The following is a 57671-nucleotide window of genomic DNA, read 5'->3' on the forward strand; positions in this document are numbered from 1 at the left end:
TACGTCTTGATGAACAAAACTGGATCAAGACGGGAATCGAGTGTGTTGACGAACGGCAAAATGTCAGCGCCGTCGTGACGCGGGAATTTTCGGATTGGTCAGTTTGCCCGCAGGATCATAATCCGCCGTCCATTTACCTTCGCTTAACGCGCCAAAACGATTCGGTACGTATTGATTATTCGTTTGATGATTTTACGTATCAGATGCTAAGACTGGCCTATTTTCCCCCCGACGTATCGGTGCAAATCGGTATGATGGCAGCCGCTCCCGACGGGCGAGGTTTCGATGTAGTATTTGAGCAATTTGCCGTACTGGATATTTCATAAACACTACGTCTAGGGAGCTAGCCAGACCATTCGGGATTCGGGTTCATACTGAAAGTGAGCCCTTGCCTGTCCGCTGGGGCTCAGCCGTAAATACTCCATCGCCAATACCCGACACTCGATCACGGCGAAATTTTTGCGTCCGGCTTCACTCTCCTCATTTGTTGGCAACGTATCGCCCATCTGCTCGGGAAAGCCAGGGTAAGGGCCGGGTTGCTCGCTGCCGGGTATCTGTTCGGAAAGATAGGCTTTACGAGCGCCAACCCACAACGCCTGCCAGTGCTCATCGGCAATATAATCGTCAGTATGAAGGCGGGTTTCGACCGTTAGTCGAAATTGAATCTGCTGCTTATCGTCCCAAAACAAAAGCGTAGCAGCGGGAAATGCTTCCATCTGTATCACCTTCTCGGCCCGCGCATCGGTGTAAAACCAAACGTATTTTCGAGCGGCATCAACCCGACGTAGCACCACTATACGCGCGTCGGCTCCTCTGGACGTAGACGTAGCAAGCGTCATCGTTTTAAACCCCTTACTGTCAGACTGGGACTCACTACGTTCAGTGGCCTGAATAAGCTGTTGCCAACTGGTTCCTTCGAGTTCAGCCAATGTAGGAGTCGCCTGAGTGCGTTCCTGTGTATCGGACGGTAACGTATTAGCTTCTTTTGGAATGGACATAAAAAACGACTGGTCAAGGCTTCTTAACGGGCGGTAGACTTTATTTGTTTGTAAGTGTAAGTTTTTGGCCAACTCTGCGACTAACCGGTTAAATACAAGCAACGATGGAGACTGATTTCTTACAGACGGTCAATGCGCATGCCGGAATTACTTATAAAGTGTGCCGACTCTATGGGAAGGATGACGAAGAGCGAAAAGACCTGTATCAGGAAATTGTGCTCCAGCTTTGGCGTGCTTTTCCGTCATACCGGCAGGAGGCTCGTGCATCGACCTGGATGTATCGTATAGCATTCAACATGGCTATTTCACATACGATTAAAAACTTGATTTGACCCAGCGGCTTGGGCGTCAATTGCTGAACGAGATTCAACGCGATCGTTCCAGAAGTACGATTGATAAAATGATGCGGGAAGCCCGATTCGCAACCGTAATCATGATGACTATTATGCTACTTTTTAGCGCCATTATTTTGGGGAACTCCTTTGATTACGCACAGTCGGTTCACTACGTACCCGCGGTTTGTTACTGCCTCATTGCCGGAATTGGGCTGTTCTTTTTGTCACGCCATACTTGGGAACTAAGCCGAATAACACTCCATTCGGGCAATCTTTATCAGACTTTAACGGACCTGATTCGGCTGCGTAGTCAGCACACGAAATTGATGGTTGGTGTCTGGCTAGGCGGGATGCTAGCTGGCTCGCTGATTATGTTCCCGACCGTTGCCCGCAAATTTGAAGATCAGGGGTTGGCGGGTATCCTCCTGAGTGTTGGGTTGCCACTTTGCCTGGTTCTGATCGCACTTGGCTTGGCAAAAATTACCGGTTTTTTTACCGATCGGTATCTTAATGAGTTGCGTGAGCAGGTCAATGAACTGGAGGAATTAAGATGAAAAAATTAACTGATTTAAAGGCAGAATTCGATAACCCCAAGGCCATCTTATTCGTTATAGTACAGTAGCCATTACAAGTTAAATCGTCTGTTAATCAGCATTATGTGTTATCATAAGTCACTCAACGTCAAGGCGTCTGAACTGGAAGAACGTTACGAGGCAAAACTGCCCGATTCCGCCGATTTTCAACCTGTTTACCACGCCAACGCCTATCAATTTCCGACCTGGCCGATTCTCACCCTACAGGACCCGAACCGTTTTCAGATGATGCGCTGGGGGCTGGTTCCCCACTGGGCCCGAAGCCGGGATAACGCCGATGAGATTCGGTCGAAAACCCTGAATGCCCGTTCAGAAACGATCTACGAAAAACCGTCTTTTCGGTCGTCGGCGCAGGAGGGAAAGCGATGCCTGATTCCGGTTACGGGTTTCTTTGAATGGTTCACGAAGGGGAGCAAAAAGTTTCCATTTTACATCAATACGAGCGACCAGAAAATTGCGTCAATTGCCGGGCTATGGGACGAATGGCCCGATCCGGAAACCGGCGAACTAATCACTACGTATACGCTGCTGACTACGGATGCTAATCCGCTACTTGCAGCCATTCACAATACGAAAAAACGAATGCCCTGCGTTTTGACGCCCGACGCGGAACACGCCTGGTTACACGACGATTTGAGCGAATCCGATGCGCTGAAATTGCTGGACAAACAGTATCCGGCCAATCACATGCATAGCTATAGCATCAGTAAACGTATCACGTCGAGAAGCGAACCAAGTGACGTTCCCGACGTTTTAAAACCTGCCGACTACCCCGAACTAAGCAAAAACACTCAATTGTTCGCTTAGGTAATGCGGCCCGCTCGTCCCCGTTGCGGGCCGTTTGTGTATATTCCAGGTTTGTGGCTAGTTTTGTCGCGAAATTTGGTCAACTAAGTTGTCTTTTTTCAAAACTATTCGCTTAACAATTGATTGCTATCAATAACGCTTGTTGTTGAATCACCTGACTATGAAAAAAACAGTACTCTCACTTATTACTGGCATTGCTTTATTAACCGCACCATATATAGCCAGGGCTCAGTTCCCGGCTATGCCGGGCGGGGGAGGGCAGAAGCCCGTAGCCATTCCCGGTACGGCCAGCGACGACTCGCCACGGGGGAATGCCAAACTAACAGGCGTCGTTGTCGACTCGACGAACGGCAAACCAGTTGAATTTGCCAGTATCGCGCTGATCGATTCCAAAACCAAGAAGCCCATTGACGGAACCGTTGCGGACGACAAAGGAAAATTTACGCTTAACAAACTACCCCAGGGCGACTTTCAGGTAATGATCTCGTTTGTTGGGTATCGCAACAAAACGATTTCCAGTGTCAAACTCGACCGCAAAGGCGACGTAGCGCTGGGCACCATCAAACTGGGTAACGACGTTCGGACGCTCAAGGAAGTCGAAGTGGTGGGGCAGGCGTCACTGGTTGAAGAAAAAGTAGATCGACTGGTGTACAACGCCGAAAAAGACATTACCGCAAAAGGGGGCGACGCTACCGATGTAATGCGTAAAGTGCCGCTTTTGTCAGTCGATTTAGATGGCAACGTCAGCCTGCGGGGAAGCAGCAATGTTCGTGTATTGATTAATAACAAACCCTCAACGATTGTCGCCAGCAGTGTTGCCGATGCCCTGAAGCAGATTCCGGCCGACATGATCAAAACGGTGGAGGTTATCACGTCGCCGTCAGCCAAATACGACGCAGAAGGATCGGCGGGAATTATCAATATCGTCACCAAGAAGACAACCTTGCAGGGCTTTACGCTGAATATTGACTCGGGCGTAGGAAACCGGGGAACCAATCTTGGCCTGAACGGTAACCTCCGAACGGGTAAAATGGGTTTTAGCCTGAGCGGTTTTGGCCGGGCCAACTACAACGTAATTGGTCGCTTTGCCAATACCCAGCAGACATTTGGCAGCCGAGGTACAACCACCACCGACCAGACCGCCGATACACGAAACCACGGAATTTTTGGTCAATACACCCTCGGCTGGGATTACGATATCAGTAAAACCAGTTCCATTACGGCCAGTCTGCGTTACGGTGCCCGGAACAACTACCAGAATCAGGATAATTTCCTGACGAGGACCATTTCGCCAGTGGCTTATTTTCCAATCGTAACCGATCGGAACGTATTGACCAAAGACTTGTCGGGCACGGTCGATGCGAACGTTGATTATACCCGCACGTTTGCCAAGCCGCAGCAGGAACTAAGCGTGTCGGCGCAGTTTAGTCGTAACAACCGCAACAACGATTTTACGGCCGATATTTTGAGCAACACGGACTTCCAGACCATTGCGTCGCGCCAGCAGAACCTGAACAACAGCTTTAATCAGGAGTCGACGATTCAGGGCGATTATCAGACGCCAATCGGCAAAAACCAGCTGCTTGAATTTGGTGGGAAAGGGATTTTTCGTCAGGTAGAAAGTGCGTTTAGTTATAATGTAGGCGTAGGTACAGGTCCACTTGGTACCGATCCAACTCGCTCGGCGAACACCCTCAATTATGATCAGAGCATTGGTGCTGGATACGTATCCTACACGATCACAACCAAAAATAAATACACCATCAAGGCTGGTACGCGTTACGAACACACGACCATCAATGCGAACTACAGCCAGAATCAGCCGGGTGAACAGGGGGGCGCTGCCGGACAGGATTTGGGGATTCCGAGCTACAGCAATTTGGTGCCCAGCATCAACATCTCAAAGGCGCTTAAAGGAGGAAAAACGATTAAACTGGCCTATAACCGCCGGTTGCAGCGTCCGGGTATTCAATTCCTGAACCCGAACGTGAACACGTCTAACCCAACTAACATTACCAAAGGCAACCCGTTTCTATCGCCGGAGTTGACTGATAATCTTGAGTTGGCGACCAGCGCCTACATCAAAAGCGTCTACCTGAACGTATCGTTATTTGCCCGGCAAACGAATAATTCCATCACCAGCGTTCGCGATACGGTAACGACAGGTGCGGGTCAAGTGACGAATCCAACCTTAGCGCAGGCCATTCAGACAACCTATCTGAACATTGGCAAGGAGTCTGCTTATGGAACGAACGTATTCGGAAATGCCACCTTCTTTTCGAAATGGCAAGTTGGGGGCGGGTTTGATCTGTATTATTCATACCTGACAAACAACAACGCATTGGCGGCTTATAACGCTACAAATTCGGGTTGGGTTGTAACGGGGCGCTTCTTCACGAACCTAACCCTCAAAAATGGGTGGGGAGTACAGGGTTTTGGCTTTATCCGTGGCAAACAGATTCAGTTGCAGGGCTATCAGGGCGGATTTGCTTTTTATAGCCTTGGCTTGAAAAAAGAACTGAAAGACAAGCGGGGAAGCTTCGGGATTGCGGCTGAGAACTTTTTCAGTCATCCCTTCACGGTTCGTTCCGAGTCGAGTTCGCCCATCTTTAACCAGAGCAGCCTGACGAGTTTATACAATGCGGGTGTTCGGGTGAACTTCAGCTATAAAATTGGTAAGCTTAGCTTCGATCAGCCGCAACGCAAAAAAGGCCGTTCCGTCGAAAACGACGACGTGAAAGGTGGCGAAGGCGGTGGAGATCAACCACAGCAGCAAGCCGCACCAGCCGCTGGTGGTGGACGGCGGCCACGGTAATAGTCGTAAGTCGTAAGTCGTAAGTCGTAAGTCGTAAGTCGTAAGTCGTAAGTCGTAAGTCGTAAGTCGTAAGTCGTAAGTCGTAAGTCAGTAGCTACCAACGTCAGTGACTGGCAACTATTGACTTACGACTTACGACTTTTTTTACAACATCGCTGCGCCGAAAACGCCGGCGCTGTCGCCCAGTTTAGGCTTGAGGAATTTTGTACTTAGCTCACCACTATTGAAAACATACTTCTTTGCCCGCTCAACCCCTTCGGTATAAAGTAAATCGACATTACCCACGCCACCCCCCAGCACAATGACGTCGGGGTCGAGGATATTGACAATGACTGAAATGGCCCGGCCAAAATACTCCAGTAATCGATTAACGGTTTGGCTGGCAAATAGATCGTTACCTGCGTAATACCGCTCCATAATTTCTTTCATGGTACGTTCTTCACCACTGACCTGGTGGTAATAGCGTTGTAGGGCCGGTCCAGAAATGACCTGCTCATTACAGCCACGTTTCCCGCAATAGCAGGGGTGACCGTTTTCTTCCAGGATGTTATGGCCCCATTCGCCCCCGATGCCCTGCAAGCCATTCAGGACAAAAGGCTGCCCATCTTTCCCTCGGATCACAACCCCGCCACCAACACCCGTGCCCATGATGACGCCGAAAACACTCTGATAGTCAGGCGCTACGTCGGGTACGATACCTAGCGTAGCTTCGGCCAGTGCAAAACAGTTGGCATCATTGGCCAGTTCAATGGGCACACCCAGCAAGCGAACCAGATCATCTTTCATTGGTTTGCCGTTTAATGACGTCGTATTGCAGTTTTTCATGGTTTTCCGGGCCGGATCGAAGGTGCCTGGCGTACTAAAACCGATACGTTCGGGTAGTAAACCCGTTTCGGCTTTAAGCATATCGATCAACCGGACCTGCTGGCTCAGAATGTGGTCGTAGCCTTTGTGCGCTTCGGTGTCAATACGTTTGCGAATAATGACGGCGTCGGGTGAGGGAGCGGATAAGATAACGCCTTCGATTTTGGTGCCGCCCAGGTCAATGCCCCAGTAATTTTGCATGTAAGGAAATAATATATGATTCTAATAGGTATCAGACCGTATTACGATTATAGTAATCAGCTGACTATTTATACTCGTTTACCTTGCTTAATTCTTAATGAAGTTGGGCGAAAAAACATACGGCCCCGACTACCAACAAACGGCATAGTAGAGAAAAGAGCTTGTTTTCCCTTCGCTTTTTCGGAATTTCGCCATCAGAACGGATTTGACATCAAATCAACACTCATAAATTTAAATTCAAAAATCTATTATGCTCACGCCCGGTCAGAAAGCCCCCGATTTTACGCTGTTTAACACCGATAGACAAGAAGTATCGTTAACCGATTTCCAGGGTAAAAACGTAGTTATCTTGTTTTTCCCGATGGCTTTCACAAGTACCTGCACCGCCGAACTTTGCGAGATGCGCGACAACATTAGTACGTATGCGGACCTAAATGCCGACATCGTGGGTATCTCCGTTGATTCGCCCTTTACGCTGGCCAAATTCAAGGAAGAGCAGCGACTGCCATTTAATTTGCTATCCGATTTTAACAAAGAAGTGTCGCAGGCGTATGATACGTATTACGAGACGTTTGTGCTCAATCTAAAAGGTGTTAGCAAACGTTCGGCTTTTGTCATTGACCAAAATGGTCTTGTTCAATACGCCGAGGTGCTCGAAAGCGCTGGGGATGTTCCTAACTTCACCGCCGTTCAGGAAACGCTTGCTTCACTTAATTAATGGCGAAAGTGTGAAAGAGCGAATGAGTGTTTGCGTTAGCTAATCACTCATTCGCTCTTTCACACTTTCGCTCATTCAAAAATGGCCTGGTATCATAACTTTTTTCATGGGTTGCCGCAGGATGCGTGGAAAGCCGCGCAAACCGAAGAACAAACGCAACTAGACCTCGAATTGCTGGTCGAAACGCTGGATTTCGGTCCCGATGATCGCCTGCTGGATGTGTTCTGCGGCTACGGTCGGCATGCGCTACCGCTGGCCCGCATGGGTGCCCGATTGACAGGCGTCGACATTTCGGCTGAATACATTGCCGAACTTCAGTCAAGTGCCAAAGCCGCCAGGTTACCCATAACAGCCATCGCCGACGATTTCCTCACTATGCCGGAACGTGATTTGGGAGCAGGTGATACGTTCGATGCCGCCTATTGCCTGGGTAATAGTTTCAGTTTCTTCCCGCGAGTCGATATGCAGGCTTTTCTGGCACGTATCGCTACGTTGTTGAAACCAGGCGGGCGTTTTTTGGTGCATTCGGAGATGTTGGCCGAGTCAATTTTGCCCGAATATCAGGCGCGTAACTGGCAACCCGTGGGCGACGATATTCTGTTTCTGGTCGAAAATGAATATGACCCGCTCGAAAGCCGTATTGATTCTCACCTGACCTATGTGCGCAATGGCGAAACGCAGACCCGTATGGCCCAGCACTACGTATATACGCTAGCCGATCTGCGCCATTTATTTGCCGAAGCAGGTTTGCCGGTTGTCGATTGCTACGGTACCGTTGAGGGTGATTCCTATGCTCTCGGCGATGAAGCCGTATGGTTGTTAGCTGAAAAAGTAATGCGCTAACTTTCTGGTAGGTAATTGGAAGATAGGTTGCTAAACCGTTTAATAGATATTTATTTAACGGCGGGCTATATACGTTCTGCGGGAATGCAATTTATAGAGGACTAAGTTTGATTTTTTTAATAAAATCGATGGTTTTTTTTAAGAAGTCCGACTTAAATACGTAATTTTCAGATGAGTTAACACCGTTAACCACCGACTGATAACCTACTTCTATGCAAACTATCGAACGTAAAGTGCGCAGCCGTGAACAAACTCGTTCCGGCATAATAAGCACAGCGAAAGCGATCGCCAGTCAGGAAGGCTGGCAGGCCGTTTCGATCCGAAAAATTGCTGATGCGATTGACTATAGCGCCCCTGTGGTGTATGAATATTTTGACAGTAAAGACGTATTGCTGGACGAGATTCGGAACGAAGGTTTCCGTTATTTATACAAGGAGTACGACCGAATTCTGAAGTTATACCGTGATCCCGAGAAGCGACTTTATGAAATCTCGCTTATTCAGTGGGATTTTGCCCGTCAGCAGCCAGAGATTTATCAGGTAATGTATAATCTGGATGGCGCCTACTGCACGATGCCAGTTTATCAATCAGAAGCCATGCAGGCCGTTAGTCGTATTGTGGAGGAAATAATCTTCTCATTTATTCCGAAAGCGAAAGAAAGCATCAAACGGCTCTACTTTCAATGGTGGTCGGCTTCCCACGGTATGATTATGCTGTCTATGCTCCTCAAAGACGAACAACCACTCGACCAATCTGAGCAAATTTATCGGGAAACCATGCGCCGTTTCGTGCGCGATTTACGCTAGATAAGTAAAGTGAAAGAGAAATTACTTTATGCTTAAATAGCAGACGTATATCTATGCTACCTATCCTCTTTACATATGAAAATTGCAGTTATCGGCGCGACCGGCATGATCGGTCTGCCTGTTACCCAGGAGTTTATTAAGGCTGGTTTCTCCGTTCGCATCATCGCTCGTGATGTCGAGAAAGTGCGAAAACGCTTCCCCGATGCAGAAGTCATTGCTGGGGATATAACTGATGTTTCGAGTCTGATTAGTGGGTTGCGTGGTATGGACGCAGTGTATCTAAGTCTGGCTACCCGGCAAGATGAGAAAGAAACAGATTTTCATACCGAATCGCAGGGAATAACTAACGTGATCCAGGCGGCCAAGGAAACTCGTGTTCGCCGAATTGGGTATTTGTCGTCTATCGTCATGCGATACCAGGGCATGAATGGGTATAACTGGTGGACATTTGAGGTGAAGCAGGAGGGGGTTCGAATTCTTAAAGCATCGGGCATTCCATACAGCATTTTTTATCCATCCAGTTTTATGGAAGCCATGAATGACAGACAGCGTTCAGGCACGTCTATCAGGGTTGTAGGAAAGTCGAATATCAGGCAATGGTACGTTTCTGCCAGGGATTACGGAAAACAGGTGGCTCGGGCATTCGAAATCGCTAAAGACGGTCAAAATCAGGAATATGTGATTCAGGGGCCGGAAGCCGTGACTCCCTATCAGGCTGCCGAACGATTCGTGGCTGCTCATAAAAAAGAAAAGCTGAAAGTTGCTTCCATTCCGTCATACGTGATGCGATTGGGCGGTCTATTTTCACCGCCGATGAAGTATGGCTGGTATATCACGGAAGCCCTTAACAACTACCCGGAAGTTTTTGAGGCAGAAAAGACCTGGGCAGACCTCGGAAAACCTGAGATAACGCTGGAAAAGTTTGCCCAGCAATAGTGATTCTATACCCCTCTCCTGTTTTTCTGGAGAGGGGACTTCCCAACTGTTTCTCGGATCACTACGCTCCGTTAGCCCGGCGTTTTTCATCTTCTGCTCCCCCCGTCCGACGGCGCGACGGCGTTAACCCATCATTACCAAACCGATACGTGAACGAAGCCGTTGCAACTCGTGTATCCTGACGTTGGTAGAACTGCTCAACATAGTTCGCGTAGGTGGACGTAGCATGCGTAGGACTGGTATAGAAAATGTCGGTCATGTTCAGCTTCAGCGTGCCTTTTTTGCCCATCATACTTTTTTGCAAACCCAGGTTAAGCTGCCCTAATGGCTGAATGTCCAGAAAACCGTATAACTGGCGTGACTGATAATTACCCGTTAGATCGGCCGTCCAGCCCCGCCCTAACGTGAACGTACTGGTGCTGGTCAGGGTGTAGGCTGGCAAGCCTGCATTGAGCGATGTACCCGCCAGATCGCCAATGAACTGCTGGTAAAAAGCTACGAGATTATTATCCATTGTCCACCAACGGGTTAACTGCGCTGGAATTGTCATGGTTAGTCCATAATAATCGGAGCGTGTCAGATTCTGGAAGGTCGACACCGCTTGTCGGTTGCCTTCCGGAGCGGGTTGAATGACGCTGATAATGGGTTGATCGGTACGGCTGTAGCTGATCGACGTAATGAATTTCTGCTTAAAGCTGTGCGTCAGTTCGATGTTATAGCTTAACTGCGGAAACAGCGCCGGATTTCCCGAAAAATAGGTTGTGGCGTCAATATACGCCCGAAATGGATTTAGCTGATTGTAGGTCGGACGATCAATTCGGCGGCTTAGTGACAGACTTAAATCGTGCAGTTTTGATAAACTCTGCTTGAGAAATACGCTCGGGAAGAGCTGAAAATAATTACGTTCGAAACTGGCGTTACCTTTAAACTGCAAGCCTTTAACATTGGTTTGTTCGCCACGTAACCCCGCCTGGAGAGATAACTTATTAAAGGTCTTGTTGATGTTGATGTACCCCGCGTTGATGTTTTCGTCATACCGGAAATGATTGGTTTTTCCCGTATCGATCACGCTTATTCCTTCCACGAGACTCGTAAACACTACGTCGTTATCGGAATGCACCCAGCTGGTTTTGATGCCGCCTTCCAATCTGGTTTTGTTGGGAAAAGTATGCGTATAATCAGCCTTAAACGACGAAATGTTTAGCCCTCCGTTCAAATCACCCGCCAGAACCGTTGGGGCTTGAATGGGTACAATGAAAGACGTAGCTAGATTCTGACTACGGTGGGTTTCGTAATGAGCGTAATCAGCGTCGGCCGTTAATTCACGTTTGCCGGTCGAATCAAAATTGTGTTTCAGATTCAGGTTAACCGCTACGTTCGGTGTGGCCAGTGTCCGTCGGTTAGCTGATCGATAGCTGGATTGCAGTTGTCTCTGATCACTGAATGTCTGTGTGACATTCGTAATGTTTGCTTCTGCCTGGTTTGCTAAGCCGCTCACGGCCATACCAATCAGTGTTTGCTTCGACAACGTGTAGTCGAGGCCTGCCCGATACGTATTGGCGACGTAGCGGGTTTTGCCCATGTTGTCCTGATCGCTACTGCCGGTGAACAGATTGTTCTGGTAAAACTTCCGGTGCAGGGTTAACTGGGTAAAGACATTTCGGTCACTGTAGGTATAGTTGCCAAAGAGGTTAAGCTTTTTGTGTCGATAGTTCAGGGCAAAACCGGTTGTTAACTTTCCATATTTTCCATAGCCGTAACTGGCGTTTACGCTTCCGTTCGTTCCCTGTCGGCCATCTTTTTTGAGTTTGATGGCAATGATGCCCGCACCACCAGCCGCGTCATACTTGGCCGGTGGGTTAGAGATCAGCTCAATCTTCTCCACCGAATTGGCGGGCAACGCACGTAGCATATCGGCTAGTTCGGTACCCGTCATCGGTATGCGTTTGCCGTCAATCAATACCAGAACACCCTGCTTGCCCCGAAGTGCGAGGTTGTCATTCTGATCGACTGTTACACCCGGTGATCGACTGAGAACTTCCAGCGATGTGGCCCCGGCGCTAAGCGGACTGGCGTCTACATTAACGATAATACGATCGGTTTCCCGTTCAAAAAGGGGTATGCGGGCCTGTACCGTTACTTCTTTCAACTGCGTATTGCTACTGGGTTTCAGCCGAAGGGCCGGAAGCTTCTGATCGTCCGACGATAGGGCAAACGGCGCCGTTTGTACACGTTCATAACCTACCTGCGAAGCTGTAATGAAGTAGCTGCCCGTTGGCAGTCGATCAAACCGGAAGGTACCCGTTGCATCACTGAATTCAGTTTTGACAACCACTGAGTCGCTGGCGCGATGGATTGCCACCGTCGCGAACTCAACGGATGAGCCAGCCGGGTCCTGTATTACGCCCGTAACAATTGGGCCACTTTTCGTATGAGCGCTATAAGCCCTTGAAAATAAGGTAATGAGGAGAAGACAAACACGTAGAGAGAATGCCATGCCGGGATGTGTTTAGGTGCTGAAATCAAGTTCAGCAAAAAGACACAGGACGTAATACACAGCGCGGCAGTTCTCCATAAACGGCCTAAAATAAGTATCAGCGGGGAAGCCTTTTGAAGGGGTGGTCAGACGTTCTTGCTTGGCTTTGCCGAACGAGAACGTAATGATAGGAACGATTAATGCATTGGCAAACTCTTCACTTTCCCTCCTGCCACATCATCAACACTATGTTGAATAATGAATGCGTTGGGGTCGATCTCCAGAATCGCCGTTCGCAATCTGACGATTTCCAGCCGGGTAACTACCGTATAAAGAATCGTATCAATATCCTGGTGATTACCATGTTTGCCGTATCCGCCCTGCCCGTTGAGGATGGTTACACCCCAGCCTTGTTCGATGATACGTCCCCGGATCGCCTGATTATTCTTGGAAACAATGAGAACGGCGGTATACTCTTCAATACCGTGAATGATAAAGTCGACAGTTTTCGATGCGGCAAAGTAGGTGATCATCGAATACAGGGCTGGATTCAACCCCAGAAAAAACGCAGCCGCCCCAAAGATGACCAGGTTAAGAACCAGAATGACATCGCTTACTTTCAGTACGTGACTGCTGCGACTGATGAGAAGAGCCGCTATTTCTGTACCGTCCAGCACCGCACCACCCCTAATGGCCAGTCCGATGCCCGCGCCGATGAAGAAACCGCCAAACACAGCGGTCAGTAACAAATCGGGCGTTACGTCGGGGTAGGGGATAACGGCCAAACTAAGCGACAGGCCAGCGATAGCCAGCGTGCTCTTAAGCGCAAACTGTTTACCAAATTGCCGATAGCCTAACCCAATAAAAGGCAGGTTAATGACTAATAACCAGACGGGAAGTGGAATGTGGAATAGCGAGGCCAGCAGCATCGAAACGCCCGTTACGCCACCGTCGATAAAATGACTTGAGAGCAAAAAACCTTTGATACCCATCCCGGCGCTGAGTATGCCGCCGATGATAAAACTAGTGTCTTTAATGAATCGGTAAAGTGCAGATTTTGGGAGCATAGAGGAACGTTGATGGGAGTTTTAGTAAGAAGTCGCTCGTCAATAGTCGTTAGTAGTCTGATGCTTCAGCCACTAACGACTATTGACGAGCGACTATCGACTTTACTAATACAACCCTTCAATCGACAAATATCGTTCGCCCGTATCGTAGCAAAAGGTCAAAATTCGGCTGCCGGGGGTAAGGTCGACCAGCTTTTTTGCTACGGCGGCCAGCGATGCTCCCGACGAAATTCCTATAAACGTACCCTCTTCCTTCGCCGAACGGCGGGACATTTCGAAGGCTTCCTCTTTACTCACCTGAATGGTGCCGTCCAGCACGTCGGTATGTAAGTTCATCGGAATAAAACCGGCTCCAATACCCTGAATGGGGTGTGGGCCTGGTGCGCCACCGCCGATAACGGGCGATAATTCAGGCTCAACCGCGTAGACTTTCAGATTCGGGAATTTCTCTTTCAATACCTGACCCACCGCCGTGATGTGGCCACCGGTGCCAACACCCGTAATCAATACGTCGAAACCCTCAGGAAAATCGGTCAGGATTTCCTGCGCTGTTGTTCGTATGTGAACGTCGATGTTCGCCGGATTCTCGAACTGCTGAGGCATCCAGGAATCAGGCGTTTGGGCTATCAGTTCATGCGCGCGCTCAATCGCTCCTTTCATACCTTTTTCACGGGGTGTCAGGTCGAATTCGGCACCGTAAGCTGCCATGATCTTGCGCCGTTCGATGCTCATGGATTCGGGCATTACCAGAATTATTTTGTAGCCTTTCACGGCCGCAACCATCGCCAGACCAATGCCGGTATTGCCCGACGTTGGCTCAATAATCGTACTGTCCGACGTAAGTAATCCCTTCGCTTCGGCGTCTTCGATCATCGCCAGGGCAATGCGGTCTTTTATGCTGGCACCGGGATTAGCTCGTTCCAGTTTCGTCCAGACTTCGTAGCCCGGAAACAGCCGATTGATGCGCACATGGGGCGTCTGGCCAATCGTGTCAAGAATAGTGGTGGCTTTCATAAATAAAGTCGTTAGTGGTTTAGTCGTTAGTAAACTAACGCTTGAGGGAGTTTATAAAACCGTTTAGAATACGACCAATTTCATCACAAAGAGAAAGCCCATCCTTTAAATCCTGTTCATTAATGAATTTCAAACGCTGGGCTAAATATAACATTGATTTTACTTCAGCATTTGACCCTTTTGATATGAACAGAAATCGGGCAAAGTCATTGTCACTACTACGTTCAAATCCTTCTGCTATGTTGTTGGAAACGGATACAGAGGCTCTGAAAATCTGGTCTTTAAACTATACTCTCGGGATTGATGAAATTTCTCAAACATCAATACGCTAGATCCTGAACCTTTTGCCAGGCGATAATATCTTCAAAGCGAGTCACTTTCATGTCATTTTTAGTTAGTGGGTAATAATCGATAAACATACGACTATTATACTAACGACTATTGACTGGTGACTAACGACTGTCAGATGACAAAATTGATTGGTTCGATTGACTCCAGGGACTTCAGCCGGACGTCGGTTTGATGCTGGTGAAATACGAGCGAGTGCGCTTCGACACTGCTGGTTAGCCAGACGTTACCCCCAATAACCGAGTCGTGCCCAACGGTTGTATACCCCCCCAGAATCGTCGCGTTAGCGTAGATGACTACGTTGTCTTCAATGGTTGGATGCCGCTTTTTCTGCGCCATTGATTTCGCTACGTGTGTGGCACCGAGTGTTACACCCTGGTAAATTTTCACGTTGTTGCCAATGACCGTCGTTTCGCCGATAACAACGCCGGTACCGTGGTCAATGAAAAACGACGGCCCGATTTGTGCACCGGGATGAATGTCGATACCCGTCTGGCCGTGTGCATATTCGGTCAACATCCGGGGTAGGAGTGGTACGTTGTACTGAAGTAATTCGTGCGCAAAACGATACACGCATATTGCGTAAAAGCCCGGGTAAACGGCCACGACTTCCTCGATACCAACGGCGGCCGGATCATTATCGGCAATGGCGTGGGCATCGAGCAACAGACTGTCGTAAATAGAGGGTAAGCGTTCGAAAAAACGCTCGGTGATGGCCTCTGGTGTTTCTGGAAGGTTATTCTCCAGTGGGCATAACAACTTGGTAAGTTGCTCGTGCAGACTTCGATACGTCTCCTCTACGTGCTGCGATACCGATTTGCAATCCTGCGTAACGGGGAACAGCAACCGCATAAGTTGATCAATAAAACGTCCGGCATCAGGCCGCGATGGGAGTTTATATCGGTAGTGTGCCCGCTGCGTGTGCAGATGTTCGAGGAAGGTATTTGTATCGGTAATCATGATATGTTAGGTGACTAGGTAAGCAAATGTCGAGGTGATTAGCTTGCACAGAGCTAGTTATGCAAATGTACTACGTCGTCTGGACGTAGTACACTTATAAACGTATCCGTTAGCTAAATAGAGGTTGACTAATTAAGTAATTATTCATGTTTCTGGAACAAAACACGGACAGCAAAGTTCGATGGTCGTACCAGGAATCTGGTTTGTCTTGCAAATTAGTAGAAAATAGAGCGACTCGTCATGTTCAGTAAAACCATAATAACCTTTGCCGTATCCCTGATGGCAACCTCGGGTGGAACCTGGCTTCTAACGTCGGCTTGCCAGCCTGCCAAACAGCCTGATTCAATAACGCAGGACTCAACCGGATCGAGTATGGGTAATCTGGCTGCTAAAGCCGTCAATGCTTATCCAAAGTTGACGTTCTCCGATCCGATCGAATACACCCATGCCAACGATGGGACCAATCGGGTGTTTGTCGTCGAACAGGCCGGGCGCATTCGGGTATTTGAGAACGACGCCAGTGCATCATCAGCCGGTACGTATCTGGACATTCGCAGCAAAGTATCGTCTGGTGGCGAAATGGGTTTGCTTGGTTTAGCCTTTCACCCCGATTTTAAACAGAATGGCTTTTTCTACGTCAATTATACTAAAAGCAATCCCCGGGAAACCATCGTGAGTCGTTTTAAGGCGGCATCGACCAGTGCATCGGAAGTTGATCCCGGTTCGGAGGTAATCCTGTTCCGGTTTGATCAGCCTTATGCCAATCATAACGGTGGTAAAGTGCTATTCGGGCCGGATGGTTATCTCTACGTATCGACGGGAGACGGTGGGAGCGGGGGCGACCCGCAGAACAATGGGCAAAATCGCAGTAGCTGGTTAGGGAAAATTCTGCGCGTTGACGTGAACAACACCGAAAAAGGGCAGTATGGCATTCCGAAAGACAATCCATTTAAAGGAAATACCAACGGCTATCGGGAAGAAATTTTCGCTTATGGCTTGCGCAATCCCTGGCGGGTCAGCTTTGACGAAAAGGGTCAATTGTGGGCAGGTGACGTAGGGCAGAACAAAATTGAAGAAGTCGATATCATCAGGAAAGGGGGTAACTACGGCTGGCGGATCAAGGAGGCTACTGCGGACTACAATACGAGCGGTACCAGCGTGAATGCGGCTGATCTGATCTCACCCATCTGGCAATATTCGCACGACAAAGGCGACATATCCATTACCGGCGGAGTAGTTTATCGGGGCTCAGCCAATCCGGCACTACGTGGTAAGTATATCTATGCCGACTACGCCAGCGGCCGGGTGTGGGCCTTAACGCCAAACGGGACCAACGCGGCTACCAATCAGGAGATTATTTCCAGGGCTGGCTCTATCTCAGCCTTTGGCGAAGATCAGAAAAATGAACTGTATCTGTGCGATTACGCATCAGGAAAAATCCTGAAACTGATGGGAAACTGAGAAGATGATGACGCATTAAAGAAAAGCCTGACTTCCAGAAAGTCAGGCTTTTTATTTGGGTTGTATTTTGCCTGAAAAGCTAGTAAGTTACAACGGTTTCTTACCCTACCTTTTTAATGAAATGGACAATCAATCCCGTGATTTACTTAATGCCGATGAGTTACTGGCTGAGCCACTTGTTCCTGCCAGTCGAATGAAACGCTTTCTGAACTCGCTTATTGATACTGTGTTTTTTTATATTATTCTAGTGACTATCGGTGTCATTTTTACCTTATTAATTCCGGGCAGCACTGAGGCAATAAACCGATTGAATCCGCTGGTAGTCCAGGTAATGGGCATGTTATTATTTGGCGGCTATTATATCGTATTCGAGACTTGGTTAGGCAAAACACCCGGTAAAATGATTACACGTACTAAAGTGGTAGATAATGAAGGCGAGATGCCAGGTTTTAAAGTAATAATAGGACGAAGTTTTGCCCGGCTCATCCCATTTGAAGCCTTTTCTTTTCTACAAGAAAAGCCTGTCGGAATTCATGATCGAATGAGTCAAACGATGGTCGTTGATGATAAGCCGCGTTCGTCACTTGACCTATCACTCAGACAACTGACAGAATAAGCAATGAGTACCGCCGTTTTTGAATCTCCTCTTGGTTTAGTACGTATTACCGGTGATGATGCTGGGATTAGCCTCATTTCCTGCACCGATAGTTCTGTGAACAACGTAGTAGAAACGCAGTTCGAAGATCAACTTTCGGAGCCAGTATCATTAGCCTTGCAACAGCTACAGGAGTATTTTACCGGGACGCGTCAAACCTTTGATTTTCCAATCAATCCATCGGGAACAACGTTTCAGCAAACTGTTTGGAAGGCCCTGCTCGACGTGCCGTTTGGTACTACGTTGTCCTATCTGGCGCTGACCCGACGTATCGGTGACGAAAAGGCGATTCGGGCCGTAGCAGCCGCCAATGGTCGAAATCCCCTCTGGATTGTGGTGCCATGTCACCGCATCATTGGTTCCGATGGGTCGTTGACGGGTTATGCGGGTGGATTATGGCGGAAGCAGTGGTTGCTGGAACATGAGGGTATTTTATCCGGTCGTGAAACAGGCAGGCAACTATCGTTGTTCTAACTGGCGAACGCTCCACTCGCTAATGCATTATCTTCCCCTGTTTCTGCTGCCCTGTTTGTTGTTGATGATTTCGTCCTGTGCTCCGCATTACAAAGGCCCCGTCAGTGATCATTTTAACGGGAAGAAATTCTTCAACCCCGGTATGCCCGAGCGAACGTCGGCCGGGTTGCTGAAATGGATACTTCACCGAGACAAAGGGCCCTGGCCAGAGCAACCTGACGCGTTTGTGGGCGCTCGACCTGCCACACGTATCGAAGGGGATAGTCTGGTACTGACGTTCGTGAATCACTCTACATTTCTGATCCAGACGAATGGGCTGAATATCCTGACCGATCCGGTCTGGTCGAAACGGGTCGGGCCAACATCCTTGCTGGGTATTAAGCGTAAACGTCCGCCAGGGCTCCGCTTTGAGGAGTTACCCCCGATTGACGTCGTGTTACTGAGCCATAATCACTACGATCATCTTGACCTGCCAACGATCAAAAAGTTAGTGAAAGCCCATAATCCGCTGTTTGTTACGCCCCTGGGTGTTTCCTATCTGCCCAAGTCAGTGGACGGACGAACCACCCGCGAGCTTGACTGGAACGATACGTTGCGGATAAACGATAAACTCTGGCTAACCTGTACGCAGGCACAACATTTTAGCAATCGCGGCCTGGGCGATAACGACGAAACGCTTTGGTGTGGCTATTTACTTCACACAAGCTTTGGTACTACGTATTTCTGCGGAGATAGCGGCTATGGTCCTCATTTTAAGCATATTGCCGAGCAGGCTAAGCATAATGATCCTGGGTTTCCTGGCACCGGGCCTATAAAGCTTGCGTTGTTACCTATTGGCTCGTATCGGCCAGAGTGGTTTATGGCACCTATCCATGTGTCGCCCGCTGGGGCTGTGCAGGCATTCGTTGATCTCAATCCCATACAGGCTGTAGGCATTCACTTTGGCACCTTTCAACAGGGTGACGATGGCTTGTTTGAGCCCGCCGATGATTTACGAAAAGCATTGAAAGAGAAGAATATTCCTGAAGAGAAATTTCTGGTGCCGAAGGAAGGTCACCCGATGGTGTTTAAATAAGAAAAACCTACAAGATCCTGAAGACCTTGTAGGTTTGTAATGCTACATCCAAAATAGTATTAACCGCTGGGGAGGCTTCTTCGTTAGGTCCCTATGCGTTGATTAACGATTTTCAACCAGTGCTTTAAATTCGTCTACCGTTATGTCCTGCGACACAAGGGTCATTTGCGTTTTCGCGAATTCAATCACTTTATCGTCATACACCCGGTTGAACGTACTGGTGTAATTCTGACCGTTATTCTTTTCGTCCATCAGGTAATTGCGGGCGATGCGATCGATGGTTTTTTTCATCTCTTCATCTTCGCTTCCAGCAAAACCAAACTGCTCACGCACCATTTCACGGGTTACGGCCAGCACTTCATCGAACTCAACTTTGATATCGGCTTTATCCGCGATCTTGTTTTTGATGAGTTGTAGTTTAACGGACTTGGTGAAGTCGTCATACTGTTCGTCAACCTGCTCGGGCGTAAATTTACCTTCGTTAACTTCCAGCAACCAGTTCTTCAGAAACTCGTCGGGCAGCAATATGGGCGTATTCTCAAGCAATGTTTTCTCAATGTCCAGGCGCAACAATTGCGCTGACTCACGACCGTAGTTGCCCCGGATGATTTCGGCCACTTTCGTGCGGAATTGTTCTTCGTCGCTAACGGCACCAACACCCAGCACTTTATCGAAAAACTCCTGATTCAATTCGGCAGGTTCGTTCCGGGTGATGTCATCGACCTCAAACGTAAACTCGCCTGTCAGTTCAGCCGCTTCTTCTTTCTTCACACCCGTTGCGTTGGCACGAGCTTTCTCATCGGGGAAAGCCTGCTCCAGCACAAACGTCACTACGTCTCCTTTTTTCTTACCAACAAACTGTCCTTTAGCATCTTCGGCCATCTGGTTCATTGGGAAGGCCGTTTTCGCCGTAAAGGCATCGGCTCCTTCTGGTGTGCTTGTCTGCTTTAGTTCACCATAGATGGTGTCACCATCGGCAACTTCTTCACCATGACCGTGGGCGTGAAAACGTTGTTGTAAATCAGCGATGGTCGAATCAACTTCAGCCTCACCAGCCTCAATTTCGTATTGAGTTACGCTCGGCAGATCACTGAAATCAATATCGAATTCAGACGCCAGTCCAAGGGTATAGCTGAACGCAAATTCCGATTGGTTGTCCCAGTCGATGGTATCGGCCAATTCCCGATCAGGAATAGGATCACCAACAACCTGCAATTTATTTTCGCGGATATACTGGCTAACGGTTTTGCTCAACATGGCGTTGATTTCGTCCACCAAAATACTTTTACCGTACATTTTCTGCACCAGCGAGGCAGGTACGTGACCAGGACGGAAACCCTTCAGTTGAACCTTACGCCCATAATCTTTCAGTTTCTTATCTACTTCTGGCTTATAGTCAGCCGGTGTTAGCGTAATTTTCAGCGAAGCATTCGTGTCGCTGGCTTTTTCTAAGGTAATATCCACGTTTGTATCGGTTTGAAATGAAAGAGCGAAAGAGTAAAAAAGCGAAAGAGTGAATTGTTAGACAACGCTCTTTCGCTCTTTCACTCTTTCGCTTTTAAACTTTGTACGGGCGGAGGGACTCGAACCCCCATGCCTTGCGGCACCAGATCCTAAGTCTGGCACGTCTACCAATTTCGCCACGCCCGCAGGGCCAATTTTAAACAGGATCAGTCAGCGAAAAAACGCGTTGGGATGCTGTTTACTGAACAACGTTTCGTCGTTTCAGGGTGCAAAGGTATAAAAAAAAATATACGTGTCAAGACATTTGTGTGAAGGTTTTATTTTTAGATAATCTCAAAGCAATTTTCGATTATTATTTTGTTATCTTGGTAGTACGAGTACAACCTAAAGGCAATTACCTGCAACGAAGCCCACTATGATAAATGCCATTGAACGTCCTGATAACTCTGGTGCACCAGAGGCACCGGGGCCCGGCACCGAACCAGTTATCGACTTAGAACTGGAGCGACAGGAAATCCTGAAACGATACCGGCGATTGTTAAGAGCGGCAAAGCCAATGCTGAAAGGCGATGACGCTAAGCTGATTAAAAAAGCATTCAATACGTCGGCCGAAGCCCACAAAAACATGCGTCGGCGGTCGGGAGAGCCGTATATATACCATCCGCTGGCTGTTGCCCAGATCGCCGTTGAAGAAATTGGTCTTGGCCCGACTAGCATTGTAGCCGCGCTACTTCACGACGTAGTGGAGGACACCGATACGACAATTGCTGACATTGATCGGGCATTTGGCCCGAAGGTGGCCCGAATTATCGACGGTCTGACAAAGATTTCGGGCTATTTTGAATACGGGTCATCACAGCAGGCGGAGAATTTCCGGAAGATGTTGCTGACGTTGTCGGACGACGTGCGGGTGATTCTGATTAAACTCGCCGATCGGCTTCATAACATGCGGACGCTGGAGTCTATGCCCCGCGATAAGCAGTTAAAGATCGCTTCCGAAACGATTTACATCTACGCGCCACTGGCTCACCGGCTCGGTTTGTATACGATTAAGTCAGAACTGGAAGATCTCTACCTTAAACACGTAGAGCCCGAGGCTTACAAAGATATTGCCAAAAAGTTACGCGAAACCCGGCTGGCCCGCGATCGGTTTATCGGTCGATTCATCGAACCGATTGAGAAAGATCTGGCCGAGACCGGAATAAAATACATCATTAAAGGTCGGCCTAAGTCGATCTATTCGATCTGGACTAAACTGAATAAATCGAAAAAACCCTTCGAGGAAATTTTCGATTTGTTTGCGGTCAGGATCATTCTGGACGTACTGCCGGAAGAGGAAAAAGCGGCCTGCTGGCGGGCCTATTCCATCGTAACGGATCATTACAAACCCAACCCCGACCGGCTGAAAGACTGGATCAGTACCCCACGAACCAACGGGTATGAGTCCCTTCATACGACCGTAATGAGCAAACTGGGGCAATGGGTGGAAGTGCAGATACGTACCGAACGGATGAACGAAATTGCGGAGAAGGGCTACGCTGCACACTGGAAATATAAGGGCAACGACACCAAGACCGGAGAAGGCATCGAAGCCTGGATCAGTCAGGTGCGGGATATGATTGAGTCGGCGGGGAGTGGCGACAAAAAAGCGGCTATTGAGTTTGTCGATGATTTCAGAAGCAATCTCTACAGCGAAGAAGTCTTTGTTTTTACGCCCAAAGGCGATCTCCAGGTGTTGCAACGCGGGGCCACGGCGCTCGACTTTGCTTTCGACATCCACACCCAGATTGGCGCCCGATGTATGGCGGCCAAGGTCAACAACACGCTGGTGCCGTTAAGTTACGTCCTGCAAAATGGTGATCAGGTGGAGGTCATTACGTCGAATCGGCAGAAGCCCAGCGAAGACTGGTTGCGGTTCGTGGTGACGTCGAAAGCCAAGACCAAGATCAAGGATTTAATCAAAGAAGAAAATAAGCGCTACGTAACGGATGGACGCGAACTGGTCAATAAGAAACTACGCATCCTGCGGGTGGAAATGACCAATGAAATCATTAATCAGTTGCGGGCTTATTTTGGTTCTAAAACGACCGATGATTTTTTCTATCGGGTGGGCAAGGGTCATATCGACGTTGCTGAACTCAAGAAGTTCAAGTCCGATAAAGAAGCAAAAGAGAACCGCGCTAACAAGCTTAACACCGATACCTTACCTGACGCAAAAGCGTTTGTGAAGGAACTCAAGAAAATTCATGGTGAGCGGGCCGACGCCGATATGTTACTCATTGGCGAGGATATGGACCGCATCGATTATACGCTCTCGAAATGTTGTAATCCCATCTCGGGCGACGACGTATTTGGCTTCGTAACCATCAACGATGGCATCAAAATCCACCGCGTTACGTGTCCAAATGCCGTTGAGTTGATGTCGAACCACGGTAACCGGATCATTAAAGCCAAATGGACATCCCAGAAAGAACTGGCGTTTCTTGCCGGCTTGCGTATCACTGGCACTGATCGGGTGGGCCTGATCAATGACGTAACGCGGGTCATCAGCAATGAACTGCACATCAACATGCGTTCGGTGGCGATTGACTCAAAAGACGGTATCTTTGAGGGGAACATTCGTCTTTACGTCCACGATACGGGTCATCTGGAAACACTGATGCGAAAGTTAGAACGCGTTCAGGGTGTGTTTGAAGTTGTACGATTTGATTCCTGATCACTGACTTGGTCTGTTCGATTCACGGTATCTACGAATAAACGATGCATTCGCTACCGTAAACCGAATACTGTAAACCACAAAAGTCTACCTTTGTACTTTAAACTAATCGGAACCGGAAATGCCAGCGCCGACACAAACGAATCTAGAAGCTGCCCTGATGATTTTCCGGGCTTATCTCGAACGTAAGGGCTTACGAAAGACGCCTGAACGGTTCGCCATACTTGAAGAAATTTACAACCGACAGGATCACTTCGACGTGGATGAATTATACATCTCCATGAAAAACAAGAAGTATCGCGTTAGTCGGGCAACAGTCTACAACACGCTGGACGTATTAGTGGACTGTGATTTGGTGACCAAACATCAGTTTGGCCGAAATCTGGCGCAGTACGAAAAATCGTATGGGTATCGCCAGCACGACCACCTGATCTGTACGGACTGCCACAAGGTAATGGAATTTTGTGACCCCCGCGTCCAGAACATCCAGAACCTGGTCGGCGACATGCTGAAGTTCAATGTCATGCACCACTCGCTGATTTTCTACGGTTCCTGCGCCCGCGATCTCTGCGAAAACCGGGACGAAATGGCTAAAGAACGGCAGGAAGCTCAGGTGTCGATGCAGGAATAAAAAATGGAAAATGAATAATGGATAATTATCATCTATCCATTATTCATTTTCCATTTTTTATTCTACACTTTCCTTAAAGATGCCTTTTGTCCAACTCATCAGCGTTCACATTTCGGGATATTCAACCGGAACCTGATGTTCTGGGTATAAGTAAAGAATTAGCGTAACCATAGCTGCATTAGCGGACCAATCAGAATGATCGATGTTTTATTAGGCCTCCAGTGGGGCGACGAAGGAAAAGGTAAAATTGTGGACGTACTGGCTCCGCAGTATCAGGTTGTGGCTCGCTTTCAGGGTGGCCCAAATGCGGGACACACGCTCGAATTCAACGGGTTTAAACATGTTCTACACCAAATTCCGTCCGGTATTTTCCGGAACGATATTCTTAACATCATTGGTAATGGCGTCGTACTGGACCCGATTGTGTTCAAGAAAGAAATTGACGGTCTGGCCAAATACAATCTCGCGCTAACCCAAAATCTACAGATTTCGAAGAAAGCATCCATTATTATTCCAACCCATCGACTTCTGGATGCCGCTTACGAACAGGCGAAAGGTGAGTCGAAAATTGGGTCAACTTTACGAGGAATTGGCCCTACATATCAGGATAAAGTAGCCCGGCAAGGGTTGCGTGTTGGTGATATTCTCTCGCCAAACTTTTCGGAGAAATATGGCAAGCTGGTGGCTATTCACAAAGTCATTCTGGAGCAGAATAACTACGATTACGAATCCGTACTTCCCCAGGCCGAAGCCGAATTTTTTGGTGCGGTGGAGTTCATGAAGCAGTTTCAATTAACTGACAGTGAATATACTGTCAACGAAGCGCTAAGTGACAAAAAGAAAGTATTGGCCGAGGGCGCTCAGGGTTCATTACTGGATATTGATTTCGGTTCCTATCCCTTCGTTACGTCCTCCAGCACCATGACCGCTGGCGCCTGCACAGGGTTGGGCGTAGCCCCACGTCAGATTGGCGAAGTATACGGCATTTTTAAAGCCTACTGCACCCGCGTTGGTAGCGGCCCTTTTCCTACAGAACTCTCCAATGAAACCGGAGAGTTGATTCGCAAGGAAGGCCGTGAGTTTGGCGCTACTACGGGTCGTCCACGGCGGTGTGGCTGGCTTGATCTGCCCGCCCTGAAATACGCGATTATGATCAACGGCGTAACACAGTTGGTGATGATGAAGGTCGATGTCCTGAACATCTTCGATGAGATTCAGGTGTGTACACATTATGAATTGCCCGACGGCACGACAACTGAGCAGATGCCCTATGACCTTTGTGATACGGCCGTAAAGCCCATATACAAGTCATTTAAAGGCTGGCAAACGGATCTGACCGACATTCGCTCTTTTACCGATGTACCCGCTGAATTGGCGAACTATGTTTATTTCCTGGAAGATACGCTCGGTTTACCCATCAACTTTATCTCAACCAGCCCCGACCGTGAAGCCATTATTCACCGGCAGGCTGTGATTGCTTAGTTTTCATTACGTGGTAAGCAGCCATAACGTTACATGACTTTATGTAACGTTATGGCTGCTTCGTTCACTATCGTTATCCAGCGTCCATATGTCAGCCAGGAATTTCTATCAGACCTTATACCAAAGCGATTCGATTTTTCGAATCGCCAACGAATCATGGTCAGCCAATGAAACAGGCGATCAGGCGGTTGACGAGCTGGACGCAATGGTTAATGCTGATTTGCTTTCGGCTTTAGATACGTTAGCCGCGGAGTCAACGGTGGTCAAGAATGAGCCATTGCTAGTGGATGAACCCGAAATTGCTCCTGTCGTGCTTGCTTCTACCCCCGGACCGATCGTTCTCGTTACAACGCCTGAAGCATTACCCGAACCGGCACCACGCCCAACAACCCCATCCATTTTTCCGCCTATTCAGCAACAGCCAAGACTACCGCAATTGAACCATAAAGTGCTGCTGCTGGCCGATGAAGAATTGGACCCAGGAAATTTGTTGTTCCTGGAAAAAATTCTGAAAGCCGTTAATCTTAACATCGACGGTGTAGATCTACTAAATCTGCATGGTGTTCAGGATATGAATTTCGCCGAGTTGCTACGTGGGAAATACATCAACCATTTCATTACGTTCGGCGTACCCTTCGAGCGGATTAACCTCGACATTATGATGGATCGGTACGCACCCGTTCGGTTTGAGGGCATTACGTTCCTGATGGCTGACTCGCTCCCAACTATCGAAGCCGATCAGAACTTAAAGAAACGGCTATGGGCAGCCCTTCGACGCGTTTTCCTATAAAGCTAGTTTTAATGGTTCCCATGCATCAATAAGTACTTGCATCTGTAAGGTACTTTTTACGTATTTACGGCCGTTTTCACTCTGACAGCCTGTCTAGGCTGCCTTATCCATTTGCTGGATTTCAATAATGCCGCTTATTCAACGCCTTCGTTCCTTTTTTTCTGATGGTTCTACAGTGCCTGTTTCAGCTACTACGCTTGTGCCAGTGAGAACGTATCTCTCCCCTAATTTATCCGTATTCCCCGAAAGCGTGCCGAACGCACCCATTGCCGTAACTAGTAAAGCAGACCCCTTGCCCGATTGGTTAACGGATGAAGAAAACCTGCGTGATGAAGGCGTTATGTTCGGCTTGTCTGATGCTGGACCTGACGGAAAAATCGCTGAAATCCGATCTCTGTTCAACCATCAGGCCACTCCACTTGAGGGACGAATCCAAGAGCATACCGAGAAGATCGACGAACTTAACGGGTTAATCGAGCAGCGGGAAAATCTTATTACTTCACTACGTGATCAGACCAACGCGTTGCGAGATAAAAACCCGGCGCCGAATAATCTGATGCGAACGGTGATCAGCCTGTTGCTGTCAGTATTGATATGCATTGGCAACTTTTATTTGATCGACGAAACGCTACGTCCTGCTTTCCCCAATCGCTGGATTGGGGTAGGTGTTTTTCTGGCAGGTATGTTTAATCTGTTTGGTCGTACATCCTTCTTTTATGAAACAGATACCCGCCTGTCAGGTCGGCGATTGGTTGAAGAAATTGGCCTACCATTTGCAGCATCGGTGTTTGTGTTGGTACAGGCCTGGCAAACCCAATCGGCCGGACAAGCCATTGCGCTGGGCGTTTTCGTCTTTTTCCTTTTTCTACTGGCGGGAAAATTGCTACTAAGTACCCTAACTACTTTACAGACGGATATTGACAACATTCAGACCAATAGAGAGTTAATAATAGATAAGGAAAAAAAACTACCTGTCTGGGAAGCCCAACTTTCTCAACTCGCTCGTGAAGCTGATGCGATTCGCACACAAAAGTGGTCGATCGTAACAGCTCTAACTCAGACCGAGGCTGACCTAACCCGACTGAACGCTCGGCGTGATGGGCTTGTTAACTTATTTTTGAGCGAGTTTGAACTCGCCCGCAGCGTCCGCGATCAACTCACCCAACAACAGCGGGAAGCAATTTTTAACTAGTTTCTGAGTTGATTGACCAGACGATGCGACGTAGTAGTTGGCGAATTATCGAGCCCCTACAACCTTAACATACAACAACTATACAACTTGAACTTATGGAACCAACGAATCAACCCGATTTTCAGCATGGCTATGCAAGTGGTGTTGAAGGAGTTAATCGGGAAACATACGAAGGCTATTTATCGAGTCAGGTTAACACGGACTGGATCACAGACCGGATTCAGGAAAAGCGTACTGAACTGACCAATACCGAGCGTCAACTAGCCGAAGCTACTGACGCTAACAGGACCGCTTTTGCCGATCTGCAAAATTTCACAAGCCAGGTTGATCGCCTGGATAAGCAGATCAAACAGAAAGAAGCAGACCGGCAAGCACTGGAAGCTGACCGCGACCAGCTATTGGAACGCCGAACTAAAGCGGCTCCTGATTACTCGTTGCTGGCTGGGCTCCTGTTTCTAGCCGCTGGTATTTCGTTTCTGGCGGGTGATCTGATCATCTCCCACGAAATTGTAGCTTACGCCCTCAACATACGTAACACCAACGAAGCCTGGGCCTTTGCCGTGGGTCTGGCGATGGTATCGATCCTGCTGAAACCCGCTTACGACCGACTTATCGAGCAGCCCTATCAGGAAGATCCAGTGAAAAATGGGCGTAGATATGGCCGCTTCAAGATGGGATTGGCCCTATTTTCGGTGCTTACGCTGGCCGTACTCGGCTGGTTTCGTTATGAAGCGTACCGAACGGATCAGCTCAAGGCAGCCATCAACAAATCGGTCCGGCAGCTACAACTTAATACTGATCCTACCGCAGCCACACAGGTGCTTAGTCCGTCCACGCTGAGTAAAATTGAGAAGCAGTTGAGCGAATCCAGTGAGTTGAATCTGGCACTCGTAAACAGCCCCTGGGCGTTACTGTCGTTCGTGCTGAGTGGCATTTTATTTGCTCTGGCGGGGGCAGTATGTTTAGGTATTGCGCTACCCGTTTTATCAGCTTTTTGGTTTCGATGGTTGCAGGCCGATATTAAACTGGGGAAATTACGCCGTCGCCTGAAACGTCTGGACAAGGAAATAGCTCCCCTCGAAACTCAACTGGCCGAGCAACGTACGCAGCAACAAGTGCTCCAGCACAATCTCGACTTGTTACCTAACTTAAATGACTTAAAAGAAGAGCGTCAGACCATTATGTCTGAATTGAACGAATTATTGTCTGAACTCAAGCTAGCGCAAACCGATAGCCGCATCAGTAATTTCAACGATGGCTACGGTCAGGGAGAGGCTACACGCACCGTCTTGACAGATGACGAACAACGGCAGTTGCGAAAAGAGATGCTTGCTCTCCAGAACAGTAATCGTAGTCGGTCGGGGGAAGCCCGTACCAACGGTTCTGATAAAGGAACAAATGGCAAAACGCAGGGATTACGTCCTTACCAAACCATCCGAAATTATCTCTCGGATGAGCTTTAGCAGGCCATTTCGCGAATTGATTGGTACTATTGTCTTTCAGTAAATACTGCGAATTATGAAACAGTTTTAAGGAGTTGGCTATGGATTTTTCGAAAATAGGTGCCGCTGTTATTCTCTTTCTAATCGGTTCATTCGGGCATTGGTACATCATGTACTGGCAATTCAAATCGGATAAATGGATTCGCTCACCGATGCCTTATTTACTAGCGATAGTTTGTACCTGGCTTTGGATAAAAGCATCCAAATACGGTGTTGAAGGATTTAATGGGTCCATGTGGTCGAATCGATTTCTGTTTTTCGTTACGGGCGTATTTGCCGGAGCTATCCTATATCCGCTTCATTTTGGGCAGCCGTTCACGCTTAAAGTAGCCGTTCAGCTTTTGCTGGCGCTTTCGATTATTGTCGTTTCGGTCGTATGGAAATAAATAGGGCCTATCGCTCAGATAATAATCCCCGCCAGTAAGCCCCCCAGAATCAGTATATAAGGGGGAATTTTGGTATATAAGAGTACACCGATCGTTACCAATACCACCACTACTGATGGCCAGTGGGCAGCCATAGGTTCGAATAGGGCGATAGCGGCAGCCGCCGTCAGACCCGTACTGGCCGCATTAATGCCGCCTAAAGAAGCCCGCACAACCCGGTAGCGTTTTAGTTGCTCCCAGAAGCGGTACACGAAAAAAATAAGGAACGTGCCCGGCAGAAAGATACCGACTGTCGAGACGAGTCCGCCCCACAGTTGTCCATGCATACCGGCATCACGCATGGATAGCACTCCAATGTAGGAGGCAAACGCGAAAACGGGCCCTGGTACGGCCTGCACTAAGCCCAGTCCGGACAGAAACTCCTCACGCGTCAGGTAATGTTTGAAGGCCACAAATTCGTTGTAGAGCATGGGCGTCAATACCTGGCCTCCCCCAAACACGAAGCTGCCGTTACGGTAAAAATTTTCAAACAAGCGCACCGGCAACGACTGCGTGATAGCCCCCAGGCCAGCTGCCGCAATGAATACACCCAGCCATAAAAAAAAATTAGCCCACTGCACACGCAGGGGCTTCTTTTCCATTCGTTCCTGTTTTTCGTAGGTCAGTGCCGTCGTGAGGCCACCAACAGCGATCACAATAGGGGTCATCACTGGTGACCGAAAAACGTAGCCTACCAAAACCGCCGTTAGGGCCAGCGCCAGACTGACTTGATTTTTTATGACTTTCCGACCAATTCGATACCCCGCCACAATCATAAAGCCGACGGCCATAGGTTGAATGAATCGGGTAAACTGAAGTGACAGCTGGTGTCTTTCCAGATAATAGATGCCCATCCCGGCAGCTATCATGATGCTTACAGCGGGGAGTATCCAGATGAGCAGCGTAATGTAAGCCAGATTCGGTCCACCAAATTTAAAACCAATGGCCGTAATCGTCTGGGTTGAGGTTGGTCCGGGGAGCACTTGTCCAAGCGCATTCAGTTCGAGCAACTCATCTTCCGTCAGGTATCGTCGTTTTAGAACAAGCCGCTCATGAAACATGGCCAGATGAACCTGCGGCCCACCAAACGTCGTCAGTGCAAGAACCAGCACATCTTTCAGAAAGATAATGTACCGGATTCGACGTACGGGCTTAACGGTTGGCAGGTGAGGCAGCATAGGATGCGATCGGGAGAGGCAGTCTAGTCAACTTCCAGGCTGGGTCGCCAACTTGGAAGTTGTACGCATTTACGCTTTTTTCAGACCAAGTTCCATCAGCCGCTCGTCCAGAAACTCACCTGCTGTCATGTTCACATATATTTTGGGGTGTTGCGCATCAATGCAACTTTCCAGACTGGTCAGATCCATATCGGCGCGTGGATGCATAAAGAAGGGGATCGAGTACCGCGACTGATTCATCTTCTCCCGGGGCGGGTTCACCACCTGGTGAATGGTCGATTTTAGTTTGTGGTTGGTCAGTCGGTCAAGCATATCGCCGACGTTCACCACAACCTGGTCGGGCAGGGCCGTAATGCCAATCCATTTACCATCACGACGTAGCACTTCCAGCCCATCGGCCGAAGCGCCCATCAGCAACGTGATGAGGTTAATATCACCATGAGCGGCAGCCCGCACGGCACCATCGGGGGTGGTGTCGGGATCAAGCGGGAAATAATGCAACGCCCGCAAAATACTGTCGCCGTTCTTTACTTTATCGTCAAAATAATTTTCGGGGAGCTCCAGATAGAGCGCAATGGCACGTAGTAGTTGCTTGCCAGCATTCTCCAGTGTTCTGTAAGCGGTTAATGTCGCTTCACTAAACTCAGGAAATTCCTCCGGCAGTACGTTACCGGGCATATCGCCTTCTGGTTCTGGCTGACCAATGTGGTAAAATTCTTTTAAATCCGCCACTTTAAATCCTTTGGCGGTTTCCTTTCCCTTCCCGATGTAGCCACGCTGGCCATTCAGTTCCGGGTGTTCATATTTCTGTTTCAGGGAATCAGGCGATGAGAAAAAAGCCTGTGCTGAATCGTACAGCCGCTTAGTCAAGTCCTCAGTTAAACCGTGATTGCGAATAGCAACAAAACCGATTTGATTAAACGCCCTACCCAGATCCTGCACAAAACGGGCTTTGCGTTCAGGATCGCCTGAGGTAAAATCCGCCAAGTCTAATGACGGAATTTCGTTGTATAATTCTTCTGATAACATGGACTAAACTATTTTTTGCAAAAATACAAAAGTTTACATAAACAAACGTAGAGACGCAACCCCTTGCGTCTCCTGTGCCTCAGCAATGGTAATTAATAAAACCATCCGGCAAAGGAGACGCAAAGGGTTGCGTCATATAATATATCTTCAACTATGCTCCGAAGTTCTTTCCGACTTTATTCCAGTCAACTACATTCCAGAAAGCCGTTACGTATTCTGGCCGACGGTTCTGGTATTTTAGGTAGTACGCGTGTTCCCACACATCCAGCCCCAGAACGGGTGTACCTTTTTTCTCGGCCAGCGCCATCAAGGGGTTATCCTGATTAGGCGTCGAGATAATTTCGACGTCGTTACCATTCTTGATGAGCCACACCCAGCCGGAACCAAAACGACCCGTAGCGGCTTTACCCCACTCCGTTTTGAAATTGTCGAACGACGTGTATTTCTTATTAATGGCATCGGCCAACGTACCTTTTGGCGCACCACCGGCATTAGGCCCCATGATATTCCAAAAGAACGTGTGGTTCCAATGACCACCCGCATTGTTACGTACGGCGGGGGGCGTAGTGCTGCTCACACTTTTAACTAAGGCATCAATGTCCATCTTGGCCATGTCGGTTCCGGCGACGGCTTTGTTTAGGTTGTCCACATACGCTTTATGATGCTTATCGTGGTGGATTTCCATCGTCATTTTATCAATGTGCGGTTCGAGCGCACCGGCATCAAAGGGTAGCGGAGCCAGCTTGAATGGGCCTTCTGCCTGCGTAGGCGAAAAGCCAAAAGAGCGGAAAGCAACCAGCCCGGCCGAAGCACCAAAGGCCAATTTCAAAAACTCGGAGCGATTCATGCGAATGTTGGTTTGTAAGAAAACAAAAATGCGTCTGCGACCAAAGGTCCACTAAACAAAACGCGCTAAGTGGGCGAATGTTCAATGAAATTCCAGTCACAAACGCAAAGAAACGAGTTTTTGCGGTTTATAAACGGTGTTGAGTCTTACAAAGCCAAACAACCGTTTTAGTCATAGGCAATCCGGCTCAGAATGCTACGTCCGAGCGTGACTTCATCCGCATATTCGAGGTCGCCCCCGATAGGAACGCCCCGCGCAATCGTCGAGATTTTGAGGTTGAAGGGCCTTAGCTTTTTCTGGAGATAAAAAGCAGTTGTATCGCCTTCCATTGTGGGACTAATAGCCAGAATAATTTCCCGCACCTGTTCGCTCTCTGCCCCACGCAGGCGTGTCATGAGTGAGTCAATCTGTAAGTCGCTTGGGCCGATTCCTTCGACGGGCGAGATAATGCCCCCCAGCACATGATACAAGCCTTTATATTGGGCGGTATTTTCAATGGCCAGTACGTCGCGGGTATCTTCCACCACGCAAATCAGCGACTGATCGCGCTTCATACTGGCGCAGATCGTGCAGAGATCATTATCCGACAGGTTATGGCATTTGCGACAATATTTAACCTTCGTCCGCATGGCCGTTAGACTCTGGGCCAGCGTTTCGGTTTGTTCTTCATCGCGTTTGAGGAGATGCAAAACCAGCCGGAGGGCGGTTTTCTTCCCGATTCCCGGCAGCTTCGACACCTCGTTGACTGCGTCTTCTATAAGTTTGGATGGATACTCCAAGAGAATGATGACCGGGTCGCCGGTGCGATTATGAATGATAAATGATGAATTACGAACACAAATCACCGCTTTGGTAAATCATTCATAATTCATAGTTCATCATTAGTTTAACACTTCCGCTGAGATTCCCCGACGGCAAATTTCGTTACGCATTGGGACGAGTTCTTCCCATGATCCGTTCTTTACAGAGCATTTGCCTTTATAATGAATCAGGAGCGTACATTGCTCGGCCTGTTCGGGCGTATGCGCGCAGACATCTATCAATGTTTCGATTACGTGGTCGAACGTATTGACTTCATCATTGAAGACCACGAGGTTATGAACGTCGGTTTCAACTACTTCGTCGAGTACATCTACATTGGTCGACCAATCGTTTTCTTCAAAAGGTTGCATGGGAGTTAAAAGCGTGTTTACTTAGCAAATTTACGGTAAAATGGCCATCTTTAAAACCATTGCCGTGTATTAAAAGAACCCCTTTCTGGCCTGAAAAGTTGCCTTATTTCGCATGAATACCACCCTCGCTTTAGTGATCCTGATTGCCTATTTCGGGATGCTGATTGCTGTTTCTTTCTACACCGCCCGCGGAGCTGACACCAACGCTTTTTTTACCGCTAACCGACAGTCGCCCTGGTGGTTAGTGGCTTTTGGTATGATCGGTACGTCGCTTTCCGGCGTTACGTTCATTTCCGTACCGGGTGCGGTCGGAAAGATCGGGTTTTCATACTTTCAGGTCGTGCTGGGCTACATTATCGGCTATATCGTGATCGGTACGGTGCTGATGCCGCTCTACTACCGGTTAAACCTTATTTCCATCTACGGATACCTCGAAAAACGCTTCGGATTCTGGTCCTATAAAACCGGGGCGGGGTTCTTTCTACTGGCCCGTACAGTTGGCTCGGCGGTTCGGCTCTACGTAGCGGCTGGCGTATTGCAGATTGCCCTATTCAATGCGCTGGGCATCCCGTTTGAGGTGTCGGTGCTGATTACAATTGGCCTGATTTGGGTGTATACCTTCAAAGGGGGCGTTAAAACGATTATTGTGACCGATACGCTCCAAACGGTGTTTCTGGTTACGGCGGTGGTGTTGACGATCATTCTGATTTCAAAGGAATTGGGCCTCTCGTTTGGTGAGTTGGTGCAGACCGTGAAAGCCAGTCCGATGTCGCAGGTGTTTTATTGGGATGCCAACGACCCCAAGAATTTCTTTAAACAGTTCATTTCCGGGGCTTTCATTGCCATTGTCATGACGGGTCTGGATCAAGATCTGATGCAGAAAAACCTGACGTGCAAGAACATCGGTGAGGCTCAGAAAAATATGTTCTGGTTTACGGTTACGCTGGTATTTGTCAACTTCATGTTTCTGTCACTCGGCGTGTTATTGTACGTTTATGCGCAACGCGAGGGTATTGCCATTCCAACAAAAACCGATGATTTATACCCCATGCTTGCGCTGAATCACCTCGGCTTAGTGGTTGGTATTACGTTCCTGCTTGGCATCACAGCCGCTACGTATGCCAGCGCCGATTCAGCCCTAACCGCCCTAACGACTTCGTTTTGCGTGGATTTTATGAATGTTGAAAAACGCCCCGAGGTTGAGCGATCGCGTATTAAACAAATTGTTCATATTGGGTTTTCGCTGTTGTTCTACGTTGTCATCATCGTTTTCCGGCAACTCAACAGCAAGGAAGTTATTACAGCCGTTTTCGACATTGCGGGTTATACCTACGGGCCGCTTTTGGGACTTTATGCCTTTGGTATTTTCAGCAAACGCCCGGTTATGGATCGCGTTGTACCGTTCATTTGTCTGGCCTCTCCCGTGTTCACCTACATTGTCAATGAGAATTCGGCGGCCTGGTTTGGCGGGTATCAGTTTGGCTTTGAACGGCTGCTGCTCAATGGCTTATTTACGTTTGTAGGCTTATGGGCGGTGTCGAAACCCGTGCAAAAAGAAGAACCAGTAATGGTGTAAATAGATAATTAGACAGTTATGCGATCTACCCTTAGTTTTTTCAGCCTTCTATTTATAGCGCCCCATTTTTTGGCTACTGCCCAATTCTGTTTTTCGCCGGAGAAGCCGCAGGCAGGGCAACCCGTTTCCTTTACGTATTCGCCCCAAACGACGCCGTTGGCCAAAGACAGCATGCTCGAAGGCCGCTACGTTCGGTATGGTGCTCCCAACATGATGCAACTTAGCCGACCAGCAACCGTTACGTTGGTTCGGCAGGGCAACGACTATGTAGGGCAATTGCCCGCTTCGGCCAAAGAGGTTACCGGAACTATGTTGCTGTTCCGAAACAGTAAACTGCCGAATCGCACCGATGTCAATAAAGGTCAGCTTTACGTAATCCCGATTTGTGATGCATCGGGTCGAACGGTTCCTCATGCCATTGGCGGACAGGCATCCGTTTTTACCCGCAGTCACTATCTATACGAAGCTGGTGCCCGCTCTGATCCAAACTGGGTTGCTACGTTGTATGAGCATGAAATGCGGCTAAATCCTGAGGTACGCCCGCAATATTGGGCCGATTATCTGGCCGCGCTGGTAAAACAGAAGAAACCCGGCTATGGCCCAAAAGTAAAAGCCGGCATCGAGTCGTATCTGGCTTCCCGGCCCACGCCAACCGTTGCCGAGTTGATGGATGGCGCGCAGTTGTATGAAAGCATTGGCGATTTTCCAAAGGCTAACGCCCTCCGGGAACGTCAGAAAGCGGTAGATCCGGCGGGTTCGCTTATGCAGAAAGATCGCTCGATGGCGATTCGAAACGAAACCGATTGGACCCGCAAAAAAACGGCTTACCTGGCCTTCGCCAAAGATTTTCCAACGTCCACGCTCCTGCCCGCGCTGACAGTTATGATGACGGATGGATATTTTAAAAATAACGACATCAAGGGGCTGTTGACGTTCGTCGATCAGCAATCTCCGGCGCAAATTGATGTACTGATGTTGAGCACAATGGCGAATCAACTGGCCGAAGAACGCCGGTCGCTACCCGAAGCGGAGCAGTTGGCCAAACGAGGTATAGCTGTGCTAAAAACGCAGCCAAAACCAGCCAGCGTAACGGGTAACTGGGAAGTCGAAAAACAAGTTCGGCACCGGCATCTGATGAACGCCTATGCTTTGGCGCTACTGCAACAGGAAAAATACACCGAAGCCTATACGGCCTATCAGGACGTTATCAATCCCGAGGATGTAGAGAATAGCGACCCACGTACCAATGAGCGCTATTTCCTTAGCGCGCTACGTACTAACCACGCTAATGATGCCCGCCCGTTCATTGAATCTGCCGTACAGGTTGGCAAAGCGGCACCTTCCCTTAAATCAACCCTGCGCGACTGGTATGCAAAACAACCCGGCAACACCGTTGCCAAAGCGGATGCCTATCTAGCCGATCTTGAATCCGATCTGAAAGCTGAGCAAATGGACGAACTACGGCAATTGCTCATTAATGAACCGGCGCCCGCCTTCTCGCTCACCGATCTGAAGGGTCGGACTATTTCATCGTCGGCGTTGCGGGGCAAGGTGGTGGTGCTGGATTTCTGGGCAACCTGGTGTGGGCCGTGCGTGGCTTCATTTCCGGCTATGCAGGAAGCCCAAACGCGTTTCCAGAACGACGAAAACGTTAAATTCCTGTTCGTTAACACACGCGAAGGTGGACCGCTACAGCGCGTGCATAATTTCATGAACAAGAATCCGTATCCATTTGTCGTGCCCCTCGATACGCAACAGAAAGTTGCCAAATCCTACAAAGTGCTGGGTATTCCGACTAAAGTGGTAATTGGCCCTAACGGTCGTGTGCGCTACCGACACGTCGGCTACTCCGGCGATCCTGAAACGACGGTCAACGAATTGACGCTGGTGGTTGAAATGTTGAAACAGGAGCAGAGTAAATGACTCTAACGTGTCAACAACGTTAAATCAAAAGTGAAGCCGGTCAATACGTTTTCACCCGATAATTCTTGAGTAAATGAAGACACAATTTCGACAGGTTGCTGAGGGCGATAGATAAATACCTGTTGCGATTTTCGGTCGATTAACCAGCCCAACCGGCAGCCGTTTTCACGATACTCCTCCATTTTATCCTGAAGGTATTTTAGATCGTCACTGGCGGAACGAAGTTCGATGATGGAGTCCGGGCAGATGGGCGCAAATTTTTCCTGCTGTTCTTCTGGAATTACGTCCCAGCGTTCTTTTTGAATCCAGGCAACATCGGGCGAACGCGTCGCGCCATTGGGTAATTTGAAACCCGTCGATGAGTCAAACACATAGCCTGATTCATTATATTTATTCCAGGCGTACAATTCGCCCACAAGCGTAACAGTACGCAAACCTGTTTTCGATCCAGTTGGTGACAGAATTAGTATATTTCTGTATTTATCCCGTTCTAATTCAAGAGAATCATTGGCCCGGCAGAACAGAAAGGACTCGTCATCCGTCATCATCTCCAGTTTCTTCAATACAACCGGAAATTCCAGTTCCATAGCTGTCCTGGTTTTGGTTAACTATCCGCAAAATACCTTACTTGCGGTGAATTATCAATTTACACCCAATGACCGTCCGCCAAGCGACTACTGCCGATCTTCCGGCGCTAATGACCCTTATTCAACGTATCGTTCCGCTGATGCACGAAGCCGGTAACTTTCAGTGGGATGCCCATTATCCGAACGAAACCGTTTTTGGTCAGGACATCGCCAAAGGACAGCTTTGGGTTGCCGATATAGATGGTCAAATTGCTGGTCTGGCTGCCCTAACCGAAGACCAGGAACCCGAATATGCGCAGGTTGGCTTCGATCTCAGCCAGCGGGCTATTGTAACGCATCGGCTGGCCGTAGACCCAGCATTTCGCGGGCAGGGCGTAGCGGCTGCACTCCTGGCTCAGGCCGAGCAGTTGGCAATTGATCGGAGCATCTTATTCCTGCGTATTGATACGAATTCTGAGAACCAGGCTACTCAAAAACTTTTCCCCAAATTAGGCTATCAATACGCCGGAGAAATTACCCTTGGTTTCCGACCCGGTCTGCGGTTTATGGCTTACGAGAAGAAATTAGTGTAGTCCGCTGAAGGGTGATAACGTTCGAAGATCTTTGGGCATTATGGTTCGAGATTTAGCTGAAATCTATTTCTAGTCGCTTCCAATTCATCAGCCACTAATTTATCGGCCTATAGCCTAGCTAACGGCTCTACGGTTTCAGCGCCCATAGCCCTATGTGTGAGAAAATGTTGAGGAAGAATACAACGCTGAATGCAGGCAACTTTACGCTATGCCCGAGCGGGAAAGCAACCCGATCGATGAACTTCGAAAACTTCAGCTTCTTCAGAACTAGGTAAGAAAAATAAGGCTACTCAACAGTTGAGTAGCCTTATGAAAGAGCTATATGCTCATTAGAGAAAAAGCGTACGTGTCAAAAACTTTATGCGCGAATTACTCCCTATTGGTGACGAATGATTTTAACCGTCTTGGTTTGTGTTGGGGTGCTCACTTGCAGGAAATACAAGCCCGGAGCACGGCCAAGCGACACTCTGTGGCTTTCTACGGCTTCAGCCATTTCTATCGACTGGCTGCCGGTTAATTCACCCAGGCTGTTGCTAACCTGTAGTTTAAGAGGTTGGCCTTCTACACCTCTCACCTCAATCTCTACCCGGTCGGTAGCAATTGGGTTCCCTTTTACCATCACCTGCAAATTGCTGCTCAGCTCATTGGCCGCTACACGGGCTCTGTTCTGATTTTTGCAGTACGAGTCAAAGTTGAAGTCATATACCACTTTCACACTACCCTGCATCGCCGTAATGATCAGGTTTTTCGGGTCATTACGTAATCCCGCTTCCACAATCCCGGTTGTGCTGGTAGGCGAGGTGCGGATAACGCCGGGGATGGTGAACGTGATCGGCGAACCATTACCACCACTGGTCAGGATCGTTATCTTACCCGTCTGGCAGTCGTAAAGTGGTTGAAGAATAACCAGGGGTTGACCAAAGGTGAGTGCTTTATCAGCCTGAATAAAACCAAAGCCCGTGCGGAAGTCAAAGCCGGTATCGAATCCAGGTGTCAATGGATCATCCATATCAATAGCCGTCGTTCGCAGGCGTAACAGCACCTCGTCGGGTGACAGGCTATTTTTAGTTTTTTCCTGAAGCAGTGCCGCTACTGCCGCTGCATGAGGAGCCGCTGCCGAAGTTCCGAAGAAGTTCGGGAAATTATCCCCATCGCCACCCGGAAATGCCTGGCCAAAGAACGTAGTATTGCCGCCATCAGCTGCTGAAATTTCGGGCTTCAGCCGGGTAACCGACGGGATTGGTTGCCCATAGGTTGTAAATAGAATGGGCGTACCACCAGCCGAAGAGAACGTCTCAATAACAGGAGCCTGCAAAGCAGGGTTGTATTCGGGTGTTTGAGACCAGCGAACCGCACCAACGGCAATAGCACCGGCGGCATTGGCGTGACCAACCGTTGTACTGCTGTTCGTCGCAAACTGATACGTAGCACCGGAGCCATAATCGATCCACTTAATAAGCTTTGGATCAGGACCTGCATATTTTACAAAGGCAATTTCAATTTCAATTGGAGCCCTTGAGTTGTTAACAATGTCGACGCCTTCGATTGGATCATCGTTCAGATTATTTGAAAAACTCGACAAGCCCAACTGGAGCGCACCCTGATAGTAAACATAAATGTCCATATCAGTCTGAGCACCTTTAGGGCTACCCTGTTCTATGCTAGTCGAGTAGAAAGGATCACTCCACTGGAAAATAGGGAAAAATTCACCACCCGCTGGAATCGTAATTTTTTGGGTTATCGCGCCATTACCAAAATCGTGTGCCTGGCCTTCCACTGTAAAAGTACGACTGCTTGGGCTTGGTCTGCCTGAATTCAGGAATTGGCTGGTATAGGATTTACGGGCAGAATTACCGGCCGACGAAAAGTACGTGACGTTACGAGATTTCACGTAGTCGACAGCTTGCGCAATAATACCGTCCTGAAAAAATGGCTCTGCAAAATAGAAGATATCATCTACAATAATATTGCAACCGACTTTGGCCAGGTTTATAATACCAAGTGCAAAACCGACCTGACCATTAAATGCCGAATTGAACGCGATGTCTGCACCGGGAGCCACATCATGAACGATTTCGGCCATAGCCCGACCTTCGTCTGAGCCATTAGTTAGATCATCAATCTCTTCCAGTACCTGAACATTAGGGGGTAAATCGCCGGAGGCTACGCCATCAGGTGCTCCCCCCAGCGCATTGTACGAATCAGATAAAACTCCGACTTTATTGCCAGCTCCCGTTACGTTAAATGTTTGCCGGGCAACGTCGGACCGCATGGCTTTATCACCCTGAGAGTTAACTTTTCCTGCATTCCGGAGCGGAGCATAGGAAGGCCGTGCTACGTGCAGACTAGCCACGTTTTTTAGCTGATCTAATTTGTTGATGGGGAAATAGCCGAAAACGATACGCTGAAAATACTTACCACCCGTCAGCCCCATGGCTTGCAGTTCGTTAAGAAGAGCCTGTCCATCAGCATCATTTGAGATGGCTTCAATGGCAATTTTGCCATCACGAACGATGGTACGATCCACCCTCGTCAGACCGCTGGTGTTGTCTTCCACCAGGACGCCATCCGATGGAGCCGCTTGCCGGAGGTTACTACTTTTCTGGACCGTTCCTTTGGTCTGAATGTTAAACAGCGCAGGTGTGAGTTTGGCCGTTTTGGCCGCTTCCTTGAGTGTAGTTTGCCCAAAACCAATAAACGGTTTCCAGAGCAGGAGGCTAATTACGAGTGCAATCAGACTTTTGTTTTGTAAAATGTTTGACATAAAAAAAGGGATTGATAGGTAAGATAAAAGTAATGATAAGACCGTAGGGTGAGCTACAGCCGTCAAGGTAATAAAGCAAATCACGATAATCAAATTGTAGGATCTTATCTAGAGCGATGTATAGATAAAATCATATTATTTACACTAAGGTTAGTGTATACTGATTATTCGGAAAATGGCCTTATTGATCCGAATATAGACGTTTTGACGCTGAATTCAGGTGTTTTGATCAGCTGGAATTATTTTTTGATTTAACGGTGAAAATTTTCTGCTTTTATCTTCGTTTCGCCTTACTAAATGGTCTGCTTCCTTAGTAGATTTTATAGAACACGTTATCGCAAAAAAGCCCTGACAAGGCTGCCAGGGCTTTTTTGCGATAATTTACAGGTTGATCAATAGATCAGGTTATTGGTACTGTATATACATCGGTTTTGGATCGAGCGCCAGTACTTCTTCGGGGGTCATGATGCGGGAGCCTGGTTTGCGAAAATCGTTTTCGTAGAACAGTTTGAAGCCTGTGTACTGAACAGGCTCTTTCTGAATATAATCGTGATACGAATCTTTTTTAAGTACCGGCGGTCCCCACCCATCCATGTCCATGACAATCTGGACGTTCGGGTCGAGTTTAATATTTTTATAGTTCTTGATCATACCCTGCGTAAAGCGGTGTACCACCAGTACTTTAGGGGGGAGCTTATTTTCCCGAACGATTTTGCTCAAAAACTGCACGGCCTGATTCACGTCAGCCGCATCGTAACTGCCAATTTTGGTGCCGGGCTTTGCGCCCGTTACCATGGAGAACTCCGGATCGATACCCAGATGAACGAATGGCAATTTAAGATATTTCTCCATATACGCCATCTCTGGGCCAAGCGGAGCATGACCGCGCTGAATGTCCAGGAATACAAGGGATTTATGTTCATTCCCCCATTTCAGGACTTTCTTGATGGTTTTGTCTGACATCCGCATCCGGTAGCCACCATCCTTGCCCGGCAATCCCTGCGCCGACGTAGCGACTAAGTGAAGCGCGGGTTGAATGGGCGTAGCAGGATCGGCTTTTTGCCAGTTTTTGATTTCATTGTCAAGCCGTTGCAGCATTTCCTCTTTAGGGTATTTCCCCAACGCGCCCATTTTCTTGGAGTGTGGGTTACCGTAATAAGCAAAAATGCGGTATTTGGGAAGCAGAGCGCCGGAAGGAGGTGCATAAGTCAGCGAGTCGAGCGTGGAGTCGCCCGTAGAAACGGCTCGGGTTGACGAAATGGAACCCGTTTCCGACGAATCAGCGGTTGTATCTGTGTCAGCCGATGTTTTGGTTATAGAGGTACCTGCTTTAGACGTATCGTCCTGTTTAGATTGAGTAGAGCAACTACTGAGTTGCCATAGAGCCACTAAAGAGAATGTGGCCAGTGAAAAACGCATACTAATATGATAAGTTATAGATGATTCATAAAAAAAGGGTTACATTCCTTTTTGAAGGAATATTAACCCTACGTTGCAAGTATAGAGTCTTAAAGTAACTTTTCAAAGTACTAATTCACCTAACCCCTGACGAATAACCGAAAAGTCATCATCCGTGGCATCAACTATGGTCGAGGCTACGTTCCCGCCATAGCCGCCGTCAATGACAATATCTACCTGATTCTGGAATTTCTCGAAAATCAACTCAGGATCAGTGGAATACTCAATTATTTCATCCTCATCCCGGATCGAGGTCGTTATAATTGGGTTACCAAGTTCATGCACAATCTGACGTGGAATGTCGTTATCCGGAACACGAATACCTACGGTTTTCTTATTCGTATTCAGCAGTTTTGGTACGTTGCCAGTGGCTTCAAGGATAAACGTAAAGGGGCCGGGCAACATCTTTTTCATGAGTTTAAATGCCTGATTGCTTACCCGGGCATAGTCGGCGATGTGGCTCAAATCATAACAAATGAACGAAAAATCGTTTTTAGTCGGTTTGATTCCCTTAATTCGAGCCACGCGCTCAACGGCACGCGCATTATGAATGTCGCAGCCCATACCATAAATCGTGTCGGTTGGGTAAATAATAACCGCCCCATCGCGCAGGGCTTTCACAATATGTTCAATCCGACGCGGGTCCGGGTTTTTGGGATACAGTTTAATGAATTCAGCAGCCATTTTCAGTGAGCAGTTAATCTGTGAACGGTCGGCAATGGAAACGCATAAAAAGCTTGTCCATTGATACCTGTTCACTAGGATAACGGATAACTGACTAAACCGGTTTCGATAAGTGGTCCGCTGCCTTCCACTTTATGTAGTGTCGATATAACGTGTTGACAGGTACGTGCAGGTGGCTCATACCTAAAACCAGCGAACTCATCAAATCTGGCTTTACAATTTGGTGGAGGAGCTTGCCATATTGGAGGGCCAGGTCAAACTGTTCAGCGTAGAATGCTTTTCGCATAAATTTTCTGATACGTCCCGCTAAGGCCTGGTATTCGTCGGGAGTGAGGCAGCGGTCGAAGGCTTTGTAGCACACCGCCAGCGTTGACCGTAGCAGATTATTGTCCGGCAATAATACCTGCGCCGATAGCGAGTCAGGTAGTTGCCGTTTTAGCGTTAACACTTCATCCACATAGGCGTAGCGGTAAAGTCGGGATGATCGTACCCAGAAATCAAAATCTTCGTATGTCAATGTTTCGTCATATCCGCCCAGTTCATTCAGTACGTCCCGGCGCATCATCATGGTGGGCGTACAGATGAAATAGGATTCCAGAATGTTTCGGAAGACATTGCCCGACGGGACAGGCGTACACGCGTGACCGAGGTTATCAACGGCGTAGTGAAGTCCAACTTTCTTGCCCTGTGGATCAATATAGGCTGCGTTGGAAAATACAACGGCGTAAGGACCGGCCAACTGCTCGAAAAGTTCGGTTTGTTTGGCAATGCGGCCTGGAAGTAGCACATCGTCGGCCGAAAGGTCGATTACGTATCGGCCTCCGGCCAGCGCTAACCCCTGATTAAAGGCATGGTTTAACCCTTGATTGGTCGCGTTACGGATGAAACGAATGGCAGGATGCTGCTGCGTGAACTGCTCGATACGTTCGGTTGTATGATCGGTGCTACCGTTGTCGATAACGATTAATTCAACGTTTGGATACGCTTGTTCTACAACTGACTGGAGCGCCTGCTCTACGTAGGCTTCGTGATTATAACTCGTGCAGATAACGGTCACCCAGGGTTTTATCCGATTGAGGTAAGGACTCATCGGTAGTGGATTGGATTGGCCAGTAACGGAAATCATAAAGAATAAATGGGTGGATCAGGCCGGAATTAGTTGACTGATCTAACGCTAATACGTTGTTAATGAGCCCAAAAGTAAGGGCATATCGAATGGAACGGTTCAAGTTTTGAGTAAGCGGAAAAAAGTCGGCAAGCCTGGCCGTAAAAGCAATATTGAGTAGAAAGGGTGGCTGGTGTGATCAGGCTTGCCGTCAATTAGTCGAACTGGCATCCATTGTTTTCTCGGCTACACTCGGGTCTTTATCCCCTTCGAGATTGTAAAGTGCTACGTTCATGTCAAAACCAATAATGAGCAGTAATGAAATAAGGTTTATCCAGATCATCAACGCAATAAGGGTACCAATAGACCCATAGAGTTTGTTATAAGACCCAAAGTTGGAAACGTAGTATGAAAAGCCCAGCGTGGTCAGCACAATAAGCAGGGAGGCTGTAACGGCTCCCGGCATGATAAAGGCCCATTTCATATTCACATCTGGCCCAAAACGATAGATCACTGAAACCGTGCCGACAAAGACGGCAAAGACAACCAGGTAGCGCCCAATAGCCAGCAGATTAATGAAAATAACATTGTTGAGGATGCCAAATTTAAGGAGGTAATCGCTCACGATACCCCCGATAATCAGGACAATGATGGCCAGAACGAGGGCAATGGCCAGGGTAATTGTTAGTAAAATGGCTACGCCCCGAAGTTCAAAAAAGCCTCGCCTGTCGGATGTTTCGTAGGAGGAGTTAAACGCATTCATGAGCGCCACCAGGCCGCTCGTGGCCGAATACAGCGCCAGAAAGAAGCCTAACGATAATACGCCACCCCGCGGACGACTGATAATATCGCGAATTGTCGTGTTGACCGTACTGAACGTATCGCCCGGTAGTAATTCCTTCAAAAATCCCATGACCTGGTCTTCGAGGTCATGAATGGGAATGTAGGGAATGAGCGTAAAGAAAAAGATAACCGTGGGGAAGATTGCCAGAATCAGACTATAGGATACAGAAGCCGCGCGTTCGGTGGTATCGTTTTCGGCAATTTTGGTAAACATGCTCTTTAAAAACGCATACCAGTTATTCTTTGAGTTAAAGGGATGATGGGAACGCATCCAGATGCGCGTGTTCCGCAACGCCTTAATACTCATTATTTTATCGAACATAGCGGATTGTTTAATCGTCAGTCAATAGTCGGTAGTAATTCGTAAGTTATCGTCAACACTATCGACTGATCGCAACGGCGGACCGTAACTACTGACTATTTTTAACCTATGATTCAAAAAAAGGTTTGGCCGCTTCCACTAAATCGGTTGGCGCTGCGCACGGGCGACCCGTATCGCTGCGGACAAAAACCAGCGTAGTCTGACCGGTATTGAGCAACTGGCCATCCTGATTGAAAATCTCATAATTGAACATCAACCGGGTCTTGGGTAATTGCGGAATCGTCACACGAATCGTCAGCAGGTCATCGTATTTTGCGGGTCGTATAAAACGGGAACTGAGGTCATAAACGGGCATCGAAATGCCGTCTTCTTCCATCTTTTTATACGGGAGCCCCAGGTGACGAAGAGCCTCTACCCGGCCAATTTCGTAGAATCGGGCGTAGTTGCCGTAATAGACAATACCCATCTGATCAGTATCGTAATACCGGACTCGAATATTTGTAACGTCGTGAATAATCATAGGCGAAATAGTCAAGAGTTATCAGTCGATGGGCGTCGGAATTGGTCGACTAATGACTGATAACTCTTGACTAATTTTATTTCATAATCTTCATGCGTGTTAACGCTTGCTGGTATAGCCGGGCATTGGCCAGGTGTTCCGACAGGGTTTTCGAGAAGGTGTGATATCCGGTAAAGTTGGCATTGACCACGAAATACAGATAATCGTGCTGTTCTGCATTCAATACGTTGTCGATGGTGGCCGGAGCCGGAAGGTTAATGGGTCCCGGCGGCAGTCCAGCGTAGCGATACGTATTATAAGGCGAATCGACGGTCAACTGCCGATTCAATAGTCGACGGATGCCAAAATCGCGCAGGGCGAAAATTACCGTTGGGTCGGCTTCCAGTTTAATGCCCCGCTTGATCCGGTTCAGGTAAACGCCGGCCACACGCGGCTGCTCGTCGCGCTTGTTGGTTTCGGCCGCTACAATGGAGGCCAGTACCTGAACCTGGGTTTGGGTCAGATCCAGGGCTTTCGCTTTTGCCTGACGTTCGGGTGTCCAGAATTTCTTGTACTCTTTTCCCATGCGGTCAAGGAGTGCTTCTGGTTTGATGGTCCAGAACAATTCATACGTATTGGGCAAAAACATGCAGACAATTGTGGTCGTGTCGAAGCCGAATTTCTGGCACGTAGCCGGATCATTGAGAAGCTGGCCGAGGGCATCGGAGCCAAATTCGAACTTGCTGCCTACCCGCTGAATCAGGTCACTTTTTTGCCGCATGCTGTTGAACGTAACCGGCATGGCATCCTGGCTACCGCTGCGGAGTTTAACCAGAGCCTCGCGGTTTCCCATGCGAGGCTTAATTTCGTAACGACCTTCTTTCACACGCTCATTATACTTCATTATCTTGGCCAGAAACCGAAACGACGTCTCATCGTTGATAATCTTGTGTGTTTTCAGCGTATCCATAACCGACTCGAACGTAGAGCCTCTCGGAATAAGCAGCGCAAAGGTTTTGTCGTTATCCTGGACTAATAGATTGGGACTTTTGAAGACCTGCCAGAAATAAAACGTAAACGTAGTGAGCAGGATGGAAACGGTAAGGAACAGACCGATTTGAAGATTACGAGACATGGGAGTAATGATGAATGATGAATGATGAATGATAATCAGTAAGAAAAGCTACTGATGAAGGATTGAGTGAAACCAATTCGTCATTGTGCATTCATCATTGGTGCTGCAAATTTATGGCAAAACACGACCAATCACTCTATTCTTTACAGAGAAGGTTTTTGTATCGTCGCAATCTGCTGACAGGCCGTTCGGTCAATGTTACCCAATTTTGGGCGAAGGTTCGTCTCAGTAAGCTAACTTTGCTGCTACCAGTACCAAATCCCCACGGGGCGCTGTAAACATTGTCAATCACTCGTCAGGTTTCTACCGGCCGGAGTTCGTCCGGCACATCACTCTACACAGTTGCGTTCTGGTTGCTGTGTATCAGTAACTTCCTGTTTTCGGCTAGTTTTTCGATGATGATCCCCGAACTCCCCGCTTACTTAACCAAGTTGGGCGGCCAGGAATACATTGGGCTGATTATTGCGTTATTCACGTTCACGGCGGGTGTGTCGCGGCCGTTTAGTGGGAAAATTACAGATACGGTTGGCCGGGTGCCGGTGATGGCCTTTGGGTCGCTGGTCTGCTTTATCTGCGGTTTTTTATATCCGTACCTGCTGACAGTCGGGGGATTTCTGACGCTCCGGCTTATTCACGGCTTTTCGACCGGCACCAAGCCAACGGCTACATCGGCTTACGTTGCCGACGTAGTACCTGCCAATCGACGGGGTGAAGCCATGGGTATGCTTGGCCTGTTTACGGCCATGGGTATGTCGCTGGGACCTGCCATTGGCAGTTGGTTAGCCACCGATTTTTCCATGAACGTAATGTTCTGGACATCATCGGCGTTTGCGTTATTGTCCATTGGTATTCTGCTCCAGATGCCAGAGACTTTGGTCAATACGCAACCGTTTCGCTTCAGCCTGTTACGATTGAAAAAAGACGAAATTTTTGATAAAAATGCCCTGCCTCCGTTTATCGTACTCTTGCTGCAATCCTTTTCGTCGGGGGTAATCCTGACCGTGATTTCAGCGGTGAGCGCATCGCTGGGCGTCACGAACAAAGGATTGTTTTTTACGGTCTATACCGTTGCCTCGCTGGTAGTTCGGGTGGTGTTCAGTAAGACGTCAGATCGTTACGGCCGTCTTCCGGTGTTATTTATTTCGACAGCTGTGCTGGCCGTTTCAATGGTGCTTTTGATCCTGACCGATTCACCCGCCTGGTTCTGGACATCGGCTATAGTCTATGGCATGTCGTGGGGTATGAACTCACCAACGGTAACGGCCTGGACCGCCGATTTGAGTGATGAGAAAACGAGGGGCCGCGCTATGGCAACGATGTACATTGCGCTCGAAGCGGGTATTGGTCTTGGCGCGCTGGGTGCGGGCTGGTTACTCAATAACGTAGTGGGCGAGGCTGGTATTGATGCTTCTTTCGCCGTTTCGGGCGTGTTGGCGCTGGTTGCAGTCGGGTATCTGGGCTGGTTATGGCAAAAGGGTCGACGGGTTGCCAGTCATCAAACCAATGAAGCCGACGACATGGCTTTACTTGATGGAGAACCCTGATGGAAGATATTGAACCGAAAATCCGCCCGCTGGTTGATGCGCTGAATGCAACTGGACTGGTTCGCACGTTTTCGAGTTGCGAGGGACATTTTGCGCCTAATGAACAAACGCTCGTTGATCGAAATCATGCCGAAGTCCGGTTCGTACCCGCTGATGGCATCGCGGTAGGAGAGGTCGAGAAATTGCTGGCTTATGTAGTAACCCGCTTCAAATCCCGGCATGGGCTACTTCCGGTAAACGTAACAGCGCATAAATTATACACCCCCCTTGATAGCGAAGCGATTGAAGAGACGTTTGTTTTACAACTTCGTCCCTTCAACCGCTTCGACCCACCCGACCAAAAGCGTGCTGATATGGACCGGGCTATTGCACAGGTTGAAAAGTTGATTTACGGTATTCGGTTTGCGGAGGGCTGACCGGGCCGCCAGTGAGGCATGAGATTACCTACGCATTAGCCCTCCGTAAACCGAATACCGTAAACATCAAAGTATAAACTGACTTAAATCCCGGTTCTTCACCAGACCATTTAATTTATCGCCAACCAGTTCTTTCGTGACCACAACTTTGGCATTGGCACCAATGACATCGGGAATGTCGAACATAAAGTCGTTCATCAGGTGGCTCAATACGGTCTGTAACCGACGCGCACCGATATTCTCCACTTCGCCATTCACCTCGAAGGCAATTCGGGCCAGTTCGCGCAGAGCATCATCCTGAAATGTAAGTTCGACTTGCTCGGCCGCCAGCATCGCTACGTATTGCTTGGTGAGCGCATTCTTTGGTTCTTTCAGGATGTGATAGAAATCATCTTCCGACAGGCTTTGCAGCTCGACCCGGATTGGGAAACGTCCCTGTAATTCAGGAATCAAATCACTGGGTTTCGCTACATGGAAAGCACCGGCTGCAATGAACAGAATATGATCGGTATGCACGACGCCGTACTTGGTGTTCACCGCACTGCCTTCTACAATCGGAAGTAAATCGCGTTGCACACCTTCCCGGCTGACATCGGGGCCGCCCCCGCCATTGCCAGAACGAGCCGACGCTACTTTATCAATTTCGTCGATGAAAATAATCCCGGCGTCTTCGGCTTTTCGGATGGCTTCTTCCTTCACTTCATCCATGTCGATGAGCTTGGCGGCTTCTTCCTCCAGCAAAATCGTACGGGCCTCAGCGATGGTCACTTTGCGTTTTTTGCCACGCTTGGGCATCATCCCGCCAATCATCTCCTGGATATTCATCATGGACAGATCGTCGACTGAGCCACCCATCACACCGATGTTGGGCGTTTGACTTTGCAGCACATCGATTTCTATTTTGCGGTCGTCCATTTCGCCGGAGCGAATTTTGTCGCGGAACCGTTCGCGGGTGCGTTCGTTCAACTCGGCATCGGGATCTTTCTTCTCGTTTTCAAAGCCCATCTGGCCATTAGCAGGCTTAACCGGCGGAATCAGAATGTCCAGAATAACATCTTCCACAAGTTGCTGCGCCCGCGCCTGTACGGCTTCCTTCTTGGCCGCCCGTACCATATTGACAGACTGCTCAACCAAGTCGCGAACCATGCTTTCGACATCCCGACCCACGTAGCCGACTTCGGTAAATTTCGACGCTTCAACTTTAATAAAGGGTGCATCGGCGACCTTAGCCAGTCGACGGGCAATTTCGGTTTTGCCGACGCCAGTCGCGCCAATCATCAAAATATTATTGGGCGTAATTTCGCGTTGCATATCAGCCGTACTATTCATACGGCGCCAGCGGTTTCGGAGCGCAATGGCTACATTACGTTTCGCATCGTGCTGTCCGATAATGTATTGGTCAAGTTCGGCAACAATTTGCCGGGGCGTAAGGTCTTTAAGTACTTCAGTCATTGAATACGGAAAGCGCATTGTGCGCTCTTTGTTTAAAGAAACGCAGGAAATAAGAAATTGTGCCAATGCTATAGAAAAATTGACGAGACAACGTTATTTACTAGGAGCCATAAGCGGGAATAAATGGTAGAAAAATCTCATTTCAGGACGTAATCATTAAAACATCTCTTTAACTCGCTTTACAAAGTAGTTATTAATCATTTACCGCATGAATCTTAGTCGAATACTTCTTTTTGCTTTCTGTATTACAATGGCCCGCGCTCAGTCGCCCATTCAATTAATTCCCCAGCCTGTCAGTGTGCAACCTCAGACGGGCGTTTTTACGCTAACTAAATCGACCACAATTAACTATGATCAGGCTGATGGGAAGGCAGTTGCCGACATGCTCAGCCAGCAATTGAACGTACCGACAGGCTTCGGATTTGTAGCCAAACCAGGTAAAGCGGGCAAAATTCAGCTTAATCTCAACACGACATCCAATGCGCAGCTTGGTTCGGAAGGATACACGCTCGATGCCTCACCGAAGGGTGTGACGATTACCGCCAACCGCCCGGCCGGGCTGTTTTATGGCATTCAGACGCTGACTCAACTGCTGCCCAAAGAGATCGGTAGCCAAGCCACCACGACGGCGACATGGACTGTACCGGCCGTCAAGATTACGGATTATCCGCGATTTGGCTGGCGGGGGATTATGCTCGATGTGAGCCGTCACTTTTTTCCGAAAGACGATGTAAAACAATACATTGACCAGCTGGCGAAACTGAAATTCAACACGTTCCACTGGCACCTGACCGACGACAACGGCTGGCGTATCGAGATCAAATCACTCCCTAAACTCACCGAAGTGGGGGCCTGGCGTGTGGCAAGGACGGGTCATTATGGCGATCTGGCCGAACCGAAACCGGGCGAACCAACGCCTTATGGCGGCTTTTATACCCAAAATGATATTCGGGAAATTGTTGCGTATGCACAGGCGCGTAACGTAACGATTGTGCCCGAAGTAGATGTGCCGGGCCACAGCATGGCGGCTCTGGCGGCTTACCCTGAACTGAGTTGCACAAAGGCGATTGTCAGCGTTAATCCGGGAACGGCTTTTTCTGAATGGTATGGTAATGGTACATTCAAGATGAAGGTGGAGAACACCCTGAACCCGTCGGATGAAAAAGTCTACGAGTTTCTGGACAAGGTCTTTACTGAAATTGCCGCGCTGTTCCCGAATCCATACATTCATGTAGGGGGCGATGAGTGCTACAAGGGCTATTGGGCGCAGGACCCCGGTTGCCAGGCATTGATGAAGAAACTAAATATCCGTCACGTCGAAGATTTGCAGGGGTATTTTATGGGTCGGGTGGAGAAAATCCTGACGGCTAAAGGCAAGAAACTACTCGGCTGGGACGAAATTCTGGAAGGGGGGATTTCGCCGACGGCTACGGTAATGAGCTGGCGGGGCATCAAAGGCGGAATCGAAGCCGCCAAGGAGGGTCATAACGTAGTGATGACGCCCAGCACGTTCGCATACCTGGATTACATGCAGGGCGATCCAACGATTGACGCGCCTATTTACGCCAACCTGCGCACACAGAAAACATACAGTTACGAGCCCGTCCCTGATGGAGTAGAGGCAAAATACATTTTAGGCGGTCAGGGTAACCTATGGACGGAGCAGATTCCCAACCTTCGTTATGCCGAATACATGACCTATCCGCGTGGCTGGGCCTTGTCTGAAGTGTTCTGGTCGCCGAAAGAAGTCAAAAACTGGCCCAATTTTGTGCGACGAATGGAAACTCATTTTGAGCGGGCCGACATCGCCCAAGTCAATTACTCGAAGGCTATTTATGATGCCATCGTCCGGACGACTATGAAGGATGGGAAGCTGCACATGGAACTGGCAAGCGAAGCACCGGGACTGGATATTTACTATTCGATTGACGACACGATGCCTGATCAATTCTCGACAAAATACAGCCAGCCCGTTGATTTACCCGAAGGTCCCATAACACTACGTGTCGTTACGTATCGTGCCGGAAAACCCATCGGTCATTTAATCACCCTCTCGCGGGATGCGCTGCAAAAACGAATCGGGCGTTTTTGATTGAATTACTCTGGAGGGCTAACCAGATTGTTTAAATAACGTAGCTGATTTATTAGCACAGTTGCTAGCTTAACAAACTAAGCTAGCAACTGTGCTAATAAATCAGAAATCGCATCGCTCTGGCTGTATACCATCAGATGACCTCCTACAGAAACTACTAAATCTGGATTGGTATACTGAATTGGCAAAATCTTGTCATTTGTGCCATGCACCTGAATAAGATCAATGGGTTTGATTTGATTTTTCCAGGTTGCAATCGCCCGAATTGCCCATTTCAGAAACACTTTGTCAGTGTCATTGAGAATTTGTCTCAGCAGTTGCTTTGTTGAAGAATCGTTTGCTCCGAAAAACCAATTTGTGAGTGCATTAGGTGACGTGAGAAGCGAGGCTGGAATATATCTGTCGATGGATAACGCACCCCCAAATGGTAATACCAGGGGAGTTGATTGGAAGTAGAAACGCTTGAAATGAGAATGGTTTTTTGCGGCCGAATCAGTTTGGCTATTTCCGTAGCAAGCATACCCCCAAAGGAAATGCCGACTATATAAAATGGCTGGATTGAGTCGATGGACAAGGCCATTCTTCCAGCATAATTTGGTAGTGATTCATTCTGGTGAGGAGTGAGCAACTCTATATAAACAGGCTCGAAAAACGTAGGTAGTACTAATTTCTGAAAAATTCGTTTGTCGGCGCCAAGTCCACTAATGAAGTAAATTTTCAAAATAGCTTTTTCGAGTTGATTGAATAAATATGAAAAGCAGGAAAGAGGTTCCTCCCTGCTCAAAAGTGGCCGATAATAGCCATTTACTTACTGCTTCCTCATCAACGAGATTTTGCAAATTGGTTGGCCGGTTTATTTCAGTATCGAAGCCACGACCGTCTACATGTCTGGCACCCCAGAACAGCATCTCATTTAGTAGGTAAATCAGGTCATATTCGGAGAAAATTTGCCCTTGTGCCAGACTTGATATAGTAAAAATCCCCTACTTCATTAACCGCTCAAGGTCGACACGTAGCGATAGTTGACTCGTTCCAGCGGTCGGTACTGAGGAGAATCGGGCGTAGGTTAACTGGAAACCCCGTGCCTGCACCGAGGTACCAAAGGAAATTCCGGCGCCACCGCCACCCGTTGTTAGTTTACCTTCAGCTCGTTTCTGGTGATTATAACCGACCAGCAGATGCACGTTCCGATGGACCAGCAATTCGGCGCCAACGCTTAAATGACGCGCTATTTTTTCGCTTACGCTAACCGTCTGCGGGATCGGGTTGCCGCTCAGATCGTAGCGAATGTTGAGGTTTGGGTCATTGTAACTGATGTCGAAACGCTGGAGATGATGCGCCGTTATGGTTAGCCGGATAGGGGCATGGCGCGGTTTGACAGTTACGCCTGCCTGTAGATCAAAAGGCAAATCGGCATCGATCGGCCCGTAATTCTTAACCAGATACCCTATGTTTTTGGCGACTAGTCCAAACGTAAGATCTTTTTGAGGATGCCGCCAAACACCGCCTAAATCGGCCAGAACACCAAAGGCCGAGTACGTTTCGATGGCCGAACCAACGGCTTTTATCGTAGCACCCAGCGTAAAATTACCTTCTGTACGGGCGTGTGTAAGGCTCAGCGCGTAATCATTCGCTGTAAACGTACCAAGAGAATTGCCAACCGGGTCGGTCAATTCAAACTGTCCATAACTCAAATACTGCAAGCCAACTGCCCACTTACCGGTTGATTTTACCGGTAAACCATATTGAAGGGTGTAATATTTAGCCGCTGCCAGATACGGCATTAAGCTGATTGATAATTGATTCGTAGGGATTGAATCAGCCAGCGCGGGATTGTTGAGATGGTACGAACCGTCGGGGCTAATGGCCGTGGCGACCTGGCCACCGAGCGCTGCCACACGGGCGTGAGTTGGCAGGTCGAGAAACGAAAAAACACGCTGTCCGCCGAGGGATTGAGCAACCGCAAGTTGCGGCCACATCAGAATCAGAAAAGGTAAAATGAAGCGGGCTTTCAAGCGGCAGTTAATCGCAGTTTGTTACAAATTAACGCCAATTTTCGAACCAACGAAAGTATTCACTACGTGGTCTGCCGGAAAATTAAGCCGGTAAACGGTCAAAACGAATACCCAATCTTTATGCCGTACGATACACTTATAAACACATTAGCCGATGAGGTGAACGGGTCAATCGACAGAAAACCACCTGATGAGCGAAAGTCGAGAGAACCAGCAGGACGATTAAACCGATCAACCGTATTGCCCCGAATACCCAGTCCACCATAGAAGTCGCCCACAAGCCGCTTGTTGGTCGATATCGCAAACTGACGCCCGAATTTTACATGGCCACCCCAAACGTATTTTGATATGGGCAATGAATAAAGCTGATAGTATTGGCATTGACCCGTCTCGCAACCAATGCCGATCGTGCCGTTTTCATAAGCGTTTACCTGCCGGTATAATCCTTCCAGCGCTAGATAGGGTCCGATGAGGCCACCACGCCAGTAATACCGCCATTCGACCCGCCCGCGCCAGTTCTCCAGATGGCTGTACTGACCATGTTGGCTCATGTCCCAGAGGTTCATCCCCTGCCAGCCATAGCCTATTTCAACCTGTAGCGAATGCCGCTGGCTAAGAAGCCGCTCTAGTCCAAACTGAATCGTGTTGTTGGGGTCAAACAGGCTGAGTGGCGTAAATTTGACAACCCAACGCTTGGCGTCGTCGATTCCGACAGCGCTTAGGGGCATGGGTCGTAACGATTGGGCCTGTGCTGAGAAAGCGATCCCCAGAAACAGCGCCAGCAAACGTAGCAGGCGAGTGCTAATCATGGCTGAACGGGCAGTTTACTCAGCAATGTTAACTGCTTCAAGTTCGCATAGCTATACTGATAAATGCCATCTGGCCCCGTAACGATCAGTCGTTTTTGTGCCGGAATAACGTCGTATGCTTTTGTACTATCGAAATACTGAATCTCCCGAATATTGGCAGGATCGCTGATATCCATGACCCGAAGGCCGTAGTCGCCTTCGCCAATAAATAATAACGTACTGTCGGCACCCAGCCCGTGCGGGTTTTTCATGGGATAACTTCTCACTAATGTCGGATTTGCCAAATTGCTGATATCGATTACCTCCAGCGAGTTGGCCAGTACGTTGCGACAGGTCGTGCCACTCCGGAGCGTAACATAGGCGTAATTGCCCTGCGCCACCACCGGATCGCAGCTTTGCATGTGCGAATAAAGCGATACGCGTTTAGGGCTGTTGGGCTGTTTAATGTCGTAAATATACATACCCGTTTGGGTGCCGATGAACAGGTTCGTACGGTATGGAAAGATCGTTTCGACACCGAAGCCCAGCGGAATGTTACTGCCCGTTTTGGGATTGCTGCTAGCCGAAATGTCGTAGGATTGCAGAGCCGTGTTGCTCACGGTATAAAGGGTATTGCCACTGATGGTAAAGCGAGCCGTTGAGCCACCGATTCCCGAGCCGGGCGCTGGTGAGTCATTGCCTGAACCCTTGTCGCAGGAGACTAGCAGGACTATTAATAGGAAGACGTAAAGGGTTAGCTTCATGGTGTTGAGGATTGGTTTTAGGATTTTTTCTCTGGTTTGCGCCAGCTTTAATCCCGCTGCACATCAGAAAACTATTACCGGTAACACTGTGGATTTTCGATTGACGCTTTCTCCCAGCGAATCACTATGCCCTGTGCAGGATCTGGACATTCGAACCGGACATTCGTAGCCAGCGGATAGGCCGATCGCTCGAAGGCATTTTCAATACGTTTGACCAGCCGGACATTGCGTGGGTCGGCAATGTTGAGGGCAACCAGATCCAGTATGTTATCGGCATAAAGCGTACTATCTTTAATCGATAACTCGTGGTTCCCCGGAATGGAAATGAAAGCCAGTTTCACCGGCGATTCAGGATTACGATTATCGACGATATGAATGCCGCTGCCCACCTCGTTTACGAACAGGTAATTATCTTTAGCGTAAATTTTTCCTATGTTTCTTAACGGTTGTGGCGCCAATGTTTGCACATTGCGAACATCGGCAGACGTAGCATACACTGGTCGGTAAATATCGCCTGTTGTAGGAGGAGGTGGCGCCGAAGGGCGAAAACAACCGTCGAGCAGGACACAAACAGCCAGCAGAGTGAACGAAAGCAAATGTCGATTCATGGGCGAAATGTGTTTAACTGGATAATGATACAAAAGCATGACAAGCCGTTGGAATCCAGAAGAAAAATTAACTTTGTCACTACTTGATTTGCCCCTATAAACCTCATGCAAGCCGAAACTCAACCTGATACCAATTTTGCTGTTACGTCCAAACCTTCTAAAGTCGACGTTCTTGCTCGTAAAAATACCGAAGCCGAACTGGGTGGCGGTCAGAAACGTATTGACGCCCAGCACGCTAAAGGCAAACTGACCGCCCGGGAACGTATCGCACTGCTGATGGATGAAGGCTCGTTTGAGGAAATCGGTAAGTTTGTTATGCACCGCACCCGCGACTTTGGCATGGACAAAGAGCATTACTTGGGGGATGGCGTCGTGACGGGCTACGGCACCGTAGAGGGGCGGCTGGTGTATGTTTTTGCGCAGGACTTTACGGTTTTTGGGGGCGCTCTTTCAGAAACTCATGCCGAAAAAATCTGCAAGGTGATGGACCTGGCGCTGCAGAATGGCGCACCAATCATCGGGCTCAATGACTCGGGTGGTGCCCGGATTCAGGAGGGTGTGTTATCGCTGGCGGGTTATGCCGATATTTTCTACCGCAATACACGCGCGTCGGGCGTTATTCCCCAACTGTCGGCTGTAATGGGGCCGTG

The 57671-nt window shown here is 48.5% G+C and carries 55 protein-coding genes and 1 tRNA gene (2 of these 56 running past the window's edge); 27 read left to right on the plus strand and 29 right to left on the minus strand.

Features of this window, described 5'->3' with window-relative positions:
- Positions 1–326 carry the 3' portion of a DUF1349 domain-containing protein gene (locus BM202_RS08830; protein ID WP_093825002.1) on the plus strand. Its footprint begins 214 nt before the window's first position, so 326 of the gene's 540 nt are visible here — the last part of the coding sequence; the start codon falls outside the window, past its left edge; it ends in the stop codon at positions 324–326.
- 9 nt (positions 327–335) lie between these two features.
- Here BM202_RS08830 and BM202_RS08835 read toward each other — a convergent pair whose 3' ends face one another.
- On the minus strand, positions 336–998 hold the full coding sequence (locus BM202_RS08835; RefSeq protein ID WP_093825003.1) for a pyridoxamine 5'-phosphate oxidase family protein: 663 nt from the start codon (positions 996–998) through the stop codon (positions 336–338).
- A gap of 104 nt (positions 999–1102) precedes the next feature.
- Here BM202_RS08835 and BM202_RS08840 point away from each other — a divergent pair, with 104 nt between their 5' ends.
- From BM202_RS08840 to BM202_RS08855, 4 genes are all read left to right on the plus strand, one after another.
- Complete coding sequence (locus tag BM202_RS08840; RefSeq protein WP_093825004.1) at positions 1103–1330, plus strand: RNA polymerase sigma factor; 228 nt, start codon at positions 1103–1105, stop codon at positions 1328–1330.
- Positions 1327–1887, plus strand: a complete 561-nt coding sequence (locus tag BM202_RS08845) for a hypothetical protein (protein WP_093825005.1) — start codon at positions 1327–1329, stop codon at positions 1885–1887. Before BM202_RS08840 ends, BM202_RS08845 begins: the two co-directional genes overlap by 4 nt.
- 102 nt (positions 1888–1989) lie before the next feature.
- Entirely contained in the window at positions 1990–2733 is a 744-nt protein-coding gene (locus BM202_RS08850; protein WP_093825007.1) for an SOS response-associated peptidase, read from the plus strand.
- A 160-nt stretch (positions 2734–2893) separates the two neighbouring features.
- Positions 2894–5548, plus strand: coding sequence for a TonB-dependent receptor (locus BM202_RS08855; protein WP_177236544.1), 2655 nt, complete (start codon positions 2894–2896; stop codon positions 5546–5548).
- 144 nt (positions 5549–5692) lie between these two features.
- Here the strand turns inward: BM202_RS08855 and BM202_RS08860 are convergent, their stop codons facing one another.
- Complete coding sequence (locus BM202_RS08860; protein WP_093825011.1) at positions 5693–6613, minus strand: ROK family protein; 921 nt, start codon at positions 6611–6613, stop codon at positions 5693–5695.
- Between the two features lie 250 nt (positions 6614–6863).
- Here BM202_RS08860 and BM202_RS08865 point away from each other — a divergent pair, with 250 nt between their 5' ends.
- The 4 genes from BM202_RS08865 (at position 6864) to BM202_RS08880 (ending at position 9916) form a co-directional block, all read left to right on the plus strand.
- Entirely contained in the window at positions 6864–7331 is a 468-nt protein-coding gene (locus tag BM202_RS08865) for a redoxin domain-containing protein (RefSeq protein ID WP_093825013.1), read from the plus strand.
- Between the two features lie 42 nt (positions 7332–7373).
- Positions 7374–8174, plus strand: a complete 801-nt coding sequence (locus BM202_RS08870; RefSeq protein WP_262507670.1) for an SAM-dependent methyltransferase — start codon at positions 7374–7376, stop codon at positions 8172–8174.
- Positions 8175–8386: 212 nt separating this feature from the next.
- A complete protein-coding gene (locus BM202_RS08875; RefSeq protein ID WP_093825017.1) occupies positions 8387–8980 on the plus strand; it encodes a TetR/AcrR family transcriptional regulator in 594 nt (197 codons plus the stop codon).
- Positions 8981–9055: 75 nt separating this feature from the next.
- A complete protein-coding gene (locus tag BM202_RS08880) occupies positions 9056–9916 on the plus strand; it encodes an SDR family oxidoreductase (protein WP_093825019.1) in 861 nt (286 codons plus the stop codon).
- Positions 9917–9977: 61 nt separating this feature from the next.
- On the opposite strand, the gene BM202_RS08885 is transcribed toward BM202_RS08880, so the two are convergent.
- From BM202_RS08885 to BM202_RS08905, 5 genes are all read right to left on the minus strand, one after another.
- Positions 9978–12413 (minus strand): TonB-dependent receptor, encoded by a 2436-nt coding sequence (locus BM202_RS08885; RefSeq protein WP_093825021.1) that lies wholly within the window; start codon positions 12411–12413, stop codon positions 9978–9980.
- Between the two features lie 176 nt (positions 12414–12589).
- Positions 12590–13459, minus strand: a complete 870-nt coding sequence (locus BM202_RS08890; protein ID WP_093825023.1) for a YitT family protein — start codon at positions 13457–13459, stop codon at positions 12590–12592.
- A gap of 105 nt (positions 13460–13564) precedes the next feature.
- Positions 13565–14473 (minus strand): cysteine synthase A, encoded by a 909-nt coding sequence (gene cysK / locus BM202_RS08895; protein ID WP_093825025.1) that lies wholly within the window; start codon positions 14471–14473, stop codon positions 13565–13567.
- A 34-nt stretch (positions 14474–14507) separates the two neighbouring features.
- A complete protein-coding gene (locus BM202_RS39040; protein WP_093825028.1) occupies positions 14508–14747 on the minus strand; it encodes a four helix bundle protein in 240 nt (79 codons plus the stop codon).
- A 188-nt stretch (positions 14748–14935) separates the two neighbouring features.
- Complete coding sequence (locus BM202_RS08905) at positions 14936–15781, minus strand: serine O-acetyltransferase (RefSeq protein ID WP_093825030.1); 846 nt, start codon at positions 15779–15781, stop codon at positions 14936–14938.
- Between the two features lie 240 nt (positions 15782–16021).
- Between BM202_RS08905 and BM202_RS08910 the strand changes: the two genes are divergently transcribed.
- The 4 genes from BM202_RS08910 (at position 16022) to BM202_RS08925 (ending at position 19446) form a co-directional block, all read left to right on the plus strand.
- Positions 16022–17242 carry a PQQ-dependent sugar dehydrogenase gene (locus BM202_RS08910; RefSeq protein WP_177236545.1) on the plus strand — a complete coding sequence of 407 codons (1221 nt, stop codon included), beginning with the start codon at positions 16022–16024 and terminating at the stop codon, positions 17240–17242.
- Positions 17243–17363: 121 nt separating this feature from the next.
- Positions 17364–17858, plus strand: a complete 495-nt coding sequence (locus tag BM202_RS08915; RefSeq protein ID WP_093825033.1) for an RDD family protein — start codon at positions 17364–17366, stop codon at positions 17856–17858.
- A 3-nt stretch (positions 17859–17861) separates the two neighbouring features.
- A complete protein-coding gene (locus tag BM202_RS08920; RefSeq protein ID WP_093825034.1) occupies positions 17862–18371 on the plus strand; it encodes a methylated-DNA--[protein]-cysteine S-methyltransferase in 510 nt (169 codons plus the stop codon).
- A 22-nt stretch (positions 18372–18393) separates the two neighbouring features.
- Entirely contained in the window at positions 18394–19446 is a 1053-nt protein-coding gene (locus tag BM202_RS08925; protein WP_093825036.1) for an MBL fold metallo-hydrolase, read from the plus strand.
- A gap of 102 nt (positions 19447–19548) precedes the next feature.
- On the opposite strand, the gene tig is transcribed toward BM202_RS08925, so the two are convergent.
- Both tig and BM202_RS08935 read right to left on the minus strand, forming a co-directional pair.
- Positions 19549–20910 carry a trigger factor gene (gene tig, locus BM202_RS08930; RefSeq protein ID WP_093825039.1) on the minus strand — a complete coding sequence of 454 codons (1362 nt, stop codon included), beginning with the start codon at positions 20908–20910 and terminating at the stop codon, positions 19549–19551.
- A 104-nt stretch (positions 20911–21014) separates the two neighbouring features.
- Positions 21015–21096: transfer RNA gene (locus tag BM202_RS08935), tRNA-Leu, on the minus strand.
- Positions 21097–21325: 229 nt separating this feature from the next.
- Between BM202_RS08935 and BM202_RS08940 the strand changes: the two genes are divergently transcribed.
- From BM202_RS08940 to BM202_RS08970, 7 genes are all read left to right on the plus strand, one after another.
- On the plus strand, positions 21326–23626 hold the full coding sequence (locus BM202_RS08940) for a RelA/SpoT family protein (RefSeq protein WP_245776585.1): 2301 nt from the start codon (positions 21326–21328) through the stop codon (positions 23624–23626).
- A 121-nt stretch (positions 23627–23747) separates the two neighbouring features.
- A complete protein-coding gene (locus BM202_RS08945; RefSeq protein WP_093825041.1) occupies positions 23748–24257 on the plus strand; it encodes a Fur family transcriptional regulator in 510 nt (169 codons plus the stop codon).
- Between the two features lie 195 nt (positions 24258–24452).
- Positions 24453–25739 (plus strand): adenylosuccinate synthase, encoded by a 1287-nt coding sequence (locus BM202_RS08950; protein ID WP_093825043.1) that lies wholly within the window; start codon positions 24453–24455, stop codon positions 25737–25739.
- Positions 25740–25827: 88 nt separating this feature from the next.
- A complete protein-coding gene (locus BM202_RS08955; protein ID WP_093825045.1) occupies positions 25828–26529 on the plus strand; it encodes a hypothetical protein in 702 nt (233 codons plus the stop codon).
- A 205-nt stretch (positions 26530–26734) separates the two neighbouring features.
- Positions 26735–27721 (plus strand): hypothetical protein, encoded by a 987-nt coding sequence (locus BM202_RS08960; protein ID WP_245776586.1) that lies wholly within the window; start codon positions 26735–26737, stop codon positions 27719–27721.
- A gap of 95 nt (positions 27722–27816) precedes the next feature.
- Positions 27817–29184: a LapA family protein gene (locus BM202_RS08965; protein ID WP_093825048.1), complete on the plus strand. Its 1368-nt coding sequence runs from the start codon at positions 27817–27819 to the stop codon at positions 29182–29184.
- Between the two features lie 80 nt (positions 29185–29264).
- Complete coding sequence (locus BM202_RS08970) at positions 29265–29609, plus strand: hypothetical protein (protein WP_093825051.1); 345 nt, start codon at positions 29265–29267, stop codon at positions 29607–29609.
- Positions 29610–29623: 14 nt separating this feature from the next.
- Here the strand turns inward: BM202_RS08970 and chrA are convergent, their stop codons facing one another.
- The 5 genes from chrA to BM202_RS08995 all read right to left on the minus strand — a co-directional run bounded on the left by chrA (position 29624) and on the right by BM202_RS08995 (position 33874).
- Positions 29624–30826 carry a chromate efflux transporter gene (chrA, locus tag BM202_RS08975; RefSeq protein ID WP_093825053.1) on the minus strand — a complete coding sequence of 401 codons (1203 nt, stop codon included), beginning with the start codon at positions 30824–30826 and terminating at the stop codon, positions 29624–29626.
- Positions 30827–30895: 69 nt separating this feature from the next.
- Complete coding sequence (locus tag BM202_RS08980) at positions 30896–31855, minus strand: isopenicillin N synthase family dioxygenase (RefSeq protein WP_093825055.1); 960 nt, start codon at positions 31853–31855, stop codon at positions 30896–30898.
- Between the two features lie 151 nt (positions 31856–32006).
- Positions 32007–32702, minus strand: a complete 696-nt coding sequence (locus tag BM202_RS08985; RefSeq protein ID WP_093825057.1) for a superoxide dismutase — start codon at positions 32700–32702, stop codon at positions 32007–32009.
- Positions 32703–32869: 167 nt separating this feature from the next.
- Positions 32870–33481 carry a recombination mediator RecR gene (gene recR / locus BM202_RS08990; RefSeq protein ID WP_093825216.1) on the minus strand — a complete coding sequence of 204 codons (612 nt, stop codon included), beginning with the start codon at positions 33479–33481 and terminating at the stop codon, positions 32870–32872.
- Positions 33482–33583: 102 nt separating this feature from the next.
- Entirely contained in the window at positions 33584–33874 is a 291-nt protein-coding gene (locus BM202_RS08995; RefSeq protein ID WP_093825058.1) for an ATP-dependent Clp protease adaptor ClpS, read from the minus strand.
- 112 nt (positions 33875–33986) lie between these two features.
- Between BM202_RS08995 and BM202_RS09000 the strand changes: the two genes are divergently transcribed.
- A complete protein-coding gene (locus tag BM202_RS09000) occupies positions 33987–35450 on the plus strand; it encodes a sodium:solute symporter (RefSeq protein ID WP_093825060.1) in 1464 nt (487 codons plus the stop codon).
- An 18-nt stretch (positions 35451–35468) separates the two neighbouring features.
- Entirely contained in the window at positions 35469–37373 is a 1905-nt protein-coding gene (locus BM202_RS09005; RefSeq protein ID WP_093825062.1) for a TlpA family protein disulfide reductase, read from the plus strand.
- Between the two features lie 2 nt (positions 37374–37375).
- Here the strand turns inward: BM202_RS09005 and BM202_RS09010 are convergent, their stop codons facing one another.
- Positions 37376–37960 (minus strand): Uma2 family endonuclease, encoded by a 585-nt coding sequence (locus tag BM202_RS09010; protein WP_093825064.1) that lies wholly within the window; start codon positions 37958–37960, stop codon positions 37376–37378.
- Between the two features lie 68 nt (positions 37961–38028).
- Here BM202_RS09010 and BM202_RS09015 point away from each other — a divergent pair, with 68 nt between their 5' ends.
- Entirely contained in the window at positions 38029–38532 is a 504-nt protein-coding gene (locus BM202_RS09015) for a GNAT family N-acetyltransferase (RefSeq protein WP_093825066.1), read from the plus strand.
- Positions 38533–38908: 376 nt separating this feature from the next.
- Here BM202_RS09015 and BM202_RS09020 read toward each other — a convergent pair whose 3' ends face one another.
- From BM202_RS09020 to mltG, 7 genes are all read right to left on the minus strand, one after another.
- Positions 38909–41296 (minus strand): S8 family peptidase, encoded by a 2388-nt coding sequence (locus BM202_RS09020; RefSeq protein WP_093825068.1) that lies wholly within the window; start codon positions 41294–41296, stop codon positions 38909–38911.
- 405 nt (positions 41297–41701) lie between these two features.
- Positions 41702–42715 (minus strand): hypothetical protein, encoded by a 1014-nt coding sequence (locus BM202_RS09025; RefSeq protein ID WP_245776587.1) that lies wholly within the window; start codon positions 42713–42715, stop codon positions 41702–41704.
- Positions 42716–42817: 102 nt separating this feature from the next.
- Positions 42818–43438 carry an L-threonylcarbamoyladenylate synthase gene (locus BM202_RS09030; protein ID WP_093825070.1) on the minus strand — a complete coding sequence of 207 codons (621 nt, stop codon included), beginning with the start codon at positions 43436–43438 and terminating at the stop codon, positions 42818–42820.
- A 94-nt stretch (positions 43439–43532) separates the two neighbouring features.
- Positions 43533–44564 (minus strand): glycosyltransferase family 2 protein, encoded by a 1032-nt coding sequence (locus BM202_RS09035; protein WP_245776588.1) that lies wholly within the window; start codon positions 44562–44564, stop codon positions 43533–43535.
- 190 nt (positions 44565–44754) lie between these two features.
- Complete coding sequence (locus BM202_RS09040) at positions 44755–45708, minus strand: YihY/virulence factor BrkB family protein (protein WP_093825072.1); 954 nt, start codon at positions 45706–45708, stop codon at positions 44755–44757.
- 106 nt (positions 45709–45814) lie between these two features.
- Positions 45815–46228 carry an acyl-CoA thioesterase gene (locus tag BM202_RS09045; protein ID WP_093825074.1) on the minus strand — a complete coding sequence of 138 codons (414 nt, stop codon included), beginning with the start codon at positions 46226–46228 and terminating at the stop codon, positions 45815–45817.
- 76 nt (positions 46229–46304) lie between these two features.
- Positions 46305–47342, minus strand: coding sequence for an endolytic transglycosylase MltG (gene mltG / locus BM202_RS09050; RefSeq protein ID WP_093825076.1), 1038 nt, complete (start codon positions 47340–47342; stop codon positions 46305–46307).
- A 281-nt stretch (positions 47343–47623) separates the two neighbouring features.
- On the opposite strand from mltG, the gene BM202_RS09055 reads away from it, so the two are divergent.
- Both BM202_RS09055 and BM202_RS09060 read left to right on the plus strand, forming a co-directional pair.
- Positions 47624–48886 carry an MFS transporter gene (locus BM202_RS09055; RefSeq protein ID WP_245776589.1) on the plus strand — a complete coding sequence of 421 codons (1263 nt, stop codon included), beginning with the start codon at positions 47624–47626 and terminating at the stop codon, positions 48884–48886.
- Entirely contained in the window at positions 48886–49302 is a 417-nt protein-coding gene (locus tag BM202_RS09060; RefSeq protein WP_093825078.1) for a hypothetical protein, read from the plus strand. Before BM202_RS09055 ends, BM202_RS09060 begins: the two co-directional genes overlap by 1 nt.
- Positions 49303–49368: 66 nt before the next feature.
- Here the strand turns inward: BM202_RS09060 and hslU are convergent, their stop codons facing one another.
- Entirely contained in the window at positions 49369–50754 is a 1386-nt protein-coding gene (gene hslU / locus BM202_RS09065; RefSeq protein WP_093825226.1) for an ATP-dependent protease ATPase subunit HslU, read from the minus strand.
- Positions 50755–50962: 208 nt separating this feature from the next.
- Here hslU and BM202_RS09070 point away from each other — a divergent pair, with 208 nt between their 5' ends.
- The gene (locus BM202_RS09070) at positions 50963–52846 is read left to right on the plus strand and encodes a beta-N-acetylhexosaminidase (protein ID WP_093825080.1); all 1884 of its coding nucleotides are present in this window, start codon (positions 50963–50965) and stop codon (positions 52844–52846) included.
- A gap of 77 nt (positions 52847–52923) precedes the next feature.
- Here the strand turns inward: BM202_RS09070 and BM202_RS09075 are convergent, their stop codons facing one another.
- The 6 genes from BM202_RS09075 to BM202_RS09105 all read right to left on the minus strand — a co-directional run bounded on the left by BM202_RS09075 (position 52924) and on the right by BM202_RS09105 (position 57021).
- A complete protein-coding gene (locus BM202_RS09075; RefSeq protein WP_093825082.1) occupies positions 52924–53130 on the minus strand; it encodes a hypothetical protein in 207 nt (68 codons plus the stop codon).
- 26 nt (positions 53131–53156) lie between these two features.
- A complete protein-coding gene (locus BM202_RS09080; RefSeq protein WP_093825084.1) occupies positions 53157–53567 on the minus strand; it encodes an alpha/beta fold hydrolase in 411 nt (136 codons plus the stop codon).
- A 262-nt stretch (positions 53568–53829) separates the two neighbouring features.
- Positions 53830–54861, minus strand: a complete 1032-nt coding sequence (gene porQ, locus BM202_RS09090; protein ID WP_245776590.1) for a type IX secretion system protein PorQ — start codon at positions 54859–54861, stop codon at positions 53830–53832.
- A 98-nt stretch (positions 54862–54959) separates the two neighbouring features.
- Positions 54960–55670 (minus strand): DUF3575 domain-containing protein, encoded by a 711-nt coding sequence (locus BM202_RS09095; protein ID WP_093825088.1) that lies wholly within the window; start codon positions 55668–55670, stop codon positions 54960–54962.
- Positions 55667–56413: an LVIVD repeat-containing protein gene (locus BM202_RS09100; protein ID WP_093825091.1), complete on the minus strand. Its 747-nt coding sequence runs from the start codon at positions 56411–56413 to the stop codon at positions 55667–55669. Before BM202_RS09100 ends, BM202_RS09095 begins: the two co-directional genes overlap by 4 nt.
- Before the next feature lie 74 nt (positions 56414–56487).
- Positions 56488–57021, minus strand: a complete 534-nt coding sequence (locus BM202_RS09105; protein ID WP_093825094.1) for an LVIVD repeat-containing protein — start codon at positions 57019–57021, stop codon at positions 56488–56490.
- 105 nt (positions 57022–57126) lie between these two features.
- Here BM202_RS09105 and BM202_RS09110 point away from each other — a divergent pair, with 105 nt between their 5' ends.
- Positions 57127–57671 carry the 5' portion of an acyl-CoA carboxylase subunit beta gene (locus tag BM202_RS09110; RefSeq protein ID WP_093825095.1) on the plus strand. Its footprint extends 1042 nt past the window's final position, so the window shows 545 of its 1587 coding nt (coding positions 1–545); it begins with the start codon at positions 57127–57129; the stop codon falls past the right edge of the window.

The organism is Spirosoma endophyticum (genome assembly GCF_900112365.1).
GTDB lineage: Bacteria > Bacteroidota > Bacteroidia > Cytophagales > Spirosomataceae > Spirosoma > Spirosoma endophyticum.

Bases quoted from the DNA above. Each gene is read 5' to 3' on its own strand.
- BM202_RS08950 (WP_093825043.1), top strand. From the start codon at position 24,453: ATGATCGATGTTTTATTAGGCCTCCAGTGGGGCGACGAAGGAAAAGGT.
- BM202_RS08970 (WP_093825051.1), top strand. From the start codon at position 29,265: ATGGATTTTTCGAAAATAGGTGCCGCTGTTATTCTCTTTCTAATCGGT.
- BM202_RS09060 (WP_093825078.1), top strand. From the start codon at position 48,886: ATGGAAGATATTGAACCGAAAATCCGCCCGCTGGTTGATGCGCTGAAT.
- BM202_RS08835 (WP_093825003.1), bottom strand. From the start codon at position 998: ATGTCCATTCCAAAAGAAGCTAATACGTTACCGTCCGATACACAGGAA.
- BM202_RS08890 (WP_093825023.1), bottom strand. From the start codon at position 13,459: ATGCTCCCAAAATCTGCACTTTACCGATTCATTAAAGACACTAGTTTT.
- BM202_RS08865 (WP_093825013.1), top strand. From the start codon at position 6,864: ATGCTCACGCCCGGTCAGAAAGCCCCCGATTTTACGCTGTTTAACACC.
- BM202_RS08925 (WP_093825036.1), top strand. From the start codon at position 18,394: ATGCATTATCTTCCCCTGTTTCTGCTGCCCTGTTTGTTGTTGATGATT.
- BM202_RS09100 (WP_093825091.1), bottom strand. From the start codon at position 56,413: ATGAAGCTAACCCTTTACGTCTTCCTATTAATAGTCCTGCTAGTCTCC.
- BM202_RS08965 (WP_093825048.1), top strand. From the start codon at position 27,817: ATGGAACCAACGAATCAACCCGATTTTCAGCATGGCTATGCAAGTGGT.
- BM202_RS08945 (WP_093825041.1), top strand. From the start codon at position 23,748: ATGCCAGCGCCGACACAAACGAATCTAGAAGCTGCCCTGATGATTTTC.
- BM202_RS08910 (WP_177236545.1), top strand. From the start codon at position 16,022: ATGTTCAGTAAAACCATAATAACCTTTGCCGTATCCCTGATGGCAACC.
- BM202_RS09045 (WP_093825074.1), bottom strand. From the start codon at position 46,228: ATGATTATTCACGACGTTACAAATATTCGAGTCCGGTATTACGATACT.
- BM202_RS09020 (WP_093825068.1), bottom strand. From the start codon at position 41,296: ATGTCAAACATTTTACAAAACAAAAGTCTGATTGCACTCGTAATTAGC.
- BM202_RS08980 (WP_093825055.1), bottom strand. From the start codon at position 31,855: ATGTTATCAGAAGAATTATACAACGAAATTCCGTCATTAGACTTGGCG.
- BM202_RS09015 (WP_093825066.1), top strand. From the start codon at position 38,029: ATGACCGTCCGCCAAGCGACTACTGCCGATCTTCCGGCGCTAATGACC.
- cysK (WP_093825025.1), bottom strand. From the start codon at position 14,473: ATGAAAGCCACCACTATTCTTGACACGATTGGCCAGACGCCCCATGTG.
- BM202_RS09010 (WP_093825064.1), bottom strand. From the start codon at position 37,960: ATGGAACTGGAATTTCCGGTTGTATTGAAGAAACTGGAGATGATGACG.
- hslU (WP_093825226.1), bottom strand. From the start codon at position 50,754: ATGACTGAAGTACTTAAAGACCTTACGCCCCGGCAAATTGTTGCCGAA.
- BM202_RS08940 (WP_245776585.1), top strand. From the start codon at position 21,326: ATGATAAATGCCATTGAACGTCCTGATAACTCTGGTGCACCAGAGGCA.
- BM202_RS08885 (WP_093825021.1), bottom strand. From the start codon at position 12,413: ATGGCATTCTCTCTACGTGTTTGTCTTCTCCTCATTACCTTATTTTCA.
- BM202_RS08875 (WP_093825017.1), top strand. From the start codon at position 8,387: ATGCAAACTATCGAACGTAAAGTGCGCAGCCGTGAACAAACTCGTTCC.
- BM202_RS09070 (WP_093825080.1), top strand. From the start codon at position 50,963: ATGAATCTTAGTCGAATACTTCTTTTTGCTTTCTGTATTACAATGGCC.
- BM202_RS08955 (WP_093825045.1), top strand. From the start codon at position 25,828: ATGTCAGCCAGGAATTTCTATCAGACCTTATACCAAAGCGATTCGATT.
- BM202_RS08920 (WP_093825034.1), top strand. From the start codon at position 17,862: ATGAGTACCGCCGTTTTTGAATCTCCTCTTGGTTTAGTACGTATTACC.
- BM202_RS09025 (WP_245776587.1), bottom strand. From the start codon at position 42,715: ATGCGTTTTTCACTGGCCACATTCTCTTTAGTGGCTCTATGGCAACTC.
- BM202_RS08860 (WP_093825011.1), bottom strand. From the start codon at position 6,613: ATGCAAAATTACTGGGGCATTGACCTGGGCGGCACCAAAATCGAAGGC.
- BM202_RS09000 (WP_093825060.1), top strand. From the start codon at position 33,987: ATGAATACCACCCTCGCTTTAGTGATCCTGATTGCCTATTTCGGGATG.
- BM202_RS08985 (WP_093825057.1), bottom strand. From the start codon at position 32,702: ATGAATCGCTCCGAGTTTTTGAAATTGGCCTTTGGTGCTTCGGCCGGG.
- BM202_RS09035 (WP_245776588.1), bottom strand. From the start codon at position 44,564: ATGATTTCCGTTACTGGCCAATCCAATCCACTACCGATGAGTCCTTAC.
- BM202_RS08915 (WP_093825033.1), top strand. From the start codon at position 17,364: ATGGACAATCAATCCCGTGATTTACTTAATGCCGATGAGTTACTGGCT.
- BM202_RS08880 (WP_093825019.1), top strand. From the start codon at position 9,056: ATGAAAATTGCAGTTATCGGCGCGACCGGCATGATCGGTCTGCCTGTT.
- BM202_RS08905 (WP_093825030.1), bottom strand. From the start codon at position 15,781: ATGATTACCGATACAAATACCTTCCTCGAACATCTGCACACGCAGCGG.
- BM202_RS09005 (WP_093825062.1), top strand. From the start codon at position 35,469: ATGCGATCTACCCTTAGTTTTTTCAGCCTTCTATTTATAGCGCCCCAT.
- BM202_RS09040 (WP_093825072.1), bottom strand. From the start codon at position 45,708: ATGTTCGATAAAATAATGAGTATTAAGGCGTTGCGGAACACGCGCATC.
- BM202_RS08850 (WP_093825007.1), top strand. From the start codon at position 1,990: ATGTGTTATCATAAGTCACTCAACGTCAAGGCGTCTGAACTGGAAGAA.
- BM202_RS08855 (WP_177236544.1), top strand. From the start codon at position 2,894: ATGAAAAAAACAGTACTCTCACTTATTACTGGCATTGCTTTATTAACC.
- BM202_RS08840 (WP_093825004.1), top strand. From the start codon at position 1,103: ATGGAGACTGATTTCTTACAGACGGTCAATGCGCATGCCGGAATTACT.
- chrA (WP_093825053.1), bottom strand. From the start codon at position 30,826: ATGCTGCCTCACCTGCCAACCGTTAAGCCCGTACGTCGAATCCGGTAC.
- BM202_RS08995 (WP_093825058.1), bottom strand. From the start codon at position 33,874: ATGCAACCTTTTGAAGAAAACGATTGGTCGACCAATGTAGATGTACTC.
- BM202_RS09030 (WP_093825070.1), bottom strand. From the start codon at position 43,438: ATGGCTGCTGAATTCATTAAACTGTATCCCAAAAACCCGGACCCGCGT.
- BM202_RS09105 (WP_093825094.1), bottom strand. From the start codon at position 57,021: ATGAATCGACATTTGCTTTCGTTCACTCTGCTGGCTGTTTGTGTCCTG.
- BM202_RS09095 (WP_093825088.1), bottom strand. From the start codon at position 55,670: ATGATTAGCACTCGCCTGCTACGTTTGCTGGCGCTGTTTCTGGGGATC.
- mltG (WP_093825076.1), bottom strand. From the start codon at position 47,342: ATGTCTCGTAATCTTCAAATCGGTCTGTTCCTTACCGTTTCCATCCTG.